This window comes from Kineococcus rhizosphaerae (assembly GCF_003002055.1).
Classification (GTDB): domain Bacteria; phylum Actinomycetota; class Actinomycetes; order Actinomycetales; family Kineococcaceae; genus Kineococcus; species Kineococcus rhizosphaerae.
In genome coordinates, this window is the sequence record NZ_PVZF01000014.1 from 57,490 (window position 1) to 113,534 (window position 56,045).

59 protein-coding genes (2 of these 59 only partly in view) are annotated in these 56,045 nt (G+C 74.8%); 27 read left to right on the top strand and 32 right to left on the bottom strand.

Translation table 11 applies throughout. The annotated features are described in order from the left end of the window. Window positions 1-288: the beginning of an ABC transporter substrate-binding protein gene (locus tag CLV37_RS22420; RefSeq protein ID WP_146149544.1), read on the bottom strand. 747 nt of this gene lie to the left of the window's left edge; only the first 288 of its 1,035 coding nucleotides appear in the window; its start codon is at window positions 286-288; its stop codon lies beyond the left edge, outside the window. A gap of 222 nt (window positions 289-510) precedes the next feature. Here CLV37_RS22420 and CLV37_RS22425 point away from each other — a divergent pair, with 222 nt between their 5' ends. The 7 genes from CLV37_RS22425 (at window position 511) to CLV37_RS22455 (ending at window position 7,864) form a co-directional block, all read left to right on the top strand. After that, window positions 511-1,269: an ABC transporter ATP-binding protein gene (locus CLV37_RS22425; protein WP_106214869.1), complete on the top strand. Its 759-nt coding sequence runs from the start codon at window positions 511-513 to the stop codon at window positions 1,267-1,269. 32 nt (window positions 1,270-1,301) lie between these two features. Continuing rightward, window positions 1,302-2,150, top strand: coding sequence for an ABC transporter permease (locus CLV37_RS22430; RefSeq protein WP_211298864.1), 849 nt, complete (start codon window positions 1,302-1,304; stop codon window positions 2,148-2,150). Window positions 2,151-2,182: 32 nt separating this feature from the next. Continuing rightward, window positions 2,183-3,244 (top strand): ABC transporter substrate-binding protein, encoded by a 1,062-nt coding sequence (locus tag CLV37_RS22435; RefSeq protein WP_106214677.1) that lies wholly within the window; start codon window positions 2,183-2,185, stop codon window positions 3,242-3,244. A 252-nt stretch (window positions 3,245-3,496) separates the two neighbouring features. Then, window positions 3,497-4,651, top strand: coding sequence for an LLM class flavin-dependent oxidoreductase (locus CLV37_RS22440; RefSeq protein ID WP_106214679.1), 1,155 nt, complete (start codon window positions 3,497-3,499; stop codon window positions 4,649-4,651). Continuing rightward, window positions 4,648-6,045 (top strand): amidase family protein, encoded by a 1,398-nt coding sequence (locus tag CLV37_RS22445; protein WP_170127442.1) that lies wholly within the window; start codon window positions 4,648-4,650, stop codon window positions 6,043-6,045. Before CLV37_RS22440 ends, CLV37_RS22445 begins: the two co-directional genes overlap by 4 nt. Further along, complete coding sequence (locus tag CLV37_RS22450) at window positions 6,036-7,355, top strand: FAD-binding oxidoreductase (RefSeq protein ID WP_106214683.1); 1,320 nt, start codon at window positions 6,036-6,038, stop codon at window positions 7,353-7,355. Before CLV37_RS22445 ends, CLV37_RS22450 begins: the two co-directional genes overlap by 10 nt. 80 nt (window positions 7,356-7,435) lie before the next feature. Then, window positions 7,436-7,864, top strand: a complete 429-nt coding sequence (locus CLV37_RS22455; RefSeq protein ID WP_146149545.1) for a hypothetical protein — start codon at window positions 7,436-7,438, stop codon at window positions 7,862-7,864. 129 nt (window positions 7,865-7,993) lie between these two features. Here CLV37_RS22455 and ispF read toward each other — a convergent pair whose 3' ends face one another. Genes ispF through CLV37_RS22470 form a run of 3 tightly spaced genes read right to left on the bottom strand, consistent with a single transcriptional unit; the run spans window position 7,994 to window position 9,662 of the window. Continuing rightward, window positions 7,994-8,503 (bottom strand): 2-C-methyl-D-erythritol 2,4-cyclodiphosphate synthase, encoded by a 510-nt coding sequence (gene ispF / locus CLV37_RS22460; protein WP_106214688.1) that lies wholly within the window; start codon window positions 8,501-8,503, stop codon window positions 7,994-7,996. Then, window positions 8,500-9,183, bottom strand: coding sequence for a 2-C-methyl-D-erythritol 4-phosphate cytidylyltransferase (gene ispD, locus CLV37_RS22465; RefSeq protein ID WP_106214690.1), 684 nt, complete (start codon window positions 9,181-9,183; stop codon window positions 8,500-8,502). The genes ispF and ispD overlap by 4 nt, the downstream gene beginning before the upstream one ends. After that, window positions 9,180-9,662, bottom strand: coding sequence for a CarD family transcriptional regulator (locus CLV37_RS22470; protein WP_012084764.1), 483 nt, complete (start codon window positions 9,660-9,662; stop codon window positions 9,180-9,182). Before CLV37_RS22470 ends, ispD begins: the two co-directional genes overlap by 4 nt. 309 nt (window positions 9,663-9,971) lie before the next feature. Here CLV37_RS22470 and CLV37_RS22475 point away from each other — a divergent pair, with 309 nt between their 5' ends. Further along, a complete protein-coding gene (locus CLV37_RS22475) occupies window positions 9,972-10,640 on the top strand; it encodes a hypothetical protein (protein ID WP_146149546.1) in 669 nt (222 codons plus the stop codon). A 69-nt stretch (window positions 10,641-10,709) separates the two neighbouring features. Here CLV37_RS22475 and CLV37_RS22480 read toward each other — a convergent pair whose 3' ends face one another. Continuing rightward, complete coding sequence (locus tag CLV37_RS22480) at window positions 10,710-11,390, bottom strand: response regulator transcription factor (protein ID WP_106214694.1); 681 nt, start codon at window positions 11,388-11,390, stop codon at window positions 10,710-10,712. After that, window positions 11,387-12,670, bottom strand: a complete 1,284-nt coding sequence (locus tag CLV37_RS22485; protein WP_245885608.1) for a sensor histidine kinase — start codon at window positions 12,668-12,670, stop codon at window positions 11,387-11,389. The genes CLV37_RS22480 and CLV37_RS22485 overlap by 4 nt, the downstream gene beginning before the upstream one ends. 202 nt (window positions 12,671-12,872) lie before the next feature. Between CLV37_RS22485 and phoU the strand changes: the two genes are divergently transcribed. Continuing rightward, window positions 12,873-13,538 carry a phosphate signaling complex protein PhoU gene (gene phoU, locus CLV37_RS22490; protein ID WP_106214696.1) on the top strand — a complete coding sequence of 222 codons (666 nt, stop codon included), beginning with the start codon at window positions 12,873-12,875 and terminating at the stop codon, window positions 13,536-13,538. A 61-nt stretch (window positions 13,539-13,599) separates the two neighbouring features. Next, window positions 13,600-14,241: a hypothetical protein gene (locus CLV37_RS22495; protein WP_106214698.1), complete on the top strand. Its 642-nt coding sequence runs from the start codon at window positions 13,600-13,602 to the stop codon at window positions 14,239-14,241. Here the strand turns inward: CLV37_RS22495 and CLV37_RS22500 are convergent. From CLV37_RS22500 to mshA, 3 genes are read right to left on the bottom strand one after another with little or no spacing between them, the layout of a single operon-like run. Beyond that, complete coding sequence (locus CLV37_RS22500; RefSeq protein WP_170127443.1) at window positions 14,234-15,328, bottom strand: glycosyltransferase; 1,095 nt, start codon at window positions 15,326-15,328, stop codon at window positions 14,234-14,236. The genes CLV37_RS22495 and CLV37_RS22500 overlap by 8 nt on opposite strands. A gap of 44 nt (window positions 15,329-15,372) precedes the next feature. Continuing rightward, window positions 15,373-16,125 (bottom strand): phosphoglyceromutase, encoded by a 753-nt coding sequence (locus CLV37_RS22505; RefSeq protein ID WP_106214702.1) that lies wholly within the window; start codon window positions 16,123-16,125, stop codon window positions 15,373-15,375. 10 nt (window positions 16,126-16,135) lie between these two features. After that, window positions 16,136-17,413, bottom strand: coding sequence for a D-inositol-3-phosphate glycosyltransferase (gene mshA / locus CLV37_RS22510; protein ID WP_106214704.1), 1,278 nt, complete (start codon window positions 17,411-17,413; stop codon window positions 16,136-16,138). Window positions 17,414-17,516: 103 nt separating this feature from the next. Here mshA and CLV37_RS22515 point away from each other — a divergent pair, with 103 nt between their 5' ends. Together CLV37_RS22515 and CLV37_RS22520 are read left to right on the top strand one after the other, a co-directional pair. Then, window positions 17,517-18,305, top strand: coding sequence for a class I SAM-dependent methyltransferase (locus CLV37_RS22515; protein ID WP_342762303.1), 789 nt, complete (start codon window positions 17,517-17,519; stop codon window positions 18,303-18,305). A 38-nt stretch (window positions 18,306-18,343) separates the two neighbouring features. Beyond that, complete coding sequence (locus tag CLV37_RS22520; RefSeq protein ID WP_170127444.1) at window positions 18,344-19,387, top strand: LacI family DNA-binding transcriptional regulator; 1,044 nt, start codon at window positions 18,344-18,346, stop codon at window positions 19,385-19,387. A gap of 7 nt (window positions 19,388-19,394) precedes the next feature. Here CLV37_RS22520 and dtd read toward each other — a convergent pair whose 3' ends face one another. Next, on the bottom strand, window positions 19,395-19,820 hold the full coding sequence (gene dtd, locus CLV37_RS22525) for a D-aminoacyl-tRNA deacylase (protein WP_106214708.1): 426 nt from the start codon (window positions 19,818-19,820) through the stop codon (window positions 19,395-19,397). 113 nt (window positions 19,821-19,933) lie between these two features. Here dtd and CLV37_RS22530 point away from each other — a divergent pair, with 113 nt between their 5' ends. After that, window positions 19,934-20,251 (top strand): hypothetical protein, encoded by a 318-nt coding sequence (locus CLV37_RS22530; protein ID WP_106214711.1) that lies wholly within the window; start codon window positions 19,934-19,936, stop codon window positions 20,249-20,251. Window positions 20,252-20,254: 3 nt separating this feature from the next. Here CLV37_RS22530 and CLV37_RS22535 read toward each other — a convergent pair whose 3' ends face one another. Continuing rightward, a complete protein-coding gene (locus CLV37_RS22535) occupies window positions 20,255-20,593 on the bottom strand; it encodes a DUF2516 family protein (protein ID WP_106214877.1) in 339 nt (112 codons plus the stop codon). 12 nt (window positions 20,594-20,605) lie between these two features. Next, a complete protein-coding gene (locus tag CLV37_RS22540; RefSeq protein WP_106214713.1) occupies window positions 20,606-22,147 on the bottom strand; it encodes an FUSC family protein in 1,542 nt (513 codons plus the stop codon). 55 nt (window positions 22,148-22,202) lie between these two features. On the opposite strand from CLV37_RS22540, the gene CLV37_RS22545 reads away from it, so the two are divergent. Further along, window positions 22,203-22,697, top strand: coding sequence for a MarR family winged helix-turn-helix transcriptional regulator (locus CLV37_RS22545; protein ID WP_106214715.1), 495 nt, complete (start codon window positions 22,203-22,205; stop codon window positions 22,695-22,697). 38 nt (window positions 22,698-22,735) lie between these two features. Here CLV37_RS22545 and CLV37_RS22550 read toward each other — a convergent pair whose 3' ends face one another. Beyond that, window positions 22,736-23,464 (bottom strand): SDR family NAD(P)-dependent oxidoreductase, encoded by a 729-nt coding sequence (locus CLV37_RS22550; RefSeq protein ID WP_106214717.1) that lies wholly within the window; start codon window positions 23,462-23,464, stop codon window positions 22,736-22,738. Between the two features lie 90 nt (window positions 23,465-23,554). Between CLV37_RS22550 and CLV37_RS22555 the strand changes: the two genes are divergently transcribed. Then, window positions 23,555-24,508, top strand: coding sequence for an AraC family transcriptional regulator (locus CLV37_RS22555; RefSeq protein WP_106214719.1), 954 nt, complete (start codon window positions 23,555-23,557; stop codon window positions 24,506-24,508). A gap of 9 nt (window positions 24,509-24,517) precedes the next feature. On the opposite strand, the gene CLV37_RS22560 is transcribed toward CLV37_RS22555, so the two are convergent. From CLV37_RS22560 to CLV37_RS22580, 5 genes are all read right to left on the bottom strand, one after another. Next, window positions 24,518-25,156 (bottom strand): RsiG family protein, encoded by a 639-nt coding sequence (locus tag CLV37_RS22560; RefSeq protein ID WP_146149547.1) that lies wholly within the window; start codon window positions 25,154-25,156, stop codon window positions 24,518-24,520. Between the two features lie 55 nt (window positions 25,157-25,211). Further along, entirely contained in the window at window positions 25,212-26,300 is a 1,089-nt protein-coding gene (ygfZ, locus tag CLV37_RS22565) for a CAF17-like 4Fe-4S cluster assembly/insertion protein YgfZ (RefSeq protein ID WP_106214723.1), read from the bottom strand. Window positions 26,301-26,310: 10 nt separating this feature from the next. Continuing rightward, window positions 26,311-26,736, bottom strand: coding sequence for a Fur family transcriptional regulator (locus CLV37_RS22570; protein WP_170127445.1), 426 nt, complete (start codon window positions 26,734-26,736; stop codon window positions 26,311-26,313). Window positions 26,737-26,750: 14 nt separating this feature from the next. Next, a complete protein-coding gene (locus CLV37_RS22575; protein ID WP_106214727.1) occupies window positions 26,751-27,293 on the bottom strand; it encodes a nitrobindin family protein in 543 nt (180 codons plus the stop codon). 231 nt (window positions 27,294-27,524) lie between these two features. Continuing rightward, the gene (locus tag CLV37_RS22580; RefSeq protein ID WP_106214729.1) at window positions 27,525-28,322 is read right to left on the bottom strand and encodes a hypothetical protein; all 798 of its coding nucleotides are present in this window, start codon (window positions 28,320-28,322) and stop codon (window positions 27,525-27,527) included. A 250-nt stretch (window positions 28,323-28,572) separates the two neighbouring features. Here CLV37_RS22580 and CLV37_RS22585 point away from each other — a divergent pair, with 250 nt between their 5' ends. From CLV37_RS22585 to pstB, 8 genes are all read left to right on the top strand, one after another. After that, a complete protein-coding gene (locus CLV37_RS22585; RefSeq protein ID WP_106214731.1) occupies window positions 28,573-29,340 on the top strand; it encodes a winged helix-turn-helix transcriptional regulator in 768 nt (255 codons plus the stop codon). Next, window positions 29,337-30,221: a mycothiol synthase gene (gene mshD / locus CLV37_RS22590; RefSeq protein ID WP_106214733.1), complete on the top strand. Its 885-nt coding sequence runs from the start codon at window positions 29,337-29,339 to the stop codon at window positions 30,219-30,221. Before CLV37_RS22585 ends, mshD begins: the two co-directional genes overlap by 4 nt. Before the next feature lie 77 nt (window positions 30,222-30,298). Further along, entirely contained in the window at window positions 30,299-32,440 is a 2,142-nt protein-coding gene (locus tag CLV37_RS22595; RefSeq protein WP_106214735.1) for an RNA degradosome polyphosphate kinase, read from the top strand. A gap of 8 nt (window positions 32,441-32,448) precedes the next feature. Beyond that, window positions 32,449-33,393, top strand: coding sequence for an NUDIX hydrolase (locus tag CLV37_RS27160; RefSeq protein ID WP_170127446.1), 945 nt, complete (start codon window positions 32,449-32,451; stop codon window positions 33,391-33,393). 252 nt (window positions 33,394-33,645) lie between these two features. Then, window positions 33,646-34,764 carry a phosphate ABC transporter substrate-binding protein PstS gene (gene pstS / locus CLV37_RS22610; protein WP_106214739.1) on the top strand — a complete coding sequence of 373 codons (1,119 nt, stop codon included), beginning with the start codon at window positions 33,646-33,648 and terminating at the stop codon, window positions 34,762-34,764. Window positions 34,765-34,852: 88 nt separating this feature from the next. Beyond that, the gene (gene pstC / locus CLV37_RS22615) at window positions 34,853-35,839 is read left to right on the top strand and encodes a phosphate ABC transporter permease subunit PstC (RefSeq protein WP_106214741.1); all 987 of its coding nucleotides are present in this window, start codon (window positions 34,853-34,855) and stop codon (window positions 35,837-35,839) included. Further along, window positions 35,836-36,750, top strand: coding sequence for a phosphate ABC transporter permease PstA (gene pstA / locus CLV37_RS22620; protein ID WP_106214743.1), 915 nt, complete (start codon window positions 35,836-35,838; stop codon window positions 36,748-36,750). Before pstC ends, pstA begins: the two co-directional genes overlap by 4 nt. 14 nt (window positions 36,751-36,764) lie before the next feature. Then, complete coding sequence (pstB, locus tag CLV37_RS22625; RefSeq protein ID WP_106214745.1) at window positions 36,765-37,541, top strand: phosphate ABC transporter ATP-binding protein PstB; 777 nt, start codon at window positions 36,765-36,767, stop codon at window positions 37,539-37,541. Window positions 37,542-37,634: 93 nt separating this feature from the next. Here the strand turns inward: pstB and CLV37_RS22630 are convergent, their stop codons facing one another. The 4 genes from CLV37_RS22630 to CLV37_RS22645 form a co-directional block, all read right to left on the bottom strand. Further along, on the bottom strand, window positions 37,635-38,627 hold the full coding sequence (locus CLV37_RS22630; protein WP_106214747.1) for an inorganic phosphate transporter: 993 nt from the start codon (window positions 38,625-38,627) through the stop codon (window positions 37,635-37,637). A 5-nt stretch (window positions 38,628-38,632) separates the two neighbouring features. Then, window positions 38,633-39,253, bottom strand: a complete 621-nt coding sequence (locus CLV37_RS22635; RefSeq protein WP_106214749.1) for a DUF47 domain-containing protein — start codon at window positions 39,251-39,253, stop codon at window positions 38,633-38,635. 104 nt (window positions 39,254-39,357) lie between these two features. Further along, on the bottom strand, window positions 39,358-39,561 hold the full coding sequence (locus tag CLV37_RS22640; RefSeq protein WP_106214751.1) for a hypothetical protein: 204 nt from the start codon (window positions 39,559-39,561) through the stop codon (window positions 39,358-39,360). A gap of 67 nt (window positions 39,562-39,628) precedes the next feature. Further along, complete coding sequence (locus CLV37_RS22645) at window positions 39,629-41,350, bottom strand: metallophosphoesterase family protein (RefSeq protein ID WP_106214753.1); 1,722 nt, start codon at window positions 41,348-41,350, stop codon at window positions 39,629-39,631. 72 nt (window positions 41,351-41,422) lie between these two features. Between CLV37_RS22645 and CLV37_RS22650 the strand changes: the two genes are divergently transcribed. Beyond that, window positions 41,423-42,271, top strand: a complete 849-nt coding sequence (locus CLV37_RS22650) for an SDR family oxidoreductase (protein ID WP_106214879.1) — start codon at window positions 41,423-41,425, stop codon at window positions 42,269-42,271. Between the two features lie 46 nt (window positions 42,272-42,317). Here CLV37_RS22650 and CLV37_RS22655 read toward each other — a convergent pair whose 3' ends face one another. Together CLV37_RS22655 and CLV37_RS22660 are read right to left on the bottom strand one after the other, a co-directional pair. Then, the gene (locus tag CLV37_RS22655; protein WP_106214755.1) at window positions 42,318-42,764 is read right to left on the bottom strand and encodes a hypothetical protein; all 447 of its coding nucleotides are present in this window, start codon (window positions 42,762-42,764) and stop codon (window positions 42,318-42,320) included. A gap of 44 nt (window positions 42,765-42,808) precedes the next feature. Next, window positions 42,809-43,189 carry a winged helix-turn-helix transcriptional regulator gene (locus tag CLV37_RS22660; protein ID WP_106214757.1) on the bottom strand — a complete coding sequence of 127 codons (381 nt, stop codon included), beginning with the start codon at window positions 43,187-43,189 and terminating at the stop codon, window positions 42,809-42,811. Between the two features lie 84 nt (window positions 43,190-43,273). Here CLV37_RS22660 and CLV37_RS22665 point away from each other — a divergent pair, with 84 nt between their 5' ends. Next, window positions 43,274-44,146, top strand: coding sequence for an SDR family oxidoreductase (locus CLV37_RS22665; protein WP_106214759.1), 873 nt, complete (start codon window positions 43,274-43,276; stop codon window positions 44,144-44,146). A 132-nt stretch (window positions 44,147-44,278) separates the two neighbouring features. Next, window positions 44,279-45,175, top strand: a complete 897-nt coding sequence (locus tag CLV37_RS22670) for an oxygenase MpaB family protein (RefSeq protein WP_106214761.1) — start codon at window positions 44,279-44,281, stop codon at window positions 45,173-45,175. Here CLV37_RS22670 and CLV37_RS22675 read toward each other — a convergent pair. Then, on the bottom strand, window positions 45,136-46,143 hold the full coding sequence (locus CLV37_RS22675) for an alanine racemase (protein WP_106214763.1): 1,008 nt from the start codon (window positions 46,141-46,143) through the stop codon (window positions 45,136-45,138). The genes CLV37_RS22670 and CLV37_RS22675 overlap by 40 nt on opposite strands. 19 nt (window positions 46,144-46,162) lie before the next feature. Continuing rightward, window positions 46,163-47,158 (bottom strand): carbon-nitrogen hydrolase family protein, encoded by a 996-nt coding sequence (locus tag CLV37_RS22680; protein ID WP_106214881.1) that lies wholly within the window; start codon window positions 47,156-47,158, stop codon window positions 46,163-46,165. A 241-nt stretch (window positions 47,159-47,399) separates the two neighbouring features. On the opposite strand from CLV37_RS22680, the gene CLV37_RS22685 reads away from it, so the two are divergent. Next, on the top strand, window positions 47,400-48,758 hold the full coding sequence (locus CLV37_RS22685; protein ID WP_170127447.1) for a serine hydrolase domain-containing protein: 1,359 nt from the start codon (window positions 47,400-47,402) through the stop codon (window positions 48,756-48,758). 3 nt (window positions 48,759-48,761) lie between these two features. On the opposite strand, the gene CLV37_RS22690 is transcribed toward CLV37_RS22685, so the two are convergent. The 6 genes from CLV37_RS22690 to thiD form a co-directional block, all read right to left on the bottom strand. After that, the gene (locus CLV37_RS22690) at window positions 48,762-49,202 is read right to left on the bottom strand and encodes an OsmC family peroxiredoxin (RefSeq protein ID WP_106214767.1); all 441 of its coding nucleotides are present in this window, start codon (window positions 49,200-49,202) and stop codon (window positions 48,762-48,764) included. 223 nt (window positions 49,203-49,425) lie between these two features. Continuing rightward, window positions 49,426-51,159 (bottom strand): DEAD/DEAH box helicase, encoded by a 1,734-nt coding sequence (locus CLV37_RS22695; protein ID WP_106214769.1) that lies wholly within the window; start codon window positions 51,157-51,159, stop codon window positions 49,426-49,428. 199 nt (window positions 51,160-51,358) lie between these two features. Further along, window positions 51,359-53,470, bottom strand: coding sequence for a phosphate acetyltransferase (gene pta, locus CLV37_RS22700; RefSeq protein WP_106214771.1), 2,112 nt, complete (start codon window positions 53,468-53,470; stop codon window positions 51,359-51,361). 61 nt (window positions 53,471-53,531) lie between these two features. Then, window positions 53,532-54,746, bottom strand: a complete 1,215-nt coding sequence (locus tag CLV37_RS22705) for an acetate/propionate family kinase (RefSeq protein WP_106214773.1) — start codon at window positions 54,744-54,746, stop codon at window positions 53,532-53,534. 88 nt (window positions 54,747-54,834) lie between these two features. Next, window positions 54,835-55,521 carry a TenA family protein gene (locus tag CLV37_RS22710; protein WP_106214775.1) on the bottom strand — a complete coding sequence of 229 codons (687 nt, stop codon included), beginning with the start codon at window positions 55,519-55,521 and terminating at the stop codon, window positions 54,835-54,837. After that, window positions 55,518-56,045, bottom strand: partial view of a bifunctional hydroxymethylpyrimidine kinase/phosphomethylpyrimidine kinase gene (gene thiD / locus CLV37_RS22715; protein WP_106214776.1) — the 3' portion only. Its footprint extends 303 nt past the window's final position; the window shows 528 of its 831 coding nt (coding positions 304-831); its start codon lies off the right edge, out of view; its stop codon occupies window positions 55,518-55,520. Before thiD ends, CLV37_RS22710 begins: the two co-directional genes overlap by 4 nt.

Sequence of the window (56,045 nt, forward strand, 5' to 3'; positions counted from 1 at the left end):
GATGCCGATGTCGGCACGGCCGGCGGCCACCAGCTGGACGCCGGAGACCTGCGGTCCACCGGGCTGCAGCGTGACGTCGAGACCGGCCTGGGTGAACAGCCCCTCCTCACGGGCGGCGAACCAGCCGCCGCTCTCGGGCGTGGGGTACCAGCCGAGGACGGCGGTCAGCGGTTCGGCGGACCCGGCGGTCGCACCCCCGGTGCTCGTCCCGGTGCCGCCGCAGGCGGAGAGGGTGAGGCCGGTCGCGCCGAGGAGGGCGCCGGTCAGCAACTGGCGACGGGTCGTCATGGGGAGAGTTGTATGCAGACGGTGTTTCGCCACCGATTCCGGTTCGTTTCGGATACGTGAACAGATGGTATTGACCGTTGCATCGCAACAGTTCGCGAGATTTCACACCGCTGAAACACTCGTTGTATACGGTGGTTCTCGCCAGGCGCTCTGCCGGCGACCACCAGCCCCGCACGACGAGAGGCAGGTACACGTCTCGTGTCCGGACCCAGCACCACCACCGTGAGCGGGCAGACCCGCACCGCCGACCTCGGCGACCTCGTGACCTTCGACGGGGTCACCAAGACCTACAGCAACGGGTTCGCCGCCCTGGCTCCCGTCGACCTCGCGATCCGCCGGGGCGAGGTGCTGAGCGTCGTGGGCCCCTCTGGCTGCGGCAAGACGACCCTGCTACGGATGGCCGCGGGGCTGTCGGGCGCCAGCACCGGTTCGGTGCGCCGGAACGTCGAGCGCACCTCCTACGTGTTCCAGGACCCGACCCTGCTGGCCTGGCGCAGCGTGCAGGCCAACACCGAGCTCGTCGCCCGGATCCGCGGTGTCGGCCGCGCCGAACGCCGGCGCGCGGCGTCCGAGGCCCTCGAACTCGTCGGGCTCGGGCACGTCGCGCACTCGTTGCCCCGGGAACTGTCCGGCGGCATGAAGATGCGCGTCTCGCTGGCCCGCGCCCTGGCCAGCGACCCCGAGCTCATGCTCATGGACGAACCCTTCGCAGCGCTGGACGAGTTCACCCGCGAACGCATGAGCGACGAGCTCCTGCGCCTGTGGCGCGAACGCGGTTTCGGGGTCATGTTCATCACCCACTCCATCCGCGAGGCCGTCAAGATCGGGCACCGCGTCGTCGTCATGGCCAAGGGTCCCGGCCGCGTCGCCGACGTCGTCGACTCCCCCAGCCCCCCGACGGGCGACCCCTCGGCCCCCCGCGACGAGGTCGCGCTCGACGCCCTCGCCCGGGAGATCGCCGCCACGCTGGCGACCGCCTGACCCGGTCCACCCCGAACCGCAGGAGAGATCCCGTGAGCACGACCGTGCAGACCCCCCAGACCTCCGCACCCGCCGTCGTGGCCGTGCGCTGCCCGCGCCGCGACCTGCGCCGGACCGTGCTGCCCCCGGTGGGCGCGTTCGTCGTGTTCGTCGCGCTGTGGCAGGCGCTGGTGAGCGGTTTCAACATGCCGACCTACCTGCTGCCCGGACCGGGCGCCGTCGTCGCCGAGGTGGGCGAGGCCGTCCCGGCCCTCGTCGAACCGACGCTCGTGACGATGGAGGAGGCCTACCTCGGGTTCGTCCTGGCCGCCGTCGTCGGGTTCCTCGTCGCGCTCGTGATGGCGCGGTGGAACGTGGCCGAGCGCGGTCTGTACCCCTACATGGTCCTGCTGCAGACCATCCCCATCGTCGCCGTGGCCCCGCTGCTCGTCGTGTGGCTGGGCGCCGGGACCGCCACCAACACGGTCGTGGCCGCGATGATCGCGGTGTTCCCCGTCGCCGCGAACACCCTCACCGGCCTGAAGTCGACCGACCGCAACCTCGTCCAGCTCTACTCGATGGCCGGGGCGGGCAAGACGTTCGAGATGTTCTCGCTGCGCGTCCCGTTCGCCCTGCCCTTCGTGTTCACCGGGCTGCGCATCGCCGCCGGGTCGTCCGTGATCGGCGCGATCGTCGGCGAGTTCGTCGCCGGCATCGGCGGCGGCCGCGGCGGGCTCGGGTACGTCATCACGACGGACGCGACCCAGCTCCTCATGCCCCAGTTGTTCTGCGCCGTCCTCGCGGCCTCCGTCGTCTCCCTCGTCCTGTTCGGCCTCATGACGGTGGCCGAGCGGCTGCTGCTGCGCCGCTGGCACGACTCCGCCCTGCCGCACGACGAGTGACCCCCCTCCCCTCCCAGCCCAGGAGCCCCGCCATGCGTCCGTTGTCCCGTCGCGCCTTCTCCCTCGCCGCCCTCGGTTCGGCGGGTCTGCTCGCCGCCTGCGGCGACGACTCCGCCGCCGGTTCCGCCTCCGGTCCGGCCTCCTCCGGTGCGGCCACCGGGAAGCTGACCGTGCAGATGTCCTGGTACCCCAACGCGCAGAGCGGCGGCTGGTACGCCGCGGCCAACCAGGGGTTGTTCTCCGACGCCGGTCTCGACGTCACCCTGGCCCCCGGGGGCGCGAACATCTCCGGTCTGACGCTGCTCACCTCCAACCAGGTCCAGATCGCCTCCATGACCGCCGAGAGCTACCTCGACGCCCGCGACCAGGGCATCCCGCTGATGGCCGTCGGCGCCGACTGGGACGTCTCCCCGACGGGCGTGATGACCAAGAAAGCGCTGGGCGCCAAAGCCTTCGAGGACCTCGGCGGCAAGGTCTGGGCCGTCACGCAGACCTCCATCGGCCAGGACTGGGTCAAGGAGGCCGAGAAGATCGACTTCACGACCCAGCAGTACTCGGGCTCCATCGCCCCCTTCCTGCAGTCCGAGGACCTGGTGCAGCAGGCGTTCCCGACGAACGAGGTCTACACGGCCCGCACCCAGGGCGTCGACGTCGACTTCTTCCCCTACACCGACGCCGGGTACCGCCCCTACGGGAACCTGCTGGTCGCCACCCAGAAGTACCTCGACGCCAACGGCGCCCTCGTCAAGGCGGTCCTGGAGGCCGCCGCCCAGGGCTGGGCCGACTACGTCTCGGACGTCGACGTCGCCACCGCCACGAACGCCGACCTGAAGAAGGCCAACGAGCAGCTCGCCGAGGACCAGAACTGGTTCGCGTGGGAGACCCAGCGCCAGTACGTCCTGGGCGACCGCACGACCATGTCGACGATGACCGCGGACCGCTGGACCGAGTTCGCCGGCCAGCTCAAGACCCTGGGCCGCGTCGAGAAGGACCACCAGGCCTCCGACCTGTTCACCAACGACTTCCTCCCCCAGATCCCCGTCCCCACCACCCTCCCCGCCGCCCCCCCGAACTCCTACACCGGCCAGGCCTGACCCCACCGACCGCGCAGCGGTCGGTCGGTGCACCCCGCGCCCCGGCGAGGCCGCCGCGCAGCGCTCCCACGGTGACCCCGAAGGGCGGGGGCGGGTGCTCCTCCTCGGACGTCCGGAGTGAGCGCACTCCCTCCGAACCGTCCGTTCCCCGCGGGAGTCTCGCGCGAACGGAGAGTCCGAGGAGGAGCACCCGCTCCCGCCCGGCTCCGAACCCACCCCCGCGCAGCGCCCCCCACGACACGAAGGACGACAATGCGCATCGACACCAACCTCCTCGGCGCCGTCGCGATGCCCGACGCCGGCATCGACGGCCCCCCCACGACGAGCCGCCGCTACGGCCGCCAGGACTACGCGAACGCCTTCGCCGACTTCGTCGCGTACGCGAAGACCGCCGACGAGACGGGTTTCGACACCCTCTGGTACACCGAGCACCACTTCCAGCACGAGGGTTACGAGGTCATCCCGAACCAGGTCCTGCTGGGGCTGTACTCCGCGGCCCTGACGCAGCGCGTGAACTTCGGGCAGATGTTCAACATCGTCCCGCAGTGGAACCCGTTGCGGCTGGCGGAGGACTTCGCGACCGCGGACGTCCTGACGGGCGGCCGGATGCGCTTCGGGGTGGGGCGCGGGACCGTGCCGCGCGAGATGCAGACGCTGGGCGCGCGCATCGAGTCCGGGGACAACGGCATGGACGCCGACGCGGAGAACGCGAACCGGGAGGTGTTCGCCGAGGCGATGGAGGTCATCAAGCTCGCCTTCGAGCAGGACCGGTTCTCTTACAGCGGCAAGCACTTCACCTACCCGCCGACGGGCATCCCGGACCGCGGCGGGGTCGTCACCGACCTGGCGCTCGTCCCGAACGTGCTGCGCCCGGTCGAGGTGTACCAGGCCTGCACGTCGCCGCGCACGGTGCAGTACGTCGCCGAGCAGGGCCACGTCGGGGTGTACACGCGGCAGTCGATCCCGTCGTTGCGGACCGCGTGGGAGCGGCACGCCGAGCACGCGGCCGCCGCGGGGCGCGACCCGCAGCGCATGCTCGTGCTGCACGCGCACGTGGGCCGCACGCGCGAGGAGGCGCTGGAGCGGGTCCGCCCGGCGCACGACGAGCTCGCCAAGCTCCTGTCCCCCTACGGCCGGTTCTCGTACTACGACGCCCCCGAGGGGACGGACTCGGTCCCGTTCGACTTCTGCCCGACGCTGGAGGAGTCCGCGCGGCAGCACATCTACGCCGTGGGGACGCCCGACGACGTCGCGGAGTCGATCGACGCCTACCGCGAGGCCCTGGGCCTGGACCTGCTGTCGCTGTCCCTGGACGGTCCGGGGTTGTCCCGCGAGGTCGTGCAGGAGCAGATGCACCTGGTCTCCTCCGAGGTCGCCCCCCGCCTCGGGATCCGGATGGTCCCGTGAGCATCGACACCACGGTCCCCGGCGGCGAGCTGCTCGCGCAGCTCGCCGCCGGTGAGTTCAGCGCCACCGACCTCGTGCAGGCCCACCTGGACCGCATCGCGGGCCCGGGGGCGGTCCTCAACGCGTTCACGCTCGTCGACGCCGACGGGGCCCTGACGGCGGCGAAGGAGGTCGACCGGGCCCGCGCCGCGGGCGAACCCCTGGGACCGCTGGCGGGCCTGCCGATCAGCGTCAAGGACTCCGTCGACGTGGCCGGGCTGCGCAGCACGCACGGGCGGTTGTCCGACGCGTACGTCGCCACCGTCGACGCGCCGGCCGTCCGCCGGCTGCGGGAGGCGGGGTGCGTCGTGCTGGGCAAGACGAACCTGCCCGTGTACCTGTCGGGTCACGAGAGCGCCAACGAGACGTTCGGCCGCACCCTGAACCCGTGGGACCTGCAGCGGTCCTCCGGGGGTTCCTCGGGCGGGGCGTCGGCCGCCGTGGCGGGGGGCCTGGCGGTCGCGGACCTGGGCAGCGACCTGGCGGGGTCGTTGCGGATGCCGGCGGCGTGGTGCGGGTTGTCGGGGCACCGGCCCTCGAACGGGGTGGTCTCCAAGCTCGGGAACCTGCCCTGGCCCCCCGGCGGTCTGCTGGAACCCCAGGTCTCGGCGATCGGGCCCATCACCCGCACCGCGGCCGACGCGGCGGCGTTCTTCGCGGCGATGGCCGGGCCGGAAGGGCCCGAGGCCGTGGGCTGGCGCCTGGAACTCCCGCCCGCCCGGGCCACGGCCCTGGCCGGGGTGCGCGTCGGGGTCTGGCTGGACGACGAGGCGTGCCCCGTGGACGCCGAGACCCGTTCGGCCATCACGGGTCTCGCCGACGCGCTGGAGCGCGCCGGGGCCGTCGTGGCGGAGTTCACGGACCCGCCCGTGGCCGGGCACGCCGACCTCGAGCTGTTCTGCCGGCTGCAGGCCGGTGAGGTCGTCCACGGTTTCGACGAGGAGAGGTTCGCCGAGCACGTCGCGGCGGCCGCGGCCGGCTCGGGGTTCTCCCGGGCCGTGACGGCCACGCACCGGCAGGTGCTGGCCGACTGGGAGGCGCAACGGGCGGCGATGGCCCGCTGGGCGCGCCGCTTCGAGGACGTCGACGTCGTGCTGGCCCCCGCCGTCCCCCGCACCGCGACCCGCTACGGCGAGGACGTCGACGCGGCAGCCCTGGTGTCCTGGAACCGGCTCACGAGCATCGGCAAGCTGCCGTCCACCGTCCTGGCCCTGGGCCCGGGCGCCGAGTCCGGGCTGCCCGTCGGGGTCCAGGTCCTCGGCCCCTACCTCGAGGACCACACCCCCCTGACGTTCGCGGTCCTCGCCGAGGCCGCCGGACTCGCCGGCTGGAAGGCACCCGCCCCGTGGACGTGAACTCCCTGCGCGACGCCCTGTCCGGGCTCGCCGACGTCGTCACCGACCTCGCCGCCCGCGAGGCGGCGCTGAAGGACTCCTCGTGGGTCTCCCCCGTCATCACCCGCACCCAGCCCCGGCGGACCCCCGCGGCCGTCGTCGTCCCGCACTCGGTCGCGGGGGTGCAGGCCCTGGCGCGCTGGGCCTTCGCCCACGACGTGCCGGTGGTGCCCCGCGGCAAGGGCACCTCGAACTACGGGCAGAGCGTCTCCCTCGTGGAGGGCGTCGTGCTGGACCTGACCCGGCTGGTCGGCGAACCCGAACTCGTCGTGGAGCGCGACGGCGGTGGTGACGGGGCCGGGCACGTGGAGTTCGTCCGGGTCCCGGCGGGCACCCGGTTCGACACCCTCATCGACCACCTGGAGCCCCTGGGCCGGGAACTGGCCTCCTTCCCGACGACGCTGAACTCGACCGTGGCCGGCTGGGTCGGCGGCGGTTCCGGCGGGGTCGGGGGCCTGGAGTTCGGGCTGAACCACGAGGGCGTCGTGCGCGAGTTGACGCTCGTCGGGGTCGACGGCGCGTCCGAACCGCTCGTGGTGCGCTGGCCGGACACCGCCCCGCACACCCACGCCTACGGCACGACGGGGGTCATCGTCTCCGTGGGGCTGCGGGTCGTCCCGGCGCGCGACTGGACGAGCCTGTTCGCCTCCGTCCCCGACCTGGACACCGGGGCCGCGCTGGCCCTGGACCTGCTGCAGCTGCACCCGGCCCCCCGGGTCCTGGCGGTCACCGAGGCCGAGCTCGCGGCGCTGTTCCCCGAGGACCCGGGCCTCGAACCCGGGGCCGTCAACGTGCGCGTGCAGCTGTCGGTGGACTCGGTGCCGCGGGCCCGCGACCTCGTGGAGCGGCACGGCGGCCGGGTGACGTCGGTGCGGGCCGACGCGAACCGCCTGCTGGCCACGCTCGTCAACAACCACACGACGGTGCGGGCCAAGGCCGCGCGCCCGGACCTGTTCCACGTCCTGGTCCGCGGGGACGCGATCGTGGGCCGCCGCGGTCTCGTGGAGTCCGTCTACCCCGGGGCGAGCCTGCAGCTGGAGGGCGGGCGCGTGCGGGGCGAGCGGTCCCTGTCGGGCCGGATCCTGGCCCCCTTCGTGTCCGCGGAGGCCGTCACCGACGGCATGCGGCGGCTGGCGGCCGAGGGGATCGAGGTCGACGATCCGCACAGCTGGGTGTGCCGCTCGCACCTGGCCGAACGCTGGCCGTGGGCCGAGCGCCTGGACCCCAAGGGGCTGCTGAACCCGGGCAAGCTCGAACCCCTCGGGGCCTGAGGGCACGGGCCCGCACGGCTCTGGCGTCCGGAACCCGGCGGTGGGACGATCGGAGACGGCAACGGCGCTGGAGGTGCCCCGTGGACAAGCGGCGAGTCGGACGTGGTGGGTTGCGGGCGGAACTGGACCCGGACCTGCGAGAACCCCGGTTGGTGCTGCGCGACGACGACGGGATCGTGACGGTCCTGCACGTCCGCCACGACCGGCTCGAGGAGGTCCGGCGGGCCCTGGACCAGGAGGGCCCGGAGCGGTCGTGCGTCCTCGAGCTCGTCGACGACACCGGGTCGGTGCAGACGTGGGGACGTTTCGTCTCACCCCGCGACGCGAGCGCGGTGGGTCTGGTCCTCCTGGTGTGCGACAGGCACTCCGACCACGCCGTGGTGCGCGAGGTCCTCGCCCGCCCCGCGGGGGCGCAGGACCTCGGTCGCGGCGCCGAGCGCTTCGGGGCGGAACTGGCGAGGATCACGACGCCCCACGCGCCGGCGTGGTGGGAGCCCCAGCCGTTGTGACGCGCGGCCGACGTGCTCCGGGGTTCCCCCGGGCTCGACGGTCCGGTCGATCCGCAGGTCCTGCCCGGCGCGGAACGCTCCTCCAGGGCCGCCGGGACGAGGTGCGCCGGGCGCGGCTCGCTGCCCGGCTCAGCGCGCGACGACGAGCGCCGTCGCGACGGCGGCGATGCCCTCGCCGCGGCCGGTCAGGCCGAGACCGTCGGTCGTGGTGCCGGCGACCGAGACCGGTGCCCCGACGGCGGCGCTGAGGGCCGCCTCGGCCTCCGCCCGGCGGCGCCCGATCTTCGGGCGGTTGCCGACGACCTGGACGGAGACGTTGCCGATCTCGAACCCGGCCTCGCGCACCAGGCGCGCGGCCTCCCCCAGCAGCCGGGCCCCGGAGGCGCCGGCGAACTCGGGGCGCGAGGTGCCGAAGTGGGCGCCGAGGTCCCCGAGGCCGGCGGCGGCGAACAGGGCGTCGCAGCAGGCGTGGGCGGCGACGTCGCCGTCGGAGTGCCCCTCGGGACCGGACTCCTCCTCCGGCCACAGCAGGCCCGCGACCCAGCACGGCCGCCCGACCGCGAGCGGGTGGACGTCGATCCCCGTCCCGACCCGGGGCAGGCCCGGGCTCGGCGCGGGACCGGGCAGCGGTGACGTCACGGTCCGACCTCCTGGTCGAGCAGGGCCCGGGCGAGCACGAGGTCGAGGGGCCGGGTCACCTTGAAGGCCCGGTCGTCGCCGGGCACCGTGACGACGACGTGCCCGAGGGCTTCGAGCATCCCGGCGTCGTCGGTGGCCGCGGCACCGGGGACGGCGGCGGCGTGGACGGCCCGCAGCACGGGGGCGGAGAAGCCCTGGGGCGTCTGCACGGCGACGAGCTCGCTGCGGTCGACGGTCTCCAGGACCCGTTCGGCGGCGACGCGCTTGACCGTGTCGGACACGGGCAGCACCGGGACCACCCCGGGCGCCCCGGCCCGCACGCGCGCCACGACGGCGGCGAACACGGCGGGGGGTGTGAGGCAGCGGGCGGCGTCGTGCACCAGGACGACGTCCACGTCGTCCGGCACCGCGTCGAGCCCGGCGCGCACGGAGTCCTGCCGCTCGGCGCCACCGGGCACCACGACGACAGTGGGCGCGACGGGACGCAGCAGGGTGCGGACCTCGTCGCACGCGACGACCGGCGCGACCACGACCACGACGTCGACGACGCCGGAAGCCACGGCGCGCCGGACGGCGTGCACGAGCAGCGGAACACCTGCGAGGGGAACCAGAGCCTTGGGGCGCGAGGCCCCGAGGCGGTCGCCCCGGCCGGCGGCCGGGACGACGAGCGCGGACCTCAGGAGGCCAGGACCTCGTCGAGCAGCGACTCGGCCTTGTCCTCGTTGGTGTTCTCGGCGAGCGCGAGCTCGGAGACGAGGATCTGACGCGCCTTGGCGAGCATGCGCTTCTCACCGGCCGACAGGCCGCGGTCCTGGTCGCGGCGCCACAGGTCGCGCACGACCTCGGCGACCTTGACGACGTCGCCGGACGCGAGCTTCTCGAGGTTCGCCTTGTAGCGGCGCGACCAGTTGGTCGGTTCCTCCGCGTAGGGGGTGCGCAGGACCGAGAACACCCGGTCCAGCCCCTCGCGACCCACGACGTCGCGGACCCCGACCAGGTCCACGTTGTCCGCGGGCACCTCGATGGTGAGGTCGCCCTGGGCGACCTTCAGCACGAGGTACAGCTTGTCCTCACCCTTGATGGTGCGGGTCTTGATCTCTTCGATCAGTGCTGCCCCGTGGTGGGGGTAGACGACCGTTTCGCCGACCGTGAAAGCCATAGAAGGTGACCCCTTTCCGTGACCCCAGATTACCACGGGAACGAGGCCCTGGACAGCCCCCGCCGGAGCGTTTGCGCAGGTCAGAGGCGTGAAGAGCCACCGTCAGGGCTTGACAGAGCCGCATCCTCGTGCTGCGCAAGGGGTTCACCGGGTCGCTGTGGGTGATCGTTCACGGGCTCTGCGGCACCGTCGCGGTGCGTTCGGGTCGTGACGGCGCCGTGATCGTCGCGTGATCGCCGCGCGGCGCGCGGCACCACCGCGACGCGGCTCCCCTGCGGCGGCACCTACGACTGCCGGTAGTCTGAACGCGTGAAGCTCCGCACCCGTTCCTCCGCCGGTCCTGCGCGCCGTCGATCCGCCCTGGCGGTCGTGACCGCAGCCGCCACCCTCGGGGTCGCGGGCTGCTCGGTCTTCTCCCCCGCCACCGTCCTGAAGCCCTACGAGCCCAGCGACGGCTCGGGCACCTCCCTGGGCGACGTGCAGGTCCGCAACGTCCTGCTCGTCTCCAGCGGGGTCGACGAACCGGGCGTGCTGTCGGCGGTCCTGGTCAACAGCGGCGACCAGTCGCAGGACGTGGACGTCTCGGTCGACGTCGACGCGGGCTCGGCCGGCTCGCGCACCTTCTCCGTCCCCCAGGGCGGGTCGGTGCACATCGGCGACCCCTCCGGCGTGGCCGAGGGCACCTCCGCCACCGACGACGACTCCGGCACCGAGTCGCAGGACTCCTGGCTGCAGGTCCCGCAGGTTCCGGTCACCCCCGGGCAGACCGTCAAGGTCACCTTCACCGTCGGTGGCCAGGAGGCCACGGTGGACGCGCAGGTCATGCTGCCGTGCTTCGAGTACGCGACGATCACCCCGACCGCCCCGGCCCCCACGGGCACCGCGACCGAGACCGCCTCGGCCACGCCGAGCCCGTCCGTCACCTGCGGCCCGGCGGTCGGCGAGGACCAGACGAACCAGGACGAGAGCGAGGGCTGACCCGCGACCGGTCGGTACGACGAAGGGGCGGTCCCGCCGGGACCGCCCCTTCGTCGTCTCCCCCCCGGCTCAGCCCTCGAACTTGTAGCCCAGGCCCCGGACGGTCACCAGGTGGCGCGGGTTCGCCGGGTCGGGTTCGATCTTGGCGCGCAACCGCTTGACGTGGACGTCGAGGGTCTTGGTGTCCCCCACGTAGTCCGAGCCCCACACGCGGTCGATGAGCTGGACCCGGGTCAGCACGCGGCCGGCGTTGCGCAGCAGCAGTTCCAGCAGCTCGAACTCCTTGAGCGGCAACGGGACGCGTTCCCCACGCACCGTCACGACGTGCCGGTCGACGTCCATCCGGACGCCCCCGGCCTCCACCGTCGTCTGCACGAGCTCCTCCGGCTCGGCGCCGCGGCGCAGCACCGCGCGCACCCGGGCGAGCAGCTCGCGCGAGGAGTACGGCTTGGTGACGTAGTCGTCCGCCCCGATCTCGAGCCCCACGACCTTGTCGATCTCCGAGTCCTTCGCCGTCAGCATGATGACCGGGACGCTGGAGCGCGTCCGCAACTGCCGGCAGACCTCCGTGCCGGGCAGGCCGGGGAGCATGAGGTCGAGCAGGACCAGGTCGGCGCCCGCCTTGTCGAACTCCTCCAGGGCGTCCGGCCCGTTCTCGGTGACCGCCACGTCGTAGCCCTCCCGCCGCAGCAGGTAGGACAGCGGGTCGGAGAACGACTCCTCGTCCTCGACCACCAGGATGCGCGTCACGGTCGGACCTCCAAGGGGGTGTTCGGGGTGGTGCGCCGCCCGGCGGGGCCCGCCGGGTCGGGCGCGCGGCTGTCGGGCGGTTCAGCGGTGTGCGCCAGCCGGGCGCGGGTCTGGGCGTCCGGGGCCGGGTCGGGCAGGCGCAGCGTGAAGGTCGAGCCCTCCCCCTCCGCGCTCCAGACCTTGACGTCGCCCCCGTGGTTGCCCGCGATGTGCTTGACGATCGACAGGCCGAGGCCGGTGCCGCCCGTGGACCGCGAGCGCGCGGGGTCGACGCGGTAGAAGCGCTCGAAGATGCGGTTCAGGTCCGCCTGGCTGATGCCCACCCCGCGGTCGGACACGGCCAGGTCGATCGTGGGGACCTGCTGCCCGGCCGGGGTCCCCACCACGCGGCCGACCCCTCGACGCACCTCGACGACGACGCGGCTGCGCTCCGGGGAGTACGCCAGGGCGTTGTGCACGAGGTTGCGCAGGGCCGTCACCAGGAGTTCGCGGTCGCCCTTCACGTGCAGCCCGCGCTGCCCCGCGACGACGACCTCCGAGCCCCGCTGGTGGGCGACGGTGCTGACCCGGTCGATCGCCTCGGCCACGAGCTGGTCGACCTCGAGCTCCTCCGGCTGCAGGACCGTCTCGGCGGCCTGCAACCGGGACAGGTCGATGATCTCCTGGACGAGGGTGGCCAGCCGGATCGACTCCCGGCGCATCCGGCTCGCGAAGTGCCGGACGGCGTCGGGGTCGTCGGCGGCGTCCTCGACCGCCTCCGAGAGCAGCGACAGCGCCCCGACGGGCGTCTTCAGCTCGTGGCTCACGTTGGCGACGAAGTCGCGGCGCACGGCCTCGACGCGCCGCGACTCCGTCCTGTCCTCCAGCATCAGCAGGACGTGGTGCGGGCCGAGCGGCGTCACCCGGGCCAGCACGATGGCCGGCGGCCGTCCCAGCCCCGCCCCGAGCTCGGTCTCCGTCTCGCGCACCCGGCCGTCGCGGCGGCAGGCGCGGACCATGTCCCGCAGCTGGGCGTCGACGAGCTCGCCGCCGGAGACGACCCCCGTGGCGTACGAGGCGGCGCTGGCCTTGACGACCTCGTCGTCCGCGGCGAGCACCACGGCCGACGAGCGCAGCGCCATCAGGACCTCGCTGACCCCCGGGGGCAGGGCGCCGACGGGCTGCGCGGAGCGGGCGGGGGTGTGCTGGATCCGTTCGGAGAGCCGGAACGCGAGGACACCCGCGGCGCCGGTCACCACGCCGACCGCCGCGGCGATCGAGACGGAGACCTCGCCCAGCACGGCACCAGCGTACGGTCGTCGTGGGGCCACGCCCCGCCACCGGCGCACCCGGCGCCCGCGGACCCCGCAGATGTTCACCCGCGAGGGGCCGTCCGTTCACCCTGCCCTGACAGCGTGGGGCTGGCACCATGAGCGCGTGGCGTCCCGCAGCCACGGGACGCACGCGCAGCGACCGCAGTTCCACCGGCCTGGAGGCACCCCCGTGCGCAACGTGTACCACGACGAGCTCAGCGGGCTCATCGACACCCTCGTGGAGATGACGCAGCTCGCCGAGTCGGCCATGACGCGTGCGACGACGGCGTTGCTCGACGCCGACCGCGAGCTCGCCGAGAACGTGATCTCCGCCGACCGGCGCATCGACGACCTGCAGCGCGACCTCGAGGAACGCGCCGTCGGGGTCCTGGCCCGCCAGTCCCCCGTGGCCACCGACCTGCGCGTGGTCGTCACCGCCCTGCGGATGAGCTCCAGCCTCGAGCGCATGGGGGACCTCGCCCGGCACGTCGCCAAGCTCGCGCGGCTGCGCTACCCCGACTCCGTCGTGCCCGCCGAGCTGCGCGCGACCGTGCTGGAGATGGGGCAGGTGGCCGAGCGCATCGTGGCCAAGGCGGGTTCGGTCATCGCCACCCGCGACGTCCAGCTCGCGGCCGAGATGGAGGTCGACGACGACCGGATGGACGCCCTGCACCGCCAGGTCTTCGAGCAGCTCCTGTCGCACACGTGGAACCACCCGACGGAGGTCGCCGTCGACCTGACCCTGTGCAGCCGCTACTACGAGCGCTTCGCCGACCACGCCGTCTCGGTCGCCAAGTCGGTGCTCTTCCTCGTGACCGGTTCGCGGGACGAGGACGTTGCCGCGCAGCGCATCTGAGGCCGGCGCCCGCCCGTCGCGCGAACGCGCCGCCACCGGGCGCGGGGTGTAGCGTCAGGACGTGATCACGCCTGCTCGGGCCCGGGCCGCGCTGTGCTGCGCACTCGGTGCGGCAGGCCTGCTGACGGGCTGCGGCGCGGGCGACGAGGCCCCGGACCCGGCGCCCACGACGACCACCGCCTCGCCCGTCTCGTCGTCGGGCACCCCCACGGCCGGCCCGACGAGCACGGGGCCGGCCTTCGACTGCGCCTCGGTCCGCAGCGCCCAGGAGAAGCTGGACGCCGACTACTCCGACGAGCTGGACCGGCTCGGGATCAAGCGCAGCGACCCGCGGGCCCAGTCGGTGTTCACCGTCGTGACGACCAACGAGGGCCCGACGTACTACGCCGCCGTCCTGGCCGCGGCCCCGCCCGACGCCACGCCGGACGCCCAGCTCGTCCTGGACTACTACACGCGCCTGGCCACCCAGGTGGGGACCCTGGACCCCGGCACGGGGTCGACGGAGGACCTCGCGAAGGCCATGGACACCCTCGACGAGGCCGGGCTCGTGGTGAACCCCGCCGCGGACGCGGCGACGACGGTCGTCGAGGCCCAGGAGCGGTTGCAGGCCGCGGTGGAGAAGGACTGCGCGAAGGCCTCCCCCTCGGCCACCCCCTCCGCATCCAGCGCCTCGGGGACGGCGTCGGGGCCGGCGACTACCTGACCAGCTCGGCGAGGATGCGCGCCGACTCCAGCGCCGCGCGGTCCTGGTCGAAGTCCCACGCCCGCGCCGGACCGCCGGACGCCTTGCGCCGCAGCGGCTCCGGATCGGCGGCGAAGTCGACGAGAGCGTCGGCGAGGGCACCGGCGTCCTCGACGGGCACGAGCTCCCCGAGCTCGCCGTCGCGCAGGACGTACCGCGGACCCGTCGGGCAGTCGGTCGCGACCACGGGGGTGCCGTGCGCGAGCGCCTCGAGCAGCACGAGGCTGCCGTTGCCCTCGTAGCGCGAGGACAGGACGAACAGGTCGGCACCGGCCAGCAGGTTCTGCAGGTTGCCCACGTGCCCGGCGAAGTCGACGCGGTCGCCGATCTCGAGCAGGTCGGCGCGCGAGCGCAGGTCGGCCTCCTCCTCGCCGGCCCCGACGAGGACCAGTTCGAGGTCCGCCCCGGCGCTCACGGCGCGCGCCAGGGCGTCGAGCAGGACGTCGAACCCCTTCTGCTCCGTCAGGCGCCCGGCCGCCACGAGGCGCGTGCGCCCGGTCGTGGACCGGACGGGGCCGCCGGTGGCGGCGACCTTCGCGAGGGTCGCGGCCACGTCGATGCCGACGTCGACGCTGTGGATGCGCTCGTCGGGGACCCCGACCTCGCGCACGTCGACGACGAGCCCGGGTGAGACGCAGATCGCCGCGTCGACGCGCCGGTGGACCTCGGTCAGCAGGGGCCGCAACCGCGCCGGGTTCCAGGCCGCGACCGCGCGCGGCAGGGAGCTCTGCACGACGACCACGAACGGCTTGCGCGCCAGCCGGGCCGCGACCCAGCCGATGAGCACGCCGTACCCGACCTCGCTGCCGGACACCACGACGTCGGCGCGGCGGGCGTGCCGCAGCGTGTTGGCGACGATCCGCGGTGCGGCGGAACGGAACCGGCGCACCTGCGCGCTGCCCCACCGGGTGTCCAGCGCGGGGTCCGGGGCGAGCATCGGGCCCTCGGGCTCGACGTTCTCCAGGACGAGGAAGCGCACGCGGGCACCGAGGCCCTGCCAGCGGCGGGCCAGGTCGAGGGAGACCCGCAGGCCCCCGTTGTCCCGCATCGCCCCTTCGATGAGCAGGACCCGGGGCCCGCGGTCCGCCAAGGTCAGCGGCCCTGGTTGGCGACGGCGGCCGCGGCGGCCGCGGCGGCGGCCGGGTCGAGGTACTCCCCGCCCGGCACCAGCGGCTTCAGGTCGGCGTCGAGCCGGTACACCAGCGGGATGCCCGTGGGGATGTTCAGCCCGGCGATGTCGGCGTCGGAGATGCCGTCGAGGTGCTTGACCAGGGCGCGCAGCGAGTTGCCGTGGGCGGCGAGCAGGACCGTCTTGCCGGCCTGCAGGTCCGGGACGACCTGCTCGGTCCAGTAGGGCAGCATGCGCGCGACGACGTCGGCGAGGCACTCGGTGCGCGGGGCGTCGGCGCCGAGGTCGGCGTAGCGCGGGTCGGCGTCCTGGGAGAACTCCGAGCCGAGCTCGATGGCCGGCGGCGGGGTGTCGTAGGAGCGGCGCCACAGCATGAACTGCTCCTCGCCGAACTCGGCGAGCGTCTGCTTCTTGTCCTTGCCCTGCAGCGCACCGTAGTGGCGCTCGTTGAGGCGCCAGGACCGCTTGACGTCGATCCAGTGCCGGTCGGCGGCGTCGAGGGCCAGGAACGCCGTCGTGATCGCGCGGCGCAGCAGCGAGGTGTGCACGACGTCGGGCAGGACGCCGGACTCGACGAGCATCCGCCCGCCGGCGGTGGCCTCGGCCCGCCCCTTCTCGGACAGCGCGACGTCGACCCAGCCCGTGAACAGGTTCAGGGCGTTCCACTCGCTCTCGCCGTGCCGGAGGAGGACGAGGGTGTGCGCCGCTTCAGTCATGGGGCGAACCCTACCGAGCCCCGGTGCCGCGCCGGTCCGCCGCCGCCCGGCGGTACAGCTCCAGCACCGCCTCGGCCGTGGCCCCCCAGCCGAAGCCCCGGGCGCGGGCCGCGGCCCGCTGCCCCATCGCGGTCCGCCGGCCGGGGTCGTCGAGGAGGCCGGCCAGCGCCCGGGCCCAGGTGCGCGGGTCGTGGTCGGGCACGAGGACCCCCGTGCCGGACAGCGGGTCGGCGTCGACGGCCGTGCGCAGCCCGCCGACGGCCGCGGCCGCCACGGGGGTCCCGCAGGCCTGCGCCTCGAGGGCGACGAGGCCGAAGGACTCGTTGTACGAGGGCACGGTGACGACGTCGGCGGCGCGGTAGTGGTCGGCCAGGACGTCGCGCGGGGTGGGCGGGGCGAGCGTCACGACGTCGGCGAGCCCGAGGTCGGCGACGAGCTCGGCCAGGGACTCCGGGTGGGCCGTGCCGGACCCGCTGGGCCCGCCGAGCACGACGACCCGCAGCCGCGGCCTGCGCCACGGCTGGACGCGCAGGAGCTCGGCGGCGGCCCGCACGAGCAGGTCGGGGGCCTTCAGCGGCTGGATGCGGCCCACGAACAGCAGGACCTCGGCGTCGGCGGGCCAGCCCAGGCGCCGGCGGGACTGCGCGCGCCCGGGGTCGGGCCGGAACGTGGCCAGGTCCACCCCGGGCGGCACGACGGCGACGCGGGCCGGGTCGGCGCCGTAGAGGGTGAGCAGGTCCTCGCGCTCGGCGGAGGTGTTGGCCACGATGCGGTCGGCGGCGTCGACGACCTGCTGCTCGCCGATGACGCGGCCGGCCGGCTCGGGGGTGTCGCCCTCGGCGAGGGCGGCGTTCTTCACCTTGGCCATGGTGTGCATGGAGTGCACGAGGGGGACGTCCCAGCGGTCGGCCGTCAGCCAGCCGACCTGGCCGGAGAGCCAGTAGTGCGAGTGCACGACGTCGTAGTGGTGCTCGGCGTGCCGGGCCTCGGCGTGCAGCACCCCCGCGGTGAACGCGCACAGCTGCCCCGGCAGGTCCTCCTTGGCCAGCCCCTCGTAGGGGCCGGCGGCGACGTGCCGGACGCGGACGCCGGGCGCGTCCTCGACGAGCGCCGGCTGGTCGGAGGACGTGCGGCGGGTGAAGACCTCGACCTCCACCCCGCGCCGGGCGAGCTGGCGGGACAGCTCGAGGACGTAGACGTTCATGCCGCCGGCGTCGCCCGTGCCGGGCTGGGCGAGCGGGGAGGTGTGGACGGAGAGCATCGCGACCCGGGCGACGTCGTTCCCCATGTCGTTCAGCGCGCCTCCTCCCCCGTAGTGTCCCGGCGTGCCCCGGCAGTCTGCCTCCCGCGTCCGCACCGGCGCTGCGGGGGTGCCCGCGGCGGGTTCGGCGGTGGGCGCGGTGACGCGCGGGACGACGGGTCCGGACCGGCTGCGGCGCGTCGAGCGCTGGCTGGCGCAGACCCAGGGGCCGCGGCTGCGCCGGGCGTCCGACCCGCTCGTGGTCGACCTCGGCTACGGCGCCTCGCACGTCACGGTGACCGACCTGCAGCGCTGGCTGCGCCGGGTCCGCCCGGACGTGCGGGTGGTCGGGCTGGAGATCGCCCCCGAGCGCGTCGCCTCGGCGCGCGCGGCGCTGGCCGGGGTCGCCGGGGCGCCGGAGTTCGCCGTGGGCGGCTTCGAGGTCCCCACGGCCGGCGACCCCGTCCTCGTCCGGGCCTTCAACGTGCTGCGGCAGTACGAGTCCGACCAGGTCGAGCGGACGTGGGACCTGCTGCGCTCGCGGCTGGCGCCCGGCGGGCTGCTCGTCGACGGGACGTGCGACGAGCTGGGGCGGCGCTCGACGTGGGTCGCCCTGGAGCGCGAGGCCGGCCCGGTGTCGCTGACGGTGTCGGTGCGCCTGGCCGGCCTGCCGGCGCCCTCGGCCGTCGCCGAGCGGCTGCCGAAGGTCCTCATCCACCGCAACGTGCCCGGCGAGGGCGTCCACGACCTGCTGCGCGCGGCCGACGACGCGTGGGCGCGGGCGGCGCCGGCGGGCACGTTCGGGGTGCGGCAGCGGTGGGTCGCCACGTGCCGGGACCTGGCCCGCGACTGGCCCGTGCTGGGCGGGCCGTCGCGCTGGCGCCTGGGTGAGCTCAGCGTGGACTGGTCCTGCGTCGCGCCGGGCCGGCGTCGGGCATGATCTGCCGGTACCCCGAGCAGGTGTCAGGAGGTGGTCACGTGGCACGTGCGGCGCAGCACGGGTCCCGGCCGACGATCCGCGACATCGCGCGGGTGGCCGGGGTCTCCAAGGCGTCGGTCTCCTACGCGCTGAACGACCGGCCGGGGGTGTCCGAGCAGACCCGCGCGCGGATCCGCGCGACGGCCACCGACCTCGGGTGGCGGCCCAGCGCGGCCGCCCGGTCGCTGTCGAACGCCCGGGCGGGGGCGGTCGGGCTGGCCCTGGCGCGCGACGTGCGGCTCCTGGAGGAGGAGCCGTACTACGTGCGGTTCATCGCCGGGCTCGAGACCGTCCTGGCCGCGGAGGGCCTGTCGCTGCTGCTGAGCGTCGTGCCGGACGTGGACGCGGCCGTGCGGGTCCTGCGCGGCTGGTGGGGCGAGCGCCGGGTGGACGGGGTGATCCTCACCGACCTGCTCGCCGACGACCCCCGCGTCGACCTCGTCGCCGAGCTGGGGATCCCGTGCGCGCTGCGCGGCGGCATCGACGACCGGCTGCCCACGGGCGGGCACCTGGCGCTGACGGTGGAGACCGAGCGGCAGGCGTTCACCGACGTCGTGCGGCACCTGCGCGAGCAGGGCCACGAGCGTCTGGGGCGCGTCAGCGGTCCGCGCCAGTTCCAGCACACGCGCCGGCGCGACGTGGCCTGGGAGGAGGTCACCCGGGCGGCGTTCGGGCGGGTGCAGCCCGTCGTCGAGGCCGACTACAGCTCCTCCGGCGGGCTGGCGGCGACGCGCGCGCTGCTGGCCGCCCCGCAGCCCCCGACGGCGGTCGTCTACGACAACGACGTCATGGCCGCGGCCGTGATCGCCGAGCGCGAGGAGCTGGGGCTGCGCGTGCCCGGGGAGTTCGCCGTCGTCGCGGGCGAGGACTCGGTCCTGTGCCGGCTGGCGAGCCCAGCGATCAGCTCCCTGCACCGCGACGTCGTGGCCGACGGGGCGCGCAGCGCGCGGCTGCTGCTGGACGTGCTCGTGGGCCGGGCGAGCGAGGCGTCGGTGGCCGAGCCGCGGCGGTTCGTGGCGCGCGCCAGCTCCACCCGGGTCTGAACCCGGTTCAGGCCTCCAGCCAGATCGTCGTCGGGCCGTCGTTGACGAGCTCGACGGCCATGTCGGCGCCGAAGCGGCCCGTCTCCACCCGCAGCCCGTGCCCGCGCAGGGCGTGCGCGACGGCGTCGACGAGGGGTTCGGCGACGGGCCCGGGAGCGGCGGCGTTCCACGTCGGGCGCCGGCCCTTGCGGGTGTCGGCGTAGAGCGTGAACTGGCTGACGAGCAGGACGGGGGCGCCGACGTCGACGGCCGCGCGCTCGTCGCGCAGGATCCGCAGCTGGGCGACCTTGCGGGCCACGAGCTCGACCTGGGCGGGCCCGTCGTCGTGGGTGACGCCCAGCAGGACCACGAGTCCCGGCTCCTCGATCGCGCCCACGACGGTCCCGTCGACGCTGACCCGGGCGCGCGTGACGCGCTGCACGACTGCCCGCACGACGGGCTCCCCTCTGCTCCGTCCGCATGGACGTGTGGTGGCGATCGGTGGTGATGTGGTGGACGCGGACCGAACCTCACCTGACGGCAGGGTTGCGACCGTACGATCGGCGGGTGCTGCACACCCTCCTGGACGCGCCCGTGGTGATCCCCGTGACCCTGCTGGCCGTCGGGATCTGCGCGCTGGGTGCGCTGGTGCGGCCGCGGGTGGACTCGGCGCTCGTGCTGGGCCTGCTCGCGGCGATCTGGACCCGGGTGAACCAGCCCGTCGAGGGCCGGATCCTGCACACGTGGACCGCCGACCGGGGGTTCACCGAGGCCGACCTGGTCTCCGCGGCCGCCCTCGTCGTCGCAGCCCTCACGCTGGCGCGGTGCGCGTGGCGCCTGGCCCGGCGCCTGAGCCGGCGGGCGGACGCGCTGCCCGCCCGCTGAGGCTCACCAGGGGCCGTAGGGGCCCTGGCCGCCGCGGTCGCCGCGCCGCGGGCCGCCGCCGTACTGGCGCACGGCCGGCCGGACGTCGGCGAGGTACACCGCGGCGCCGACGACGGCGAGGATGCCCAGCAGGCCGAGGTTGGCGAACGGCAGGGAGATGAAGCCGATCGCGGTGGCCACGGCCACGACGACCAGCCAGAAGGTCTTGGTGCGCTTGCCCGCGGCGACGAAGGCGGCGGCGGGGCGGCGCAGGCAGTCGACGAGCGCCCACACCCCCAGACCGAACGCCAGGACTCCGAGCAGGAGCAGCACGCCGTTCTGGAGGTTGTTCAGCAGGTCCAACACACTGGAACTCTACGGGCGAGGGGCCCCGGGAGTTCCGCGATCGACCCCACCGGTGCGCAGCAGGTCCCCCAACCGGCGGTAGCCGGCGTCCTCGTGGGCGCGCGCCGCGCGCGGGGACGGGACGCGCCACTCGTCGTCGTCCAGGCGGGTGCGCGCCTCGGTCAGGGCGAGGAGCCGGGCCCGCAGGACGTGGGCGTCCCGGGCCGTCCCCAGGCCGTCCAGTGCGTCGTCGAGGGCGCGGTGGGCGTGGCGGTTGCGGACCACGACCGCGACGACGACGCCGACGAGCACCCCGAGGACGGTGTCGGCGACGCGGTCGACGACCAGCCGCTCGACCCCGGCCCCGGACGTGCCGAGCCGGGTGAGCACGAGGGACAGGCCGGTGATCGCCACGGTGCCCAGGGCGTAGTTGCGGGGCATGCAGAACTCGACGGCGAACATGCAGGCGACCACCAGGACCCACAGCCGCACGTCGTCGGTGGCGAGCCGGACGAGGACGGCGGCGATCACGACCCCGACGAGCGTGCCCGCGCCGCGCTGGACGGCGCGCTGGGTCGTGACCCCCGCGGAGGAGGACTGCAGCGCGGCCGCGGCGCCGACGGCCGCCCAGTAGACGTGCCCCAGACCGCAGGCGGTGGCGAGCAGGATCGCTGCGCCGCAGGCGATCCCGACCCGCAGCGCGGGGACGTGCAGGACCCCGGGGGTGCGCAGCGCCGTCCACACGCGCCGCCGCGGCCACGGGCCGGGGACCGGGACGGGCCCGGCGGGGGCCGCCGGCAGCGGGCCGCGGCCGGCGAGCACGGGCAGCAGGTCGCGCAGCGGGCGGTCGTCGGCGCGGGCGTGCAGGACGCGCTCGGCGTGGGCCAGCCAGCCGGCCCACGGCCCCCGGGCGCGGGGCCCGAGGACGGTCCAGGCGGCGTGCAGGGCGCTCGCGGCGCGGTGCCGGGCGGCGGCGTCGTGACCCCGCGCGGCCAGGACGGCTCCCACGGCCCGGGCGACGGCGACGCGCTCGGGGCCGTCGGCCCGCCACAGGACCGCCGCGCCGGACACGGCGATCCCCAGGACGGCGCAGGCGAGCGTGACGACCCCGACCAGGGGCAGGTCGGACGGGTGCAGCGGTTCGGCGGTCAGGGTGCCGGCGGCGAAGACGGGGATGATCCCGGCCGGTGGTCCGGTGCGGGCGGCGTCGGTGACGAACTTCGCGACGGCCGCCACGGCGGCCACGACGAGGGCGGGCACGAGCAGGTCGGCCCAGCCGGTGAGCGGCAGGGCCGCGGCGGTCCCGCCGGCCAGGACGGCGAGGGTGAGACCGAGCCCGGTCCAGGCCTGGGTGCGCAGGCGGCGCCCGTAGGTCTCGGTGCGTCCGTAGAGGGCGGTGAGCGCCCCGAAGGTGGCCGGGGCGGCCAGCAGGGGCCGCCCGAGCGCGAGGGTGGCGGCCAGCGGGAGCGCGAGGGCGGCGGTCGCCGAGGCGGCGGCCCACCAGGGGTGCGCGCCGGGGGCGATCCGCGTCCACCCGCGGACGGAGCGGAGCAGGTGCACGGCGAGTCTCACCCGAGAACCTTAACAGGTGTTTCACCAGTGAAACATCTGGCGGTAGGATCCCCCCGTGACCACCGCTCCCGCCGACCCGATCGACGCCGCCCGCGCGGAGTGGGCCCACATCCACCCCGACCTCGACTCGGCCCCCATGGCGGTGGCGGGCCGGCTGCGCCTGGTCGCCGCGGCCCTGGCGCGCGCCACGGACCCGGTGGTCAAGGCGGAGGGGCTGACGCGCCCGGAGTTCGACGTGCTCAGCGCGGTCCGCCGCAGCGGCACCCCCCTGACGCCCACCGGCATCGCCGCCGCGACCCTGGCCTCGGGCGCCGCGACGACCAAGCGCCTCGACCACCTCACGGCCGTCGGCCACCTCGAGCGCACCCCCGACGAGCGCGACGGCCGCGTGACCCGGCTGTCCCTGACCGCCACCGGCACCGAGCTCGTCGACCGCCTGCTCCCGCGGATCCTTGAGGCCGAGGGCGCCTTCGCCGCCGCGCTCGGCCCCCACCAGCAGCAGCAGCTCGCGCAGTCCCTGCGCGTCCTGCTGCAGCACGCCCCGGCCTGAGCACCCGCGCCTCAGGGTTCAGCGGGGTCCACCCGGGTTCAGCCGACGGTGCCGCTGAGGTCGAAGGCCCGCGGCGGGCCGGACAGGAGCTCCTTGGCCTGCACCCCGTAGCGGTCGAGGACCTCGTCCTGACCGGCCTCCACGCCATCCAGCGCCAGCCGCACGAGCTCGGCGGGGTCGTTCATCGCCCCCTCGGGCAGGTCCAGCCCGAACTCGCGTACGAACGCCTTCATGGGCTCGGTGGCCGTCATCCCCGGCACCAGCGCCGTGACCTGCGTGCCCTGCCCGGCCAGCTCCAGCCGGATCCCGTTGGTCAGGCCCCACTGCGCGGACTTGGCCGCCGCGTACGCGGTGTTGCCCTCGACCGTGGCCCACGCCGCGACCGACAGGACGTTGAGGATCGCGCCGCCGCCGTTGCGGGCCAGGACCGGGGCGAAGGCCCGGACCACGGCCAGGGTCCCGTGGAAGTTGGAGTCCAGCACGTCGCGGATGGCTCGCAGGTCCCCGTCGACGAGGTTGCCGCCGGCGGTGGAGGCCGCGTTGTTGACGAGCAGGTCGACGTCGGCGGCAGCCTCGGCGGCCGCCTCCACCGAGGCCTGGTCGGCGGTGTCGAGGCGCAGCACCTCGGCCCCGGGGACGTCGACGAGCTCGGGGCGCCGGGCGGTGGCGTAGACCTTGGCGCCGCGGCGCACGAGCTCGGTCGCGAACGCGTGACCGATGCCGCGGTTGGAGCCGGTGACCAGTGCGGTGCTTCCGTTCAGTCTCATGCTCCGACCGTAGGCAGCTCCCGTGCGTTGATCGATGCTCGATCGGCTCATCTTCTTGCCCGTTCGTCTCACACGTGGTGAGGTGAGGCCGTGGACCCCCTGAGCGACGTCCTGGCCGTCTCCGGCGTGCGGGGCACCCTGGGCAACCGCGTCGCCGCCGGCGGCACCTGGGCGACGGCCGTGGACGGCGGCCCGGGCGAGGCCGTGCTGCACGCGGTCACCGCCGGCCGCGCGTGGCTGACGGTGCCCGCCCGCCCGCCGGTGGAGCTGAGCGCCGGCGACGTCGTCCTGGTCGGCGGCGTCCCCCACGCGCTGGGCGACGCCCCCGGCACCCCGGGCGTGGGCTGCGACCGCGCCGCGGCGACGCGCCGCGCCCGCACGGGCGAGGTCCTGACGCTGGGGTCCGCGCCGGCCACGACGCACGTCCTGACCCTCGCCTACACCTGCGACAGGACGGCCCTGACCCAGGTGGTGCAGGGCCTGCCCGACCTGGTCCACGTCGCGGCCGGCGCGGGGTCGGCCGGCCTCGACGCCACCGTGCGGATGCTCGACCACGAGCTGCGGGACCCGCAGATCGCGTCCGCCGCGGTCCTGAACAGCCTCGTCGACGTGGTCCTGGTGCAGCTGCTGCGCGCCTGGCTGGCCTCGCGCCCGGCCACCTGCCGGGGGACCTGGCTGGCGATGACCCAGGACCCGGTGGTGGGCCGGGCCCTCGAGCAGCTGCACGCCGACCCCGCCCGGGCCTGGACGACGTCGTCCCTGGCCGCGGCGACCTCGGTCTCGCGGGCGACGCTGGCCCGGCGCTTCCCCGCGGTCATCGGCCAGACCCCCGCGGCCTACCTGACGACGTGGCGCATGGACCTGGCCGCGGTGCGGCTGCGGCGGGGGCGCGAGCCGGTGGAGTCGATCGCCCCGGACGTCGGCTACGCCTCCGTGCCCGCCTTCACGCGGGCCTTCACCCGGGCCCACGGCCGGCCCCCGGGCCGGTACCGCGCCGAGGCGCGGGCGGGGGAGGCCAAGCCGGTGGAGGCCAGGCCGGCCTGAGGGCCCCGCTCAGCGCGCGGAGCGCAGCGCGTCCTCGACGGAGACGACCCCGTCCCGGTACCGCCGGGTGATCTCGTCGGTGCACGCGTCCATGGCCTCCTGGACGCGGTGCCGGTCGGCGGACAGCTCGTGCTCGAGACCGACGAGCCGGTCGCGCGCGGCCTGCAGCTGCGCGGCGTCCATGGCCGTCAGGTCGGACAGGTGCGGGTCGGCGACGGCGAGCTCGGCCCGGCGGCGGTGCTCGCCGACGCGGGAGGGCTCGACGGAGGTGAACCGCCCCATGCCGTGGTCGGTGCGTCGGGGGTCGGCCAGGACGTCGGTGAGCTTGGCGACGAGCTCGGCGTCGCTGCGGGCGTGGCGGACGTCGGTGGCGCCGTCGGCGCCCGCGCGGCGTTCCTCCTCGGCGCCCAGCAGGTCGAGGCGGCCCTGGATGAGGCGGCGCGCGTAGGACAGGTCCGCCTCCTCCTGCTCGGCGACGGTGCGGTGCTCGCGCAGGGTCTCCAGGTCCATGTCGCGCAACCCGTCGAGGAAGTCGGGGGCGAGGACCTTGTCGAGGGCGCGTCGTCCGCCCGCCTGGTACCCGCTGACCTGCTCGTCCATGACGGTCTCCCCCGACTCGATGGCGACTCCCCGCACGTGTGTGGTCACGATGCGTGCGTTCGCCAGAGTATGACCCAGCGGACGCGGTCGCGTCAGGGGGCCGTCACGGAGCGACGACGACCTCCTGGGCCGCGGCGATCCGGCGCTGCTCGGCCCCCTCGGTGCCCGATCCGGCCACGACGTGCAGCTGCGCGTCGACGGGCAGGGAGCGCTTGACGACGGCCAGGGCGACCGGCCCCAGCTCGTGGTGGCGCGCGGCCGTCGTCACGCGGCCGACCACCTTGTCCGCCAGGACGACGTCGTCGCCGTGGGCGGGCAGGTCGTGCGAGGACCCGTCGAGGTGCAGCTGCACGAGCCGGCGCGGCGGGCGCCCGAGGTTGTGCACCTTGGCGACCGTCTCCTGGCCCCGGTAGCAGCCCTTGTGCAGGTGGACGGCGGTGCGCAGCCAGTCGAGCTCGTGCGGGATGGACCGCTCGTCGGTCTCCAGCCCCAGCCGCGGGCGCCAGGCCTCCACGCGCAGGGCCTCGCTCGCCCAGGTGCCGGCCAGCCGGCGGCCGTCGACGGCGGCGACGAGCCCGGCCCGCGGGACGACCACCTCGCGCCAGGGACGCTCGGCCCCGGGGTGCTCGAGGGTGGACACCGCGCTGTAGCTCGCGGTGTCGGCCGAGCCGCCCTCGTTCGCCGGGGTCGCGCCGGGCCAGGGGTCGACCCACACCGGCCCGTGCGAGCTGACGTCGGAGCGGCTCGGCTCCCCCAGGACGGCGAACTCCTGCCCCACGTCGGCGATCTCGACGCGGAGCATGAACTTCATGCGCTCCAGCCAGGCCCGCAGCGCGTCGACGGCGCCGGGCTCGACGGTGATCCACGTCGCCTCGCCGTCGTCGACGAGGTGCAGCGCGTGCTCGACGCGCCCGGTCGGGCTGAGCACCAGCGTCTCGGTGGAGGTCCCCGGCGCCAGGCCCGTGAGGGCCTGGCTGGTGATGCTGTGCAGCCAGGAGAGCCGGTCGGGCCCGCTGAGGCGCAGGACCCCGCGGTGGGACAGGTCCACCACGGCCTCGCCGCGCACCAGGGCGCGCTGCTCGCCGTGCGGGTCCCCGTAGTGCCACGCGACCCCGGCGTCGGGGCCCTCGGCGGCGACGGCCCCGGGGGCGTCGAGCAGGGGGGAACGGTGCTGAACGGTCGACGCGCTCACGTCGGGCCTCCTACCGGTCGCGGCACCGGGCGCACCGGCCCCGCAGGGCCAGGTGCCCGGTGTCCACGACGAAGTCGTCGCTGGACAGGATCTCCGCGGCCATCTCCCGGGCCGGCCCCGGATCGGCCTCGGCCACCGCGCCGCACCCGTCGCAGACCAGGTGCAGGTGCCCGCCGTGCTCGACGGCGTGGAACGAGGGCACCTTGCGGTCCAGCTGGGTGCGGGCGACGAACCCGACCTCCTCGAGGACCGCCAGCGCCCGGTAGACGGTCGAGGGGTCCACCCGTGGCGAACCGTCGCCGGCGCCCAGGTGTTCCGCGACGTCCTCGGCGCTGGCGTGCCCGAGCTCGCGGACGGCCTCGAGGATGCGCCGCCGCTGCGGCGTCGAGCGCAGGCCGCGGGCGTGCAGCACGTCCCCGAGGTCGGAGGTGGCCACGTCTGGGGGGGTGCTCAGTCGACGCGCTTGAGCCGCGCCGAGGCGTAGCTGCGCATCGGGTGCCCGGCCAGCGTCACGTCGGTCGCCCACAGCAGGTCGCCCTCGACGAGGCCGTACATCCGCGTGCCCGCGGTGTACTCGTGCGCCGTGGTGGTGCGGGCCACGACGTCGGTGGACAGGTCGATGCGCGGGCCGCGGGCGGTGCCGACGAGGATCTCGACGACGCCCGTGGGGTGGGTCAGCAGGACCTCGAGCTCGACGGGGCGGGGCCCGTCGGCGGGCGCGGGGGCGTCCAGGTCCACGGGCTGGGGGCGCCAGAACCCCGTCTCGACGTCGAGGGGGTCGGTGGTGTTCCCGGCCTCGTCCAGCGCCCAGGTCGTGGAGGTGTAGCTGAGGAAGTCGCGGCCGTCGTGGCCGAACTCGACGACCTGCCCGAAGCGGGTGTCGGTCTCACCGCGGGCCGGGTGCCCGAGGACGCCGGCGCCCTCCCAGCGGCCCAGGAGCCACGACAGCGGGACGAGGGTCAGCGGGGTGTCGGTGCGCAGGGGGACGGCCACGGGTCAGCGCTGTCCCTGGAAGAGCCGGTAGACGACGTACCCGGCGAACCACGCGATGACGATGCTCACCACGATCAGCAGAACCAGGAAGAAGACTTCGAGAGGGTGCACCCGGCGAGCCTACCGGCGCCGGTCGCGCCGGACGTGCCGACGTGGGCAGGCTCACGACCCGGCCCGCAGGCCCGCGGCAGGACCCGACAGGACCTCGGGGCAGGACCTCGGAGCAGGACCTCAGAGCAGGACGAGCCGGCCCACGAGGTAGGCGCCGCCGCCGGCGAGGGCCACGGGCACGGCGGCCACCGCGAGCGCCGCCGGCACGGTGCGCGCCGCCGGCAACCGCGACGTCAGCCCGCGCCACGCCGAGACCAGCAGCCCCGCCCCGACCCCCGCGACGATCCCGGACACGGCCCAGCGACCCTGCGAGACCACGTCGCCGGTGCCCGCGCCCAGCAGCAGGGCCACGGTGGCGGCGAACCAGCCCGCGGCCCCGCCGACGACGAGGTTGACGGGCCCGGCCACGCGCAGCGGCCAGGTCGTGGCCGAGACGGCGCTGGTCGCCACGACGGCGGTCAGGACCACGGGGGTCAGCGTGGCGCCGGCGTAGGTGGAGGGCACCGCGATCCAGGCCGCGCCGAGCACGACGACGGCCTGCGCCGTCACGGCGGCCGTGACGGACTCGACGAGGCGGGGCCGGCCGTCGCGGCGCAGCAGCTGGTGGGCGAACGCCGCGAGCAGGGACAGGGTGGCGACGGACGGCAACCAGCCCAGGACGCCCGACATCTGGGTCCCCCGGTCGTGGGCGCGCACGACGGCTCCCGTGGCGGTGGCGGCGGCGGCCACCGCGACCAGCGCGACGAGGACGGTGGTGCCGCGGCGGGCGGGCAGGTCGAGCAGCTCGGGCCAGCCGGCGGCGACGAGGGCCCCGACGAGCACGACCGCCACGGCCAGCACCCCGAGCTGGCCGAAGGAGGCCAGCCCGAGCAGGACCGCCAGCGCGAAGGTGGTCGTCGCGGTGGCCGACGCGCTCACGTCGGTCCCTGGGACATCGGCCCCCGGGACGTCGGCCCCGGGTCCTGCCGGCTCGTGCTCACCGCCCGATCCTCGCAGAGGGCGCGGACCCCGGCCGGGGTGGTCCCGTCCGGCGTCCGTCCGGTTCGGCGACACGCGTAGGGTGGGCACCGTTATCCTGCACACCACTCAGGCAGCTCGACCGTGGGACCGCACCGGTCCCGGCGAGGCCCGGGCGGACGGCGCGTGCGGACGGAGGACAGGAGCGCGGGTGGCCCAGATCCTCGTGTTGACGAACGCACTGGCTCCTTCCACGGAGGTGCTGCCGGCCCTCGGCCTGCTCCCGCACAGCGTGCGCGTCCTGCCCGCCGAGGCGTCCGTGCTCGTCGACGAACCCCTGTCCGACGCCGTCCTGGTCGACGGCCGGCGCGAGCTCGCCGCGGCCCGGTCCCTGTGCCGGCTGCTGCGGACGACGGGGTTGTCCCAGCCCCTGCTGCTGGTGGTCACCGAGGGCGGGATGGCCGCGGTGGCCGCCGACTGGGGCGCCGACGACGTCCTGCTCGACACGTGCGGGCCCGCGGAGCTGGACGCCCGGCTGCGGCTGGCCGCGGGCCGGTTGCGCCGCCCGGTCGAGGACGCCGAGGCGGGTGGGCAGACCGAGATCCGCGCCGGCGACGTCGTCATCGACGAGGCCGCCTACTCCGCCCGGGTGCGCGGGCGCCAGCTCGACCTGACCTACAAGGAGTTCGAGCTCCTCAAGCACCTGGCCCAGCACCCCGGCCGCGTCTTCACGCGCGCGCAGCTGCTGCAGGAGGTCTGGGGGTACGACTACTTCGGCGGCACCCGCACGGTCGACGTCCACGTCCGCCGGTTGCGGGCCAAGCTGGGCGCCGAGCACGAGAACGCCATCGGCACGGTGCGCAACGTGGGCTACCGCTTCGTGTCCTCCGGCCGGGACCTCGACGACGAGCTCGAGCTGGGCGCGGACGTCGACCCCGGCCTGGCCGCCGCCGACGACCCCACCCGGCCGCGCCCGTGAGCCTGGACCCCGGGCTGGACGCGGGCACGCGCGAGGCCGTCCTGGCGCTCGCCGCCGCCGCCTCCCGCGCCGACGACGCGACCGCGCTGTCGGAGGACGCGGTCCTGCGCCTGGCCGAGCTCGACGGCCCGGACGTGACGCACCTGCTGCGCCGCACCGGCGACGTGCTGACCGGCTACGCCCAGCTCGTCCCCGCCGGCGACGGCCTGGAGGGCGAGCTGCTGGTCCACCCCGGGCACCGCCGCCGCGGGACCGGCACGTCGCTGGCCGCCGAGGTCGAGGCCCTCGCGGGCGGGCGCGCGGTGCGGTTGTGGTCGCATGGCGACACCCCCGGGGCCCGCGCGCTGGCCGCGCGGCGGGGCTGGGCGCGGGTGCGCGAGCTGCTGCGGCTGGAACGCCCCGCGGCCGGGCTGCTCGACCTGGAGGTGCCCGACCTGCCCGCGGGCCTCACCGTCCGCCCCTTCGAGCCGGGCGCCGACGACGACGCGTGGGTCGCGCTGAACGCGGCCGCGTTCGCCACCCACCCCGAGCAGGGCCGGTGGACGGTCGAGGACCTGCGGGCCCGGTTCACCGAGGCCTGGTTCGACCCCTCCCTGCTGCTCCTGGCCCAGGACGCGGACGGCCTGGTCGCCTCCTGCTGGATGAAGGTCGAGGACGGGCACGGCGAGCTGTACGTGCTGGGCGTCGCCCCCGGCCGTTCGGGCGCCGGGCTGGGGCGGGCGCTGCTGGTGCGGGGCCTGCGCGCGGTGGCCGCCGCGTCCGCGGTGGACACCGTCGACCTGTACGTCGACGGCGACAACGTGCCGGCCGTGAAGCTGTACGCGCGCCTGGGGTTCGAGCGCGCAGCCGTCGACGTGCAGTACGCCCGCCCCGCCGGCTGAAGCGTTCACCGGACGTTCGTGCCGCCCCGTCCTCCCGGCTCTGCGGGGGCGCCGGGCCCGGTGGCAGACTGACCGGCATGACGGCCACCACGCCCCTCCCCGCTGTGAACCCGGTCGAGGAGACCGTCGAACTGCCCGAGGACCGCTTCGCCGACCGCGAGCTGTCCTGGCTGGCCTTCAACGAGCGCGTCCTGGAGTTCGCCGAGGACCCCGAGGTCCACCTGCTCGAACGGGCCCGGTTCCTGTCGATCTTCGCGAACAACCTCGACGAGTTCTTCATGGTCCGCGTCGCCGGGCTCAAGCGCCGCATCGCGACCGGGCTGGCCGTCACCGCCGCCAGCGGCCTGGAACCGCGCGAGGTCCTCGACGCCATCGGCCTGCGCGCCCACGAGCTGACCGAGCGGCACGCCGCGGCCTTCCTGGAGGGGGTGCGCCCGGCCCTGGCCGAGGCCGGCATCACCATCGTGCGCTGGGACGAGCTGAGCCAGGGCGAGCAGGTCCGCCTGCACGGCTTCTTCCGCGACCAGGTGTTCCCCGTCCTGACGCCGCTGGCGGTGGACCCGGCCCACCCGTTCCCCTACATCTCGGGCCTGTCGCTGAACCTGGCCGTCGTCGTGCGCAACCCGACGACGGACAAGGAGCACTTCGCGCGGGTGAAGGTGCCGCCGCTGCTGCCGCGGTTCGTCACGGTCGAGGCCGACGGGCAGGGCGCGCGGTTCGTCCCCCTCGAGGACGTCATCGCCGTGCACCTGGACCAGCTGTTCCCGGGCATGGAGGTCGTGCAGCACCACACGTTCCGCGTGACGCGCAACGAGGACCTCGAGGTCGAGGAGGACGACGCCGAGAACCTCCTGCAGGCCCTGGAGAAGGAGCTGCTGCGCCGCCGGTTCGGCCCGGCCGTCCGCCTCGAGGTCGCCTCCGACATCGCCCCCGAGGTCCGCGAGCTGCTCGTGCGCGAGCTCGGCGTGCACGAGAAGGAGGTCTACGAGCTGCCCGAGCCGCTGGACCTGCGCGGGCTGGGCGACATCGCCGACCTGGACCGCCCGGAGCTGAAGTTCCCGAAGTTCGTGGCCCGCACCCACCGCGACCTCACCGACGGCGCCGAGACGGCCAAGCCGTCGGACGTGTTCGCCGCCATCCGCAACCGCGACGTGCTGCTGCACCACCCCTACGACTCCTTCTCCACGAGCGTGCAGGCGTTCCTGGAGCAGGCCGCGGCGGACCCGAAGGTCCTGGCCATCAAGCAGACGCTGTACCGCACCTCGGGCGACTCCCCCATCGTCGACGCCCTCATCGACGCCGCCGAGGCCGGCAAGCAGGTCCTGGCCCTGGTCGAGATCAAGGCGCGCTTCGACGAGCAGGCCAACATCACGTGGGCCCGCAAGCTGGAGCAGGCCGGCGTGCACGTCGTGTACGGCCTGGTGGGCCTGAAGACGCACGCCAAGCTGAGCCTGGTGGTGCGCCAGGAGTCCGGCGGCCTGCGCCGCTACTGCCACGTCGGCACCGGCAACTACAACCCCAAGACGGCCCGGCTGTACGAGGACATGGGTCTGCTCACCGACGACCCGCAGGTCGGCGAGGACCTGACGCGGCTGTTCAACCAGCTGTCCGGGTACGCCCCGAAGACCGCGTACAAGCGGCTGCTGGTGGCGCCGCGCTCGCTGCGCACGGGGCTGATCGACCGCATCGACCGCGAGATCGACAACGCCAGGCAGGGCCTGCCCGCCGGGGTGCGCATCAAGGTGAACTCGATCGTGGACGAGGCCGTCATCGACGCCCTGTACCGCGCCTCGAACGCGGGGGTGCCCGTCGACGTCGTCGTGCGCGGCATCTGCGCCCTGCGGCCGGGCGTGCCCGGGCTGAGCGAGAACATCCGCGTCCGCAGCATCCTGGGCCGCTTCCTGGAGCACAGCCGGTTGTTCTGGTTCGCCGCCGGCGGGGACCCGGTGGTCATGATCGGCAGCGCCGACATGATGCACCGCAACCTCGACCGTCGCGTCGAGGCCGTGGTCCGGCTGACCGACCCCCGGCACGTGCGGGAGGTCTCGGCCCTGCTGGACGACTGCATGGCCGACACGACGAGCTCGTTCCACCTCGACGCCGGGGGGAACTGGACGCGCCACCACCTCGACGCGGACGGCAAGCCGCTGCGGGACCTGCAGGAGCACATCATCGCGACGCGACCCGGCCGTCGTCCCACCGCCCGCCGCCGCCGTTGAGCCGGCGGGTGGACGTCGAGGCCGCCGGCTGCGTCGTCGTCCGGGCCGGGGAGCAGGGGCCGGAGGTGCTGCTCGTCCACCGGCCCACCACGGCCACCCGCACCGCGGACTGGTCGTGGCCCAAGGGCAAGCTCGACCGCCTCGACGACGGGTGGGAGCACCCCGCGGTCGCGGCCGTGCGCGAGACGGCCGAGGAGACGGGGGTCCGGGTCCACCTGGGCGTCCCGCTGCCCGAGCAGCGCTACGAGATCGCCGGCGGGCTGCGCAAGCGCGTGCGGTACTGGCTCGCGCACCCGGCGGGGCCGGCCGACCCGGAGGTCTTCGAACCCGCGGACCCGGGCGAGATCACCGGGACGGGCTGGTTCACCCTCGACGCGGCCCGGGACCGGCTGAGCTACCCGGCCGACGTGCAGACCCTGGACGCGGCCCTGCCCGGCGGCGAGCTGCCCATCCCCACCTGGCCGCTGGTGGTGCTGCGGCACGCGCGGGCGGTGAAGCGCTCGGACTGGTCCGGGGGCGAGGCGGTGCGCCCGCTGCTGGAGGCCGGTCACGCCCAGTCGCGCGACCTCGCCCCCCTGCTCGGGTGCTTCGACGTGCGCGCCCTCGTGACCTCGCCGTGGGCACGCTGCGTGCAGACCGTGCTGCCGGCGGCCGAGCTCACCGGGTTGCCCGTCGAGGAGGAACCGGCCCTGACCGAGGACGCGTTCCGGGCCGACGCCGACGCCGCGACGGACGTCGTGCGGGCTCTGCTGGACGCGGGCCGGGCCGTGGTCGTGTGCTCGCACGGCCCGGTCCTGCCTGCGCTGCAGGCGGTCCTGGCCGAGCGCTCGGACCGTGCGGGCGTGCGGCGCAGGGTGGGCGCCAAGCTCGACAAGGCGGCGCTCGTCGTGGGGCACGTCACCGGTTCCGGGGCAGGGGCCCGGCTCGTCGCCGTCGAGCGCCACAGCTTCTGACCCCGCCCCGCGTCCTGACCTGACCCGGGCGGGGAAAGTCGTCACTCAGCGTCACCCCGTTCACCCGTTCACCTGGTCGTCACGGCCCGTCCCGTGATCGGTCGACGATCGGCCCCGCCGGGTTCACCCCTCGTTCACCCGCGACGAGCAACCCCGTCACCTCGCCCTCCTACCGTCCACATCGACCGGAGCGTTGCGCCCGGTCGCCGCTGTGGCCGGTGCTCCGGCCGACGATCCTCGAAAGGGACCGAAGTGACGTTCTGGAAGTCCACCCGCCTGTTCGGCATCGCCGCGGTCGGTGTCCTCGCCCTCGCCGGCTGCGGCTCCGACGACAACACGACCACCGGCTCGGGCAGCGGCGGTTCCTCGTCGGCCTCGGCCTCGACGTCGGCCATCGACTGCAAGACCGGCACCCTGAACGGCGAGGGTTCCAGCGCGCAGAAGAACGCCATCGACCAGGTGATCCAGCAGGGTTACCAGGCCCAGTGCAGCGGCGCGACCATCAACTACAACGCGACGGGCTCCGGCTCGGGCCGCAAGCAGTTCACCTCCGGCCAGGCCGACTGGGCCGGCTCCGACGCCGCCCTCAAGCCCGAGGAGCAGGCCGCCGCGAAGGCCCGCTGCCAGGGCAACGACGCGTGGGACCTGCCGATGGTCGCCGGCCCCATCGCCATCGCCTACAACGTCGACGGCGTCAAGGACCTCGTGCTCAACGGCGAGGTCGCCGCGAAGATCTTCTCCGGTCAGATCACCACGTGGGACGACGCAGCCATCAAGGCGCTGAACCCGGACGCGAAGCTGCCGAGCACCGCCATCAGCGTGTTCTTCCGCACCGGCACCTCCGGCACCACCGAGAACTTCACCAAGTACCTGCACGCCACGGCCCCCGACGCCTGGACCGCCGAGGGCAACCAGGAGTGGGCCGGCAAGGGCGAGGGCCGCGAGGGCTCCGCCGGTGTCGCGCAAGCGGTCGCCGGCGCGTCCGGGTCGATCACCTACGTCGAGTGGTCCTACGCCCAGGACAACAAGCTGTCCGTCGCGCAGATCGACAACGGCTCCGGGGCCGTCGAGCTGACCGGCGAGTCCGCCGGCAAGACCGTCGCCACCGCCACCCAGGTCGGCACCGGCAACGACCTCTCCCTGAAGATCGACTACGCGACCAAGGAGGCCGGGGCCTACCCGATCGTCCTGGTCACCTACGAGATCGTCTGCTCCAAGGGCCTGGACGCCGAGAAGACCGCCCTGCTGAAGTCCTTCCTCACCTACTACGCCGAGGACGACACTCAGAAGGGTCTGGCCGACATCGGGTACGCCCCGCTGCCCGCCGAGGTCTCCGAGAAGGTGCGCACCGCCATCGCGGCGATCGCCTGACGCACGCCACTGGGGGCGGGCACCGGACGTCCGGTGCCCGCCCTCCGTCCGTCCCCCAGCACACCCCCCAGCACAGTCCAGGAGCACGATGTCTTCGATCACCGGCCGCTCGGCCGTCGAGCAGGGCCCCGGCCCCTCGGGCGACAAGGCCCGGGGCACGCGCCGGCTCGGTGACGCACTCTTCGGCGGGGGTGCCGGTCTCGCCGGTGTCGTCGTCATCGCCATCGTCGTCTTCACGGGGGTCTTCCTCGCGCTCAGCGCGGTGCCGTCCGTGCTCGACGACAAGGTCAACTTCCTCACGTCCACCGAGTGGTCGGCCAACCCCGGCGACCTGCGGTTCGGCATCCTGCAGATCCTGTGGACGACCGTCTCGATCTCGCTGATCGCCATGGTCATCGCGGTGCCCCTGGGGATCGGGAACGCCCTGTTCCTCACCCAGTACGCGCCGAAGTGGCTGGCCCGCCCGGCCGCCAGCGTCATCGACCTGCTCGCCGCGATCCCCTCGATCGTCTACGGCCTGTGGGGCATCCAGGTCTTCGCCCCCCACCTGACCGGCCTGCAGACGTGGCTGAACGACGTGCTGGGCTGGTTCCCCCTGTTCGGCGGCCCGGTCAGCACCGGGACCGTGTTCATCGCCGGCGTCGTCCTGGCGGTCATGGTCCTGCCGATCATCACCGCCATGTCGCGCGAGGTGTTCGCGCAGACGCCCGCCGCCCACAAGGAGGGCGCGCTGGCCCTGGGAGCGACGAAGTGGGAGATGATCCGCACCTCGGTCCTGCCCTTCGGCCGCGCCGGCGTCATCTCGGCCGCGATGCTCGGCCTGGGCCGCGCCCTCGGTGAGACCATCGCCATCACGATCATCGTCTCCAGCGTCGCGCCGGGGGCCTCGTTCTTCGCCTCCTGGCTGCAGGGCGGGGAGACGTTCGCGTCGAAGATCGCCAACAACGCCGCCGAGTTCAACAACCCCGAGTCCACGGGCGCCTACATCGCCGCCGGCCTCGTGCTGTTCGTCCTGACCTTCCTGGTCAACGCCATCGCCCGCGTCATCATCAACCGTCGGAAGGCCTTCGCGTGAGCGCCCTCGACACCACCGTCCCCGACCGCGAACTGCCGGCGGCCCTGGCCGACTCGCGGGGCCAGGGGGGCCGCAAGGTCCGCAACACGATCGCCACCGTCGCGATGGTGCTGTGCTTCGCCATCGCCGTGATCCCCCTCGTCTGGATCCTCTGGACGGTCATCGACAAGGGCGCGGGGCTGCTGTTCCACTCGACCTGGTGGCTGAACTCCCAGCGCGGCATCACCCCGCGCATCGTCGGCGGCGGGGCCTACCACGCCATCGTCGGCACGTTGCTGCAGGCGCTGGCCACCGCGGTCATCGCCGTGCCGCTGGGCATCATGAGCGCCATCCTGCTCGTCGAGTACGGCGCGAGCCGCATCGCCCGCGTCGTGAGCTTCACCGTCGACATCCTGTCCGGGCTGCCCTCCATCGTCGCCGCCCTGTTCGTGTACGCGCTGTGGGTGACGACGCTGGGCTTCGACCGTTCCGGGTTCGCCGTCTCGCTGTCCCTGGTCCTGCTGATGGTCCCGGTCGTGGTCCGCTCCACCGAGGAGATGCTCAAGCTCGTCCCGAACGAGCTGCGTGAGGCCTCCTACGCCCTCGGGGTGCCGAAGTGGAAGACCATCGTGCGGATCGTCCTGCCGACCGCCTTCTCGGGGATCCTCACGGGCGTGCTGCTGGGTCTGGCGCGCATCATGGGTGAGACCGCTCCGCTGCTGATCCTGGTCGGCTACTCGCAGTCGATCAACACCGACCTGTTCGGCGGCAACATGGCGGCCCTGCCCCTGATGATCAACAACGACCGCCAGCAGGCCCTGGAGCCCGCGGTCGAACGCGTCTGGGCCGCCGCCCTCACACTGGTGCTCATCGTGCTGGTGCTCAACATCGCCGGTCGGGCCATCGCCCGCTTCAGCTCGCTCAAGAAGTAAGGGAGAACCCGCTCGTGGCCAAGCGCATCGACGTCAAGGACCTCAACGTCTACTACGGCAGCTTCAAGGCCGTCGAAGACGTCTCGATGACCGTGGAACCCCGCTCCGTGACGGCCTTCATCGGCCCCTCCGGCTGCGGCAAGTCCACGTTCCTGCGGACGCTGAACCGCATGCACGAGGTCATCCCCGGGGGGCGCGTCGAGGGCAGCGTCATGCTCGACGACGACGACCTGTACAGCTCCAAGATGGACCCGGTGAACGTGCGCCGGACCGTCGGGATGGTGTTCCAGCGGCCGAACCCGTTCCCGACGATGTCGATCTTCGACAACGTCGCCGCCGGCATGCGGCTGAACGGCGTCCGCAACCGCAAGGTGCTCGCGGAGTCCGTGGAGAAGTCCCTGCGGGGCGCGAACCTGTGGAACGAGGTCAAGGACCGGCTCGACAAGCCCGGCGCCGGCCTGTCCGGCGGTCAGCAGCAGCGGCTGTGCATCGCCCGCGCCATCGCGGTGGAGCCGCAGGTCCTGCTGATGGACGAGCCGTGCTCGGCGCTGGACCCGATCTCGACGCTGGCGATCGAGGACCTGATCGGTGAGCTGAAGAGCTCCTTCACGATCGTCATCGTCACCCACAACATGCAGCAGGCCGCGCGCGTCTCGGACAAGACGGCCTTCTTCAACCTGGCCGCCACGGGCAAGCCCGGCCGTCTGATCGAGATCGACGACACCGCGACGATCTTCTCGAACCCGACGCAGAAGGCGACCGAGGACTACATCTCGGGCCGCTTCGGCTGAGCCGCCCGCACCGCCCGACCCGAGCCCTGCCTCCCCCGCCCCGCGCGGAGGGAGGCGGGGCTCCGCGCGTTCCCCGGTGGGACGCCGGCGCGGTCAGAGGAACGAGCGCAGCCCGAGGCACACGAGCGCCCCCAGGACGGCCGCGGCGGGCATCGTGAGCACCCAGGCGACGAGCATCGAGCGCACCACCCGCCAGCGGACCGCCGAGCGGCGCTTGGTGGCGGCGGCGCCCATGACGGCCGAGGCCATCACCTGGGTGGTCGAGACGGGTGCGTTGAACGCCAGCGCCGCCACGTACAGCACCACGGACGCCACGGTCTCGGCGACGAAGCCGCGGGCCGGGTCGACCTGGGCGACGCGCCGGCCCAGGGTGCGGATGATGCGCCAGCCCCCGCAGTAGGTGCCCGCGCTGATCGCCAGCGCCGCCAGCAGCGTGACCCACCAGGGGATGTCGCGGCCGGTCTGCAGGCCGCCGGCGACCAGCGCGAGGACGATGACCCCCATCGTCTTCTGGGCGTCCTGCAGGCCGTGGCCGAGCGCCACGGCGGCCGCGGAGACGGTCTGCAGCATCCGGAAGCGCCGGTTCGTCGGGCCGGGCGCCTTGTCCCGGACCCCGTGCAGGACGGCGGCCGTGGCGAGGTAGCCGAGGGCGGCCCCCGTCAGCGGGGACACGACCATGGGCACGACGACGGCCACGAGGACGACGTCCCAGTGCAGCCTGGCCCCGGCGGCCAGGCCCGCCCCGGCCAGACCGCCCAGCAGGGCGCCGGTGCTGGAGGAGGGCAGCCCGAAGCGCCACGTGGTGAGGTTCCAGCCGATGGCACCGATCAGCGCCGCGAGCACGACGAGCAGACCCGCGTGGCCCAGCCCCACGTCGACGATGCCGAACCCGATGACCGTGGCCACCCCCGTGCCGAGGAAGGCGCCGAGCAGGTTGCAGACCGCGGCCATGCTCAGCGCGATGCGCGGGGTCAGGGCGCGGGTGAAGACGGAGGTGGCGATGGCGTTGGCGGCGTCGTGGAAGCCGTTGGTGAAGTCGAACGCGAGGGCGACCGCGATGACGACGAGGACCAGCAGGAGCTCCACCGGCGTCAGGACCCCTTGACCGCGATGGTCTCCACGGTCTGGGCCACCAGCTCGAAGGCGTCCGCGGCGGCTTCGAGGGTGTCGACGATCTCCTTGTGCTTGATGATCTCGACGGCGTCGTACCCGCCGGCGAAGATCTCGGCGAGCAGCCGCAGGTGGATCTGGTCGGCCTGGTTCTCCAGGCGGTTGACCTCGACCCAGTAGTCCGACAGCGCGGCGGGGGAACGCAGCCGCGGCATCGCCTCGGAGGTCAGCTCGGCCTGCCGGGACAGGACCTGGACGAGTTCGCCGACGGCGTCGGGCAGTGCCCCGACCCGGTAGACGACCATGCGGTCGAGGGCCTTCTGCATGAGGTCGAGGCAGTCGTCCAGGCGTGCGCCGAGCTGGTAGACGTCCTCGCGGTCGAACGGGGTGAGGTAGGAGGAGTTCACCTTGCGCACGAGGGCGTGGGACGACTCGTCGCCGCGGTGCTCGACCTCCTCCATGGCGTCGGACAGCTCGGACCGCCGGACGGGGTCGCTGCCGATGGCCTCGGTGAGGATCCTGCACGCCTCGACGAGGATGGCACCGGTGGCGGCGAAGAGCTCGAAGAAGCCGTCGTCCTGGGGTCTCAGTCGGAAACGCACGCTTGCTCCGCGGGGATCGGTCCTCGGGTCGAGACTGTCGACCCGGGCAGCGACTCTAGGGCGTCGCCGCAGGCGGGCCGACACCCACCCGGCCGGCTCGGCGCTCAGGCGCCGTCGACGCCCAGGACCCGGTCGAGCTCGACCTCGGGCAGGGGGCCCTCGCTCTCGGAGGCCGCGACCACGACGTCGGTGTAGAGCTCGATCTCCTCCGCGAGGTCGGTGTCGGCCAGGGGCGCGACGGAGCGTGCCCCGGGCAGGACCGGGCGGCCCCGGTCGGCGGCGGAGTCCGGATCGGGCGAGTGCGTCATGGTGCCCCCACCGTACGCCGGGGCGGGGAGCGCCGGGGGTGGATCGGCCCGCGTCACCCCTGTGGAGTCACCGGTCCCCGGTCGCGGGGCTGCTCGTGCCGGCGGGGCTGCTCGTGCCGGCGGGGCTGCTCGTGCCGGCGGGGCTGCTCGTGCCGCCCGTACCGCCCGTGCCCGTGGAGGAGGTGGGCGAGGAGGTGGGCACGACGAGCGGCGGGCGGTCGTCGTCGGTCAGGACGGTGCGCTGGAGGCTGACCTCGGCCAGCCCGAGCCCGCCGACCGTGACCTCGTCGTAGGCCAGCAGCTTGCCGGCGTCCTCGCCTGAGCGGCCGAAGTACAGCAGCGTCGCCGACAGCGGCAGCGGGTCGCCGTCGGCGAGGCGGGTGAGCCCGGCCGCGGTGATGCCCGCTCCCCCGGTGGTGCCCTCGACCATGATCCGCGTCCCGGACGCGTCGAGCTTCACCGAGCGCTTGTGCAGGTGCCCGGCCAGGACGAGCGGGACGCGCCCGAGCAGGGGCTGCAGGCCACTGGGGTCGTGGACGAGGGCGACGTCGACGGGGTCGTCGGCGTGCGCGTCGTCCCAGGCCTCGACGCCCCGGGCGAGGACCTCGTTGGCCGCCTGCTGGGTCTGCTCGGCGGTACCGGTGGCGACCTTGCCCTCGCCGTCGGGGGTGAAGACGGGGTCGCCCTGGCCGGCGAGGACGAGCCCGGCGACCTGCGCGGTGGCCCCGGCGTCCAGGACGATCGCCCCCTCGGCGGCGACCTGGGCCTGCGTGTCGGCGGAGTCGTGGTTGCCGCGGACCCAGACGTAGGGGACGCCGACGGTCTTGATGCGGTTCAGGAAGCCGGCCTCGGCGACGGTGCCCCACGTGGTGGTGTCGCCGGTGTCGATCACGGCCTGCACCTTGAACTGCTTGACGAGGTTGTCGGTCAGGTCGTACCCGAGCGGGTTCAGGTGCAGGTCGGAGACGTGCAGGACGGTGGTGACGTCCTCGCCGAGCCCGCTGCCGCCCGGCTGGGCGTCACCGAGGACGGGCAGGTTGGCGGCGGCGGCGTACAGGGTGGAGACGCTGCGGACGATGTCGGACAGGCCGCTGCGGTAGCTCTCGAGCCGTTCGAGGGCGTTCTGGGTGGTGGAGACGAGGTAGGGCGCGCGGGACAGCAGTCCGGTGAAGCGGGGCTGGCGCAGCGCGGCGGGGTCGAACGTCGCCCACGCCCCGCTGCCGGTGGCGACGACGACGACGAGCAGCCCCGCCCCGGTCTGCAGCGTGCGGCGGCGGCCGCGGAAGACGACGACGGAGGCCAGCAGCGCCCCGGCCGCCCCGCAGCCGAGGCTGTAGGCCGCAGCGCGGACGGTGGCGGCCCGCACGGTGTCGGCGGCGGTCAGCTCCAGGGCCAGCAGCTGCTGCGGCGAGCGCACCAGCCGAGCGGCGGCGTCGACGTCGACGCTGCGGATGTTGGCCGTGACGACGACCGGGGCGCGGTGGGTGTCGAACTGGACCTTGCCGATGGGCGGGAGGTCGACCTCGACGCCCGGGGTCAGGCTGGGCCGGACACGGACCTCGGTCTGCAGGGGCCCGACGTAGGTGGTGGACCCGGGGGCCAGCGCGAACCCGACGGCCGCCCCGGCGCCGCCGACGACGAGGACGGCGATCCAGGGCAGGAGGTGGCGGCGCAGGAACCGCCCGGCCGGGCGGGCGGTGGCGGCGTCCCACCGGGCGCTCCAGCGGGCGCGCCGGCGGTGCGGGGGGCGCGCGGGCCCGGGCTCGGGACGGCGTTTCCTGTTGGACATCACGACGATCTTCGCGCAGCCGGACCGGGAGCGCTGCGCGTGGCGGGCCCCGGAGGGGGGTACGGGGACGGCATGACCGAGACGACAGCCGACACCCCGTTCCGCGACCTGCGCTCCTCCTCCCCCACCGGCCGCCCCGGCCCGGCCCTGGTCACCGGGGCCGAGTCCGGCATCGGCCGGGCCGTGGCCGTCGAACTGGCCCGCCGCGGCCACGACGTCGGCCTCACCTGGTTCCGCGACGAGGCCGCCGGACGGGCGACGGTGCGCGAGGTGGAGGCGCTGGGCCGTCGCGCGGCGCTGCGGCACGTGGACCTGCGCGACCTGCCGGCGGCGGCCGACGTCGTGGACTCCCTGGCCGAGGAGCTGGGCGGGGTGGAGGTGCTGGTCAACGACGCCGGCACCGGTACCTCGACGCTGCTGCTGGACCTGTCGTTCGAGGACTGGCGCGAGGTGCTGTCCGTGGACCTCGACGCGGCCTTCCTCTTCCTGCAGCGCGCGGCCCGCCGGATGGTGGCGGCCGGCCGCGGCGGGCGCGTCGTCAACGTCACCAGCGTCCACGAGCACCAGCCCCGGGTCGGGGCGGCGCCGTACTGCGCGGCCAAGGGCGGGCTGGGGCTGCTGACGCGCACCGCGGCGATCGAGCTGGCCGAGCACGGCATCACGGTCAACGCGGTGGCCCCCGGGGAGATCGCCACGCCCATGACGGGGCAGGAGGACACCGATCCGCACACCGAGCACCGTCCGGGGGTCCCGCTGGGCCGCCCGGGCGACGCGCGGGAGGTCGCGGCGCTGGTGGGTTTCCTGTGCTCGGCGCAGGCGTCGTACGTGACGGGGTCGTCGTACGCGGTGGACGGCGGGATGCTGCAGATGGGGCCGATGGCCGGTTCGCACCTGAGCGAGGAGGCGTGGCGACGGCCCTGACGAGGACCGGTCACCCCACCACGCCCAGAGGTGGCTCAGAGGTCGTTCAGAGGTCCAGGGCGGCGGCCCGGTCGCGGGCGTGGGCCCACTCGACGGGCGCGGCGGCCGCGGCCCAGCCCAGTGCGACCGGCAGCGCCAGGAGGCGGTTCGGCCGGGTGAGGCCGCGCCGGCGCATCCGCTCGGGCAGACCCCGGCCCAGGACCCACACGGGGATCCCGGCGGCCGACAGCCCCAGGTGCCGCAGGGCGAGGGCCGTCTCGTGCGCGGGGACGACGTCGGGGTCCACCGGCCGGGCGCGGTCGGCGGTGGCCCGGCGCCACACCGCGTCCGAGGCGGCGACGGCACCGCCGAACACCAGACCCAGCCCGACCTGGGCGGCGAGCCGCCGGCGCCGGGTGGGCAGGTCGTACGCCCACTGCGCGAGCCCGGTGGCGGCCCCGGCCGCGGCGATGTCGACGACGGCGAGGGCACGGGCGAGCCGGAGCGGTTCCACGTCCGGCCAACGGGCACCGTGCGGGGCCCGTTCCCCGGTGCGCCTCAGCGGTCGGCGTACGCCTGCCGGGCGGTCTGCACCTGCGGCACCGACGCCTCGAGCAGTTCCGCGAGCCCCTGCAGCTGCCCGGACACCCGGACCCCGAGCGGGGTGAGCTCGTACTCCACGCGCGGCGGGATGGCGGTCACCACCTCGCGCAGGACCATGCCGTCGCGCTCGAGGGTCTGCAGGGTCTGGGCGAGCATCTTCTCGCTGACCCCTTCCACCCTGCGCCGCAACGCGTTGAAGCGGATCGCGCCCTCCCCCAGGGCGAGCAGGACGAGCGAGGCCCACTTGGAGGTGACGTCCTCGAACGCCGCGCGGGAGGTGCAGTCGCGGGCGAAGACGTCGGCGACCAGGTCCTGCGGGGGCGAGTCGCTGTCCATGGGGACAGGGTACCGCGGGAACATGTGGCACTGTGGATTCGTTAGTGCTTTCGACCACGCAGTGCTCACCTCCGAGGAGACCCCATGACCACGTACGCCGTCACCGCCGCCAGCGGCCACCTCGGACGCCTCGCCGTCGAGGCCCTCCTCGACCGCGGCGTCGCCGCGCCCGACGTCGTCGCCGTCGTCCGCACCCCCGCCAAGGTCGCCGACCTCGCCGAGCGCGGCGTCGTCGTCCGCACCGGCGACTACTCCGACCCCGCCACCCTGCCCGCCGCGCTCGCCGGCGTCGACCGTCTGCTGCTCGTCTCCGGCAGCGAGGTCGGCCAGCGCGTCGCCCAGCACACCAACGTGATCGAGGCCGCGAAGACGGCCGGGGTGCAGCGCATCGTCTACACCTCCCTGCTGCGCGCGGACTCCAGCCCGAGCCCGCTGGCCCCCGAGCACAAGGCCACCGAGGAGGCGCTCGCCGCCTCCGGGATCGCGTACGTCGTCCTGCGCAACAGCTGGTACTTCGAGAACTACACCGAGCGTCTCGGCGAGTACCTCGGTGCGGGCCAGGTCCTGGGCGCCACCCACGGCGGGAAGGTCTCGGCCGCCACCCGCGCCGACTACGCCGGGGCCGCGGCCGCCGCCCTCACCTCCGACGACGACACCTCGCGCACGTACGAGCTCGCGGGCCCCGCGTTCGACTTCACCGAGCTCGCCGCGACGATCACCGAGGTCACCGGCACGACGGTCGTCTCGAAGGACGTCCCCGGCGAGGAGTACGAGCAGACCCTGACCGGCTTCGGCCTCGACGCCGGCACCGCCGGCTTCGTCGCGGCCCTCGACGCCTCCATCGCGCGCGGGGACCTGCACACCGACTCCGACGACCTGGCGACGCTCCTCGGCCGCCCCGCCACGAGCCTCGCCGACGCCGTCCGCGCCGCCCACCAGGCCCGCTCGGCGTCCTGACCGGCCCACCCCTTCCCGCGCACCGCACACGAAGAACCCCCGCACCGTTCTGCTCGGGGTCCGGCGCACGCTCCGGACCCCGAGACGACGGGCCGGGCGGCGCGACGTGTGCTTCGCGCGCAGGATCGGGGGGTGCCCCGACGACTCCCCCGCGTCCCGCTGAGCGCGGCCTTCCCGCCCGCCCCCGCCCCGGGGGTCCCCGGCGACCCGGGCGTCTGCCCGGGCGAGCAGTTCCGCCGGGTCACCGCCGAGCGGGCCACCGTGCTCGGCGGGCCGGCGGCGATCCTGATGCAGGTCGCGCACCCGCTCGTCGCCGAGGGCGTCGCGGTGCACAGCGACTACGCGGCGGGGCCCGCGCGCCGGCTCCTGGGGACGCTGCAGGCCGCGCTGACGGTGACGTTCGGGGACACCGAGCAGGCGCACGCCGCGGCCCGGCACGTCGGGCGCGCCCACGCCCCCGTCCGCGGGACGACCCGCGCGGACGTCCCCGGCACCCCCGCCGGGACCCCGTACCGGGCCAACGACCCCGACCTGGCGCTGTGGGTCCACGCGACCCTCGTGTGGACCGCGCGCCGGGTCGTCGAGCGGTACGCCGGGCTGCGCCTGTCGCCGCAGGAACGGGAACGGCACTGGCAGGAGTCGAAGCCGTTCGCGCGCATGTTCGCCGTCCCCGACCGGGTGCTGCCGGGTTCGGTGGCGCAGTTCGAGGAGTACTTCGCCGACACCGTCCACGGGCTCGTGGTCACCGACGCGGCCCGCGCGATCGCCGCGGACATCCTCACCCAGCGCACCGCTCCCCCGCTGCCGGGCGTCGCGGCCCTGTCCCGCACCGTCACCGCCGACGTGCTGCCGGCCCGCCTCGCCGACGCCTACGGGCTGCGCCGGACCCCGGCCGCGCGCGTCGTCCGCGGGCTCCTGGTGCGCTCCCGGCCCGTCCTGCCGCGACGGCTCGCGCAGTGGCCGCACGCCGAGGTCGCGCGCCGCAGGGTTCAGACGTTGCAGCCGCGCGCGTCGACCCTCCAGGGCTGAGCCCCCACGACCTGCAGCTCGTCGGCCAGGTTCACGGCCGAGCAGACGTGGTTGGGGACGATGCGCACCCGCGTCCCGACGGGCGCGTCGAACCCCGTGATGGTCGCGTGGTGCTCCGACAGCGCCGTGATCCGGGCGCCGGGGTGGTCCGGCAGCCGGCCGAAACCGCTCGCGTACGCCGGGCGGTCGGCGCCGAGCACCTTGCTGCCCGCGTCGGCGACCACCCGCCCCTCGAACCGGGCGACGACGGTCGCGACGACGCTCAGCGCGACGTCGTCGAACGTGACGGTCCCCAGTTCGACCTGCTGGGCGTCGCCGAAGACGTAGACCCCCGGCCGGTACTCGGTGAGCACGCCCCGGTCGGCGAACTCCACCGACGGGGTCGAGCCCCCGCTGACGACGCGGGCCGTGATGCCCTGCGCCGCCAGCGACTCCACGGCCCGGGCGAGTTCGCGGGCCTCGTCCGCGGCGGCCCGCGCGCGCCCGTCCGGGGAGTAGGAGTGCCCGGGGAAGGCGAACACCCCGTCGACGACGAGCCCCGCCGCCTGGGCCGCGGCCGCGATCCGGCCGGCGTCCGCGGCGGGTGCCCCGCTGCGGCCCATCCCGGGGTCGACCTCGACGAGGACGCGCAGCCCCGGCACGTCCGGCAGCGCGTCCGTCCCCGAGATCCCCACCGTGAGCCGGACCCGGCCGGCCAGCGCCCGCACCCGCGCCGTTCGCTCGGCGTCGAAGAACACCGGGTAGGCCACGAACAGGTCGTCGCAGACCCGCGCGAACACCTCGGCCTCCGAGACCGTCGCGACGCTCAGCCCGACCGCTCCCGCCGCGAGCTGGCGACGGGCCACCTCCAGGGACTTGTGGGTCTTGGCGTGCGGGCGGACGGCCAGCCCGGCCAGCGCGGCGTGCGTGCGGGCCAGGTTGGCCTCGAGCCGGACGGGGTCGACGAGCAGGTGCGGGGTGGCGGTCACCTCCCCATCCTGGCGGGCCTCAGAACCCGGCGCGCTCGCGGCTGCGGACGTCGTCGACGAGTTCGCCGTGCCCGCTCTCGCGCACCCGCCGGCGCCACGGACGGGCCTTGGTGACGGCGACGTCGACGTCCGTCTCGACGTCGGACCCACCGGCCACCAGGTCGAGGACGACGACGTCGCGCCCGGGTGAGCACCGCTCCAGCCACCGCCCGCCCGGTGCGACGAACCCGGCCGCGGCGGCCGGGTCCTGCTGCGGGGGGACGGCGAAGCTCACCCACAGCCCGTTCGTGGCCGCGTGCCCGGCGCACTCCACGGCGAAGGCGGCGGCGTGGTGGTCGGCGTTCCCCGTGCTGGAGAACAGCACCCCGTCGACGTCGAGGCGCTCGTACTCGGCGAAGACCTCCGGGAAGTGCGACTCCAGGCCGAGGGCGAGGCCGAAGCGCCAGCCGTCGACGGCGACGACGACCGGCGCACGCCCCGGGGAGTACATCCACGTGGCCTTGGTGTGCGACAGGTACCGCTCGTCGTACCGCGTCCGGACCCGGCCGCGGTGGTCCAGGACGTACAGGCAGTTGTGCGGCCGGTTCCCGGCGCTGAGCCGGTGGGTGGACCCGAACACCGTCCACAACCGCAGCTCGGCCGCCAGCCGGGCCGTCGTCTCGAGCTCGTCGCGCAGGACGTCCCAGGCGAACCGGTCCCAGTCGGACGGGCCGATCTCGTCGGGCCCGGTGCTCGACAGGACGCGCTTGTCGGGGAAGCAGGTCGCCCCCTCGGGCAGGTGCAGCAACCGCGCCCCCTGCTGCGCGGCCCGGCGCATCCGGTCCCGCACGAGTTCGCCACCGCGCCGCAGGACGGCCGGGTCGGTGGGGTCCTGCCCGACGGGCAGCTGCGCGACGGCCACCCGCAGGGGGGCCCGTCGGTCGGCCCGGAAGTGCTGCAGCGCAGCGGTGTAGGGCTGGCCGGTCTGGGCCGCACGGGCCCGCACGAGGCGTTTGAGGTTCTTGTCGACGGTCATGGTCACGGCCTTCCACGCCGCGGTCCGCAGGTCCCCCAGCGACCGGACCGCGCGGGTCAGGTCCTCCGACGTCGACCCGAGGCGCTGTGCCCCTCCACCCGTGGGGAGCCGAGCTGGGGTCGGCCCGCGAGGGCTCGGCGTGGGTCGCGCCGTGCCCGACAGCCTGCCGAGCGGTGGCCGGGGAGTCAACCGGTGCGGAATCCTCGTGGCCCGGGTGGTCCCCTCGCCCTACGGTGGCCCGGTGCCCGCCCCCGCGCTGAACGCCGAGATCGTCGCCACCGCCGCCGACGCCGCCGCCCGCTGGATCGCCCTGCGCCGCGAACGGCTGCAGGTCCCCGGCGTCCAGCTGGCGGTGCGCCTGGACGGTGAGCTCCTGCACTCCAGCGCCCACGGGTCCGCCGACCTGGAACGCGGCGTCGCGCTCACCCCCCAGCACGTCTTCCGGGTCGCGTCGCACTCCAAGACCTTCACCGCCACCGCGGTCCTGCGCCTGGCCGAGCAGGGGCGGTTGCGCCTGGACGACGAGCTGGGCGCGCACCTGCCGTGGGTCGCGGACGAGGACGGCGAACTGGGCCGGGCGAGCCTGCGCGAACTGCTCGGCCACGCCGCGGGCGTCACGCGGGACGGGACCGCGGGCGACTTCTGGCAGCTCGACGAGGAGTTCCTCGACGTCGCGGGCCTGCGGACCGCGGTGCGGGCCGGGGGTTCCCTGGTGCCGCGGTCCTCGCGGTTCAAGTACTCCAACATCGGGTACTCGCTGCTGGGGCTGGTCGTCGAGGCGGTCACGGGGACGTCCTACGCGGCCCACCTGAGTGAACTGCTGGCCCCCTGGGGGTTGTCGCGCACCACCCCCGACCTGCCGGCGGCCGGGGACCTGGCCACGGGCTACTCGGCGCTGGCCCTCGGCCCGCGCCGGCCCCTGCCGCACCCCGCGACCGGGGCCATGGCGGCCGCGACGGGGTTCTGCTCCACGGCCGAGGACCTCACGGCGTGGTTCACCTCCCACGCCGACGGCCGGGAGGGGCCGCTGTCGGAGCACTCCCGGCGGCTGGCGCAGCGCGCGGAGTGGCGCACGGGCCCCGGTGCGGGGGCCTACGGCCTGGGGTTCGGCCGCGACGAGGTCGGTGGCCGCGAACTCGTGGGGCACGGCGGCGGGTTCCCCGGCCACATCACCCGCAGCGTGCTGGACCCGCGGGCGGGCCTGGCCGTGAGCGTCCTGACGAACTGCGTCGACGGACCCGCGAACGAGTTCGCCCTGGGGGTCGTCAAGCTCGTCGACCTGTTCGCGGAGCACTGGTCGGCCCAGGTCCCTGCGGTGGACCTCGACGCGTTCTGCGGTCGCTGGGCCGACCTGTGGGGCCTGACCGACGTCGTGCGGGCGGGGGGGCGGCTGCTGGCGTTCGGCCCCGACACCGACGACCCGGCGCGCTCGCCCAAGGTCCTCGACGTCGTCGACGCCCGGACGCTGCGCGTCAGCGACGACAGCGGGTACGGCGACCACGCCGAGACGTGGCTGCTGGGCGCACGCGCCGACGGGACCCCGACGCTGCGCGGGTCCAGCGGCGCCACGACGGTGCCGCTGGACCGCTACGCGCCGTGAGGCTCAGGCGTCGAGCGAGGCCTCGAGGGAGATCTCGACCCCGGTGAGCGCCTTGGAGACCGGGCAGGTCTCCTTGGCCGCCTGGGCGGTCTTGACGAAGGTGTCGTTGTCGATGCCGCCGACCTCACCGGTCACCTTCAGGGTGATGCCGGTGAGCTTGAACCCGCCGGCCGGGTCCGGCCCGAGGGACACGTCGGCGACGACCTCGAGGCTCTCCGGGGTGCCGCCGGCCTCGGCGAGCAGCGCGGAGAACTGCATGGCGTAGCAGGAGGAGTGCGCGGCGGCGATGAGCTCCTCGGGGCTCGTGGTGCCGCCCGCGTCCTCGGCGGCGCGCTTGGGGAAGGAGACGTCGTAGGTCCCGACCTTGGAGCTGGACAGCTCGACCTGGCCGGACCCCTGCTCGAGGGTGCCGTTCCAGGCGGTGCGTGCGGTGCGGGTGGGCATGCTTCCTCCACGGGTGGGTGACGTCTGGCGTCTCCCATCCTCACCACTGCGGCGCGAAGCACAACTCGCGACCCCGCTGCCGTGCCCACACGGCTCGAGGCACACCTCGCGCCCTGAACGCCGGCGGACCGGAGCGCAAGGTGTGCCTCGGGCCCCGAAACGCCGACGGACCCGGGCGCGAGGTGTGCCTCGCGCCCGGGTCCGTCAGGTCGTGCCGTTCAGGTCAGTCCCGGGGTGCGCTCTCGCGGCGCGGGCCGCGGGACTCGCCGCCGTCACGGCGCGGACCGCGGAAACCGCCGTCGCGACGCGGGCCGCCGCGGAAACCGCCGTCGCGACGCGGGCCGCCGCGACGCGCCGGGCGACCCTCGCGGGCCTCGGGCTTGCGCTCCTTGACCACGACCGGCTCACCGGACTCGGCCACGGCGCGGACGTTCTCGTCGCCGGCCAGGACGTGCTCGACGTCGTTGGCGGAGACGTTCGCGTCGCGGTGCAGCCAGCCGTAGCGGCGGACCTGGTCCGGCAGCGCGATCGCGAGGACGGTGCCCTTGGCGCCGGCGCGCGCGGTGCGCCCGGAGCGGTGCAGGTAGTCCTTGTGGTCGTTCGGCGGGTCGACGTGCACGACGAGGTCGACGTCGTCGACGTGGATGCCGCGGGCGGCGACGTCGGTGGCGACGAGGACACGGGTCTCACCGCGCGAGAACGCGTCGATGGCCTTCGAGCGCTGCGACTGGCGCAGGTCGCCGTGGATGGCCTCGGCCGGGGCACCGGCCTCGCGCAGCTGGTCGGCCAGGCGCTGGGCGCCGAGCTTGGTCCGCACGAAGAAGATGCTGCGCGCGGGGCGCTGGCTGATCTCGGTGAGGATCGAGAGCTTGTCGTGCGGGCGCACGGCGAACACGCGGTGCTCCATGTGCCCGACGTCCTCGGGGTCGGCCGGCACGGCGTGGAAGGCCGGGTCGGTGAGGAAGTCCGTCACGAGGGCCTCGACACCGCGGTCGAGGGTGGCGGAGAAGAACATCCGCTGCCCGCCGGGCTTGGTGCCCTCCAGGATGGCGCGGACGTTGGGCAGGAAGCCCAGGTCGGCCATGTGGTCGGCCTCGTCGAGGACGGCCACGTCGACCTCGGCGAGCGAGACGGCGTCGCGCTCGATGAGGTCCACCAGGCGGCCGGGGGTCGCGATGAGGACGTCGATGCCGCGCTGGAGGGCGGCGATCTGACGGCCGTACGGGACACCGCCGACGACGACGGACATGCGCAGGTCGATCGAGTCGCCCAGGGGACGCAGCGCGTCGGCGACCTGCATGGCCAGCTCGCGGGTCGGCACGAGGACCAGACCGCGCGGGGCGCCGGTGATGCGGGCGCGCTTCTGCTGGGCCAGGCGGGCCAGCATGGGCAGGCCGAAGCCGAGGGTCTTGCCTGAGCCGGTGCGGGCGCGGCCGAGGATGTCGCGCCCGGCGATGCCGTCGGGCAGCACGCGCTGCTGGATGGCGAACGGCGCGGTCATCCCGCGACGCTCGAGCGCCGCGACGAGCTCCTCGGGCAGGCCCAGCTCGGCGAACGTGGCCTCGGCGACCTCGAGGGACTCGGCCGCGAGCAGCGCCTGCTCGGTGGCCGAGGGCGCGAAGGAACGCGGGCTGCGCGGCGGGCCGCTGCGCTGGCTGCGGCCGCGGTAGCCGCCCTGGCCGCCGGAGCTGCGGCCCTGGTAGCCGCCGCTGCGGTTGCCGTAGGAGGAACCACTGTCGCGGTTGCCGTAGCCGCCCGAACGGGGACGGTCGTCGCGGTTGAAGCTGCCGCCGCCGGAGCCGCCGGAGCGGGGACGGTCGTCGCGGTCGTAGGACCGCTCACCGCGGTCGGACCGCTCGTAGCGGTCGGTGTAGCCGCGGGACTCGCGGCGCTGGTAACCGCCCTCGTCGTTGCGGGGGCGGGAGGAACGGTACGAACGGTCTTCGTACTGGGGCATGGGGTAAGGAACTCCACGTGGGGCTGTCGGCCGCACGGCGGTCCGCCCCCAGAACGCCCAGACAGGCGCATCGATGCTGAGGGATGAGACTCAAGCGACCTCGCGGGCGGCTCGCCCGCTGAGTGGACGGCATGTGGCCGTCACCTCAAGGGTAACAGCACCGCGTCCCGGCCTCTTCCCTCCCGTGATCGGGGGAGGCTCAGCCGCGCGAGGCCTGGATCGCGGTGAGCGCGATCGTGTAGACGATGTCGTCCACCAGCGCCCCGCGCGACAGGTCGTTCACGGGTTTGGCCAGCCCCTGCAGCATCGGCCCCACGGAGATCACTCCCGCGTTGCGCTGCACCGCCTTGTAGGTGGTGTTCCCGGTGTTGAGGTCGGGGAAGACGAACACCGTGGCGCGGCCGGCGACTGGCGAGTCGGGCGCCTTCGACGCCGCGACGGAGGCGACGGCGGCGGCGTCGTACTGCAGCGGCCCGTCGATGATCAGGTCCGGTTCGCGCTCGCGGGCGATGCGCGTCGCCTCGGCGACCTTGTCGACGCTGGACCCGGCCCCCGACGACCCGGTGGAGAAGCTGATCATCGCCACCCGCGGTTCGATCCCGAAGGCCCGCGCGGACGCGGCGGACTGCAGGGCGATGTCGGCGAGGTCCTCGGCGCCGGGGTCGGGGTTCACGGCGCAGTCGCCGTAGATCACGACGTCGTCGGGCAGGCACATGAAGAACACGCTGGACACGAGCCGGGCGCCGGGCCGGGTCCGGATGACCTGCAGCGCAGGGCGGACCGTGGCCGCAGTGGTGTGCACGGCCCCGGCGACGAGCCCGTCGACGTCGCCGGCCTGCAGCATCGTCGTGCCCAGCCAGATGGGGTCGGCCAGGGAGTCGCGGGCCACGTCGGGCTGCATGCCCTTGTGCTTGCGGGCCTCGACGAGGACGTCGACGTAGCGGTCCACCAGGGACGCCGGGTCCAGCACCTCGACCCCGTCGGGCAGCACGATCCCGAGCCCGGCGGCGACGGCGGCGACCTCGTCGGGGTGGGCGAGCAGGACGGGCCGGGCGATGCCGCGCTGGGCGCAGATCGCCGCGGCCTGCACGGTGCGCGGTTCGGTGCCCTCGGGCAGGACGATCCGCTGGACGCGCTCGGCGGCCAGCGTCGTGAGGCGGCGCCGGAACGCGGCCGGCGACAGGCGCGGCGTGTGGGCGGCGGTGGGCAGCCCCGCCAGCCAGCCGGGGTCGAGGGCGTCGGCGACCGTGGTGGTCAGGGCCAGGGCGCGTTCGGCGTCGTCGGCGGGGACTTCGGGGTCGAGGCGGTTGACGGCCGTCGCGGTCGCGTAGGTGCTGCGGTCCGAGCGCAGGATCGGCAGACCCGTCGCGGCGGCCGCCGCGGTGAGCTCGGCGACGCGCGGGTCCATCCCGACGCCGGCGGTGAGCAGCAGACCGGCCAGCCGGGAGCCGTTGAGGGCGGCCAGGCAGGCGGCCATGACGACGTCGTGCCGGTCGCCGGGCACGAGGATGAGCCGGCCCTCGCGCAGCAGCGGCAGCATGCCGGGCACGGCCTGGGCGGCGACGACGACCTCCTTGATGCGCCGGCTCTGGTCGCCGTGCGTGAGGACCTCCATGTCCAGCGCGGGGCCGAGGTCGTGCACGAGGTCGCGCACCCGCGGCCAGGTCAGCTCCCCGCGGTAGGGGACGACCCCGACGAGCGGGATGTCGTGGTGCTCCAGGGCCCCGCGCAGGGCCGAGACCCGGCTGACGGCCGTCTCGGGGTCGTCCGGGACGGGCCAGCGGGACACGACGCCGCCGATGACCCGCAGCGCCTCCCCCGTCCGGTAGGTGCCGGCGGTGACGGCCATGTCCTCGGCGATGCGTTCGGGCGCACCGGGTTCGGCACCGAGCAGCCCGGCGGACCCGACGAGCAGGACGTCGGCGTCCAGGGCGGTCGCGAGCGCCTGGTTGACCCGGCCGGAGAACACCTGGTCCGCCGAGGGGGCCAGCCCCTCGACGACGACGACGTCGTGCGCGGCGAGGACCTTCTCGGCGGCCGCGACGACCTCCTCCATGAGGTCGTCGACCTCGCCGCGGGAGAGGCGTTCGACGACGCGGGCAGCCGCGATGGGTTCGGCGGGGTCCAGGGCCGTCGTGAGCCGCACGAGGGCGACGGAGCGGTCCGGCTCGGTCATCCGCGACGGCTGGGCGAGCGGTTTGTGGAACCCGACGGCCACCCCCCGCGCGTCGAGGGCGCGGACCAGCCCGAGGCAGGTCGAGGTGAGACCGGCACCGTGGCCGGTGGGGACGACGAGCAGCACTCGGGCCATGGGCCCAGCCTCCCCCACCCGCCCGGGCGCGGCACGCGCGCCCCCGGCGGCCGGGGCGGGCTCAGGTCCGCTCGACGAGCGCGACGGTGTCGCGCGCGATGAGCAGTTCCTCGTCGGTCGGCACGACCATCGCCAGCGGACCGGACCCGGGCACGGTGATGCGCCCGGCCGGGGTCGAGGACCGGCCGTGCTCGTCGTTGGCCGCGGGGTCCTCGACGAGCCCGAGGTGGCGCAACCGGGCCAGCAGCATCGAGCGGACGTTCTTGGCGTTCTCCCCGATCCCCCCGGTGAGCACGAGCGCGTCGAGCCCGCCGAGGGAGACGGTCAGGGCGGCGACGTGCTTGGCGGCGCGGTGCACGAACACGTCGAGGGCGAGCCGGGCCCCGGCGTGCCCCTCGGCGGCCTTGGCGGACAGCGTGCGGACGTCGTTGGACAACCCGGACAGCGCCAGCAGCCCCGAGGAGGAGTTCAGCTGCCGGACGATCTCGGTGACCGGCTCCCCCGTGCGGTCAGCGACGAGCTCGACGACGGCCGGGTCGAGGTCCCCGGAGCGGGTGCCCATGACGAGCCCCTCCAGCGGGGTCAGGCCCATGGTGGTGTCGACCGAGCGGCCGCCGAGCACGGCCGTCGCGCTGCAGCCGTTGCCGAGGTGGGCCACGACGAGCTTGAGCTCGCGGGGGTCGCGGCCGTCCGCGGCGCGCAGGATCTCGGCGGCCCGCTGGCTGACGAACCGGTGGCTGGTGCCGTGCATGCCGTAGCGGCGGACGCCGAACTCCTCGTACCAGCGCGCGGGGACCGCGTAGCGGTAGTTCGTCTCCGGCATCGTCTGGTGGAAGGCGGTGTCGAAGACGGCGACGTGCTCGAGGTCGGGCAGGACGGCGCGGGCGGCTTCGATGCCGGAGGCGTTGGCGGGGTTGTGCAGCGGTGCGAGCGCGGACAGGTCGTGGATCTGCCCCAGGACGCGGTCGTCGATGCGGACGGAGCCGTGGAACACCGCCCCGCCCTGCACGACGCGGTGCCCCACGCCGAGCAGCGGCGGCAGGTCGAGGTCCAGCAGGCGTTGCAGGACGTGGGCGAGCGCCCCGCGGTGGGTGCTGGCCGCGGGGGTGATGGTGCGCGTCCCCTCGGCGGTGGTCATGTGCACGACGGCGTCGGGGCTGCCGATGCGCTCGCCGAGGCAGGACAGCGCCCGCTGCCCCGTCACCGGGTCGACGAGGGCGAGCTTGACGGACGAACTGCCGCAGTTGACGACCACGACCGAACCGCTGCTGGACACGGACCGCTCCTCCCGACGCGTCCCGCCCGCGCGGGACCTGCGACGACACTCTCACGGGCCGGTGGGGGCGGCCGGGCGGCGTCCCGGCTCAGGGCGTGGGCCAGCGCTCCCGGCGGTGCGCGGTCTCCCAGAACAGCCACTCGTACCGGGTCGCGACGGCGAACGCCGCGTGCATGGCCTCGGTGAGCTCCGGCGTCGCGGCGGCGTCCACGCAGCGGCGGGCCTGCTCGACGGAGGCGTGGAACTCCGGGGCGTCGTACGCCGCGATCCACCGCGCGTACGGGTGCCCGGGGACGAGGTCGGCCACGGCCGCCAGCCGGCGGCCCGCGTCGGCGTAGACCCAGAAGCACGGCAGCACGGCCGCCGCGGCGACGGCGTAGGACGCGCAGGCCGCGGTCGCGACGAGGTACGAGACGTACCCGAGCGTCGTGGGCGAGGCGACGGGCGTCCCCGTCGCCGGCGGCAGCAGCCCGCCGTCGAGCAGGTCGGCGTGCAGCGAGGACTCCACGACCGCGGCACCGTGCGCGCAGGACGCCCAGAACCCGGCGCTCGCGGCGTCGGGGGCGCGGGCCGCGAGCAGCGACAGCGCGCGGGCGTACCCGACGAGGTAGATCGCGTCCTGCTCGAGGTAGTAGCGGAACGCGGCCGGGTCCAGGGTCCCCGCGCCGAGCTCGGCGAGGAACTCCGAGCGCTCGACGGCGGCGCGCAGGTCGGCGGTGCGTTCCCAGGTGGCGTCGGTGAACGAGGTCGGGGACGGGGTCGTGGAGGGGGTCACCGGTTCTCCCGCAGGGCGAAGGCGTGGTCGAGGGGGCCGTGGCCGGAGCCGACGCGCAGCCGCGCACCGGCGAGGAGGGCGGCCTGGAGGTAGTCGCGGGCGAGGTCGACGAGCGTCTGCCACCCGGAGCCGGGGTGCAGCGCGGCCTGCGCCGCGAGCGCGGACGACAGCGTGCAGCCCGTCCCGTGGGTCGCGGTCGTGGCGACCCTCGGCCGGCGCACGAGCACCTCGCCCGTCGCCGTCGCGAGCACGTCGACGCTCTCGGCGCCCGCGGAGTGGGCACTGAGGTGACCGCCCTTGAGCAGGACGGCGGTCCCGCTGCGGCGCAGCAGTTCCCGCGCCTGGGCCACGCAGCCGTCGAGGTCGGTCGCGGGGTCGGTGTCCAGCAGGACGGCGGCCTCGGGGACGTTGGGCGTCACGAGGTCGGCCAGCGGGAGCAGGTCGGTGCGCAGGGCGTGCACGGCGGCCGGGTCGAGCAGCCGGTCCCCGCTGGTGGCGACCATCACCGGGTCCAGGACGACCGG

What these genes read in the sequence shown, in the direction of transcription:
- CLV37_RS22695 (WP_106214769.1), bottom strand. Translation starts at nt 51,159, where the DNA reads ATGCCCCAGTACGAAGACCGTTCGTACCGTTCCTCCCGCCCCCGCAAC.
- CLV37_RS22640 (WP_106214751.1), bottom strand. Translation starts at nt 39,561, where the DNA reads ATGACGCACTCGCCCGATCCGGACTCCGCCGCCGACCGGGGCCGCCCG.
- CLV37_RS22470 (WP_012084764.1), bottom strand. Translation starts at nt 9,662, where the DNA reads ATGGCTTTCACGGTCGGCGAAACGGTCGTCTACCCCCACCACGGGGCA.
- CLV37_RS22435 (WP_106214677.1), top strand. Translation starts at nt 2,183, where the DNA reads ATGCGTCCGTTGTCCCGTCGCGCCTTCTCCCTCGCCGCCCTCGGTTCG.
- CLV37_RS22645 (WP_106214753.1), bottom strand. Translation starts at nt 41,350, where the DNA reads ATGTCCAACAGGAAACGCCGTCCCGAGCCCGGGCCCGCGCGCCCCCCG.
- pstC (WP_106214741.1), top strand. Translation starts at nt 34,853, where the DNA reads ATGTCTTCGATCACCGGCCGCTCGGCCGTCGAGCAGGGCCCCGGCCCC.
- CLV37_RS22595 (WP_106214735.1), top strand. Translation starts at nt 30,299, where the DNA reads ATGACGGCCACCACGCCCCTCCCCGCTGTGAACCCGGTCGAGGAGACC.
- pta (WP_106214771.1), bottom strand. Translation starts at nt 53,470, where the DNA reads ATGGCCCGAGTGCTGCTCGTCGTCCCCACCGGCCACGGTGCCGGTCTC.
- CLV37_RS22500 (WP_170127443.1), bottom strand. Translation starts at nt 15,328, where the DNA reads ATGCGGGACAACGGGGGCCTGCGGGTCTCCCTCGACCTGGCCCGCCGC.
- CLV37_RS22665 (WP_106214759.1), top strand. Translation starts at nt 43,274, where the DNA reads ATGACCACGTACGCCGTCACCGCCGCCAGCGGCCACCTCGGACGCCTC.
- CLV37_RS22440 (WP_106214679.1), top strand. Translation starts at nt 3,497, where the DNA reads ATGCGCATCGACACCAACCTCCTCGGCGCCGTCGCGATGCCCGACGCC.
- CLV37_RS22660 (WP_106214757.1), bottom strand. Translation starts at nt 43,189, where the DNA reads ATGGACAGCGACTCGCCCCCGCAGGACCTGGTCGCCGACGTCTTCGCC.
- mshA (WP_106214704.1), bottom strand. Translation starts at nt 17,413, where the DNA reads ATGGGGAACGACGTCGCCCGGGTCGCGATGCTCTCCGTCCACACCTCC.
- CLV37_RS22505 (WP_106214702.1), bottom strand. Translation starts at nt 16,125, where the DNA reads ATGACTGAAGCGGCGCACACCCTCGTCCTCCTCCGGCACGGCGAGAGC.
- CLV37_RS22550 (WP_106214717.1), bottom strand. Translation starts at nt 23,464, where the DNA reads ATGAGACTGAACGGAAGCACCGCACTGGTCACCGGCTCCAACCGCGGC.
- CLV37_RS22650 (WP_106214879.1), top strand. Translation starts at nt 41,423, where the DNA reads ATGACCGAGACGACAGCCGACACCCCGTTCCGCGACCTGCGCTCCTCC.
- CLV37_RS22690 (WP_106214767.1), bottom strand. Translation starts at nt 49,202, where the DNA reads ATGCCCACCCGCACCGCACGCACCGCCTGGAACGGCACCCTCGAGCAG.
- CLV37_RS22680 (WP_106214881.1), bottom strand. Translation starts at nt 47,158, where the DNA reads ATGACCGTCGACAAGAACCTCAAACGCCTCGTGCGGGCCCGTGCGGCC.